Below are 55,771 nucleotides of genomic sequence, written 5' to 3' on the forward strand. Positions count from 1 at the left end.
AGGCGCTGCGCCAGTTCGGCATGTCGCTGGCCGACATCGCCACCTTCCTCGCCAGCCCGGATGCGCCGTTTGCCGACGTGGTCTCGCAGCAGATCGCCGCGCTGGACCAGCAGATCAAGCAAGCCAGCACGCTGCGCGAACAGTTGAGGCGCCTGCAACAACAGATGACCGGCGGCGGGACCCCGGCACTGGAAAACTGGATCGGCGCGCTGGAGCACATGAAGTTGTATGAGCAGTATTTCACGCTGGAAGAATTGAAACGGCTACCGTTCTGGCAGCAGGAAGCACGTCGTAACGCTGTCTGGCGCGGCATGGTCAACCAGGTAAAGACACTGATCGCGCAGGGCCGCCCTTCCAGCAGCGCCGAAGCCAGCGCTTTGGCGCAACGCTGGATGGAAACGCTGGAACATGATACGGCTGCCAATCCCGAATTCGCGCAGCGCATGACGATGATGATGCAGGACGAGCGTTTCAGCCCAAGCCAGGCGCCGATTCCGCAGGACGTGCAGGAATACATCAGCGAAGCGTTCAACGAACGCAAGATGAGCTTGTATGCAAAATATTTGAACGCCGAGGAGATGCAACACATCCGGGTTAACAGCCGCAAATACTTCCACGAATGGCTGGCCTTGCTGGTCAAGGTGCACGCGCAGATGGAGAGCGGCGCCGCAGCCGATCATCCTGAGACGCTGGCGCTGGCGCGTGAATGGATGCGCCTGTTCCGCGCGCGGGCCGGCAGCCATCCCGACACCCAGTCGCGCGTCCGTCTCGCCAACGAAAGCGAGCCGGAGCTGCTAAAAGGCACTTGGGTCAGCCCGGCCACCCTGGCCTACATTCGTCAAGCCGTGGCCGCTGGCGAACAGGCTTGATCCGGCATACAGTGAAAGCCTGATTCCCGCTCTACGATGGTGCCCTATGGACGATCATCTCAACAGCGCTGGGCCAACACCATCGACAATCACCGTGGGGAGATTGAGGGTGTGCTGAAGCAAATGCCTAGCCGACGGCCGCAAATCGATGAGTACGTTGCACATAACTATCCCAACGCAGTGCGCTTCGCAGCGCGTGATACGCACAGGCCCCACCAGCATTCCCTCAAGAAAATCCCTACACCGTCGAACAAACCCTCGACGTCGATTTTTCCCCCGGCGAAAACGAAAAAGCCGTTGATCCTTGACGGTATCAACGGCTTTAGAATTTGGTTGCGGGGACAGGATAAGTGTCCGGCGCCACGCAATTTTACGCTAGCTCCCTATGAAAACGGAGGCGCTGCTTCACCGGCTGCGGGATTGAAAAGGTGTGGCACGAAGTGTATCACCTGCGGGACCGATCCTCATAGGTTTGCATCCCTCGGACTACGCTCGCGTGGATGTGGCGCGGTGCCCAATCCGCCAGCCTTGACTCTGTGAGGATTTTGGAAAACCCGCTACAATGGCGGCCATGTCATTTCTCTCAAACCCCTCTGAAAACACTGCAAACAGCGCCTTCGACGCTGAGGCATCGCCTATGGCGGACGGCGCCACAGCAAAAAAAAGCCCCAAGCACGCCTATCTGGAATTTTTTGCTGGGAGCGGTTTGGTTGCCCAAGGCTTAAAAAGCATGTTTTTGCCTGTATGGGCCAACGACATCGACGGCAAAAAAGGGGCCGTCTACACAGCGAACCACACCAAGAAGCATTTTCACCTTGGCTCAATCTCCGATGTGGCAGGCACAGACCTGCCTGCGGCCTCTTTGGCTTGGGCGTCCTTCCCGTGCCAAGACCTGTCCCTCGCGGGCCTTGCCGGGGGCATTCACGGCAAGCGTAGCGGACTCGTATGGGAATGGCTACGGATCATTGACGAGATGCCTGAGGCACCGTTCATTCTGGTCGCTGAGAACGTTTTAGGTCTCGTATCCTCTGCTGGGGGCGAGCACTACCGGGCCCTGCACGCTGCGCTGACTGATCGAGGCTACAAAGTCGGCGCCATGCTACTTGACGCCGTTCGTTTCGTTCCCCAGTCACGTCCGCGTATCTTTGTTGTGGCGGTAAAGAACAGCTTAGAGGTGCCCCCTGAGCTTACCAGCCCGACGCCGACATGGTTGCATCCTGAGGCTGTCCGCAAAGCCGCGGCAGGATTGGAAAATTGGGTATGGTGGCACATGCCAGAGCCACCAGCGCGCGAAACTGTGCTTGCTGACATTGTGGAGTTTGATGCAGATTTTGCGACCTCTGAGTCTGACGAGCGTAACATCGGCCTGATTTCGCCCAAGCATGCGGCGGCATTGGCTGCCATGCCAAAAAAACAAACATTCGTGGCTCCCGGCTACAAGCGCACTCGGGCTGGCAAACAAGTTTTGGAGCTGCGCTTCGACAATGTCGCCGGCTGTCTCCGCACCCCAAGCGGCGGCAGTAGCCGGCAACTGTTAGTGATCCGAAAAAATGGAAAGCTGAAAAGCCGGTTACTGACGGTTAAGGAAGCTGCACGCCTTATGGGTGCCCCAGAGGGCTACAAAATTCCCGGCAGTTACAACGATGGCTACAAGGCCATGGGCGATGCTGTGGCAGTTCCTGTCGCTAAGTGGCTCGCTAAAAAACTACTCTTACCCCTAGCAGATATCCATGCTCATAAATCCGAGTCTTGAAGCCGCATTAGTTCAGTTCAAAAGTGATTTTTCGGTCGGCGGCGTTGGGGCACTTGGGACGGTTCTGATTCTTACGCATAAAGCGAAGACTGCCGGGCTACCGTTCGATATGGACAAGTTGTTGACGCCGGGGGGCGGACAAGTATCCGGTCTTAGTGGCGCCAATATCAACAAGATATTGGAACGGAACGGGGTTAGTCAAAAGGTCGGGACTGAATCAGGTCGCACAAGTCGCGGCACGCCGGCGCTGGCGAGGCAGTATGTGGACTTCCTCCATGGGCTGCAGCCGCTCTCTTCATTGGACATCGTTAATATCGAGGTGTGGTGGGTGTCCCGGTTTGTTGATTACTTTAACACCGAGCCGTTCAAGCTGAATTACGATCCAAGCAAGACGTTGGCATCGGTCATCCGCAACCTTCTGGATCAAGCGCTTGATCGCCAGAAGAAGTCGCCCGGTAAGACATATGTGGGCGCTGTGCTGCAACACCTGATCGGCGCCAAGCTGGAACTGGCTCTGCCGGAGCTGGTCATAACACACAACGGGGCGTCAGTCGCGGATTCGGTGTCATCGAGGTCGGGAGATTTCGTCATCGACAACGCCATCATTCACTGCACCACGGCACCATCGGAAGCGCTGCTGCGGAAGTGCGACGCCAACATCAAGGCAGGACAGCATCCGATCATCTTGACGATAGCGAAGATGATTGGCGCCGCCGAAGGGCTGGCGGAGAACGCGGGGATCGATGGGCGTGTCGAGGTCATGGACGCTCTCCAATTCCTAGCGGCCAACCTCTACGAGATGAGTCTTTTCAAAGCCGCTGACCGAAAGATTACGGTGGTGCGCCTGATTGAAAAATATAACGAGATCGTGGCGGCTCATGAAGCCGACGCTAGCCTGCGCATAACCTTTGACTGATAACCTCACAGACGCCCAACGCCGGGAGGCTATGCGGCGTGTGAAGAGCAAGGACACATCCCCCGAGCTGTATGTTCGGGAGCTGCTGCGCCGGCTGGGTCATCGGGGTTACCGTCTCCATCGTGCCGACATACCCGGCAAACCTGACATTGTTTGGATAGGACGCCGGCGTGCCATTTTTATCAATGGATGCTTCTGGCATGGACACAGTTGCGCGCGTGGCGCCAGAGTTCCTCAAACCCGCGCCGAATATTGGCTAAGCAAGATCGCACGAACTCGGCAACGAGACGAGCGCAACACCGAGACCCTCGCCGCGCTCGGCTGGACTGTGCTCACGCTCTGGGAGTGTGAGCTACGTGACGAGGCAGCGCTGGCCGCAAAACTACAAAACTTCCTCGGCTAGCCTGTGGCGCCAGGGGAGCACTCCCCTAGATCGCGTTTGCTTAAAATTTCTTTCCGTGAAATCTGGATGTAGCGACTGCTGTTTGAGATAGTCACTACATCACATGAAATCAGACGGGAGCAAGCCATGGCAGGAAAACTAACAGGAACTGCATCGTTGAAGGTCACCCGCTGGGCGGCGGAAGACTGGGCATGGCTCGCTGAGGTGGCGAAGTCCGTTGGACTGTCGCGCTCCGATTTCGTGCGAAAGGCCGCCATGGCGGCAGCAACTGCCACAGCAAACGGCATGGCACCGTATTTTGTCGAGGGCCCGTCGGGCACTAGACAAAATACGCGCACCAACCTTTTGGAACAAAAGTCCACGTCAGTGGAGGTGCGGGCGAGTGGCGCCAAAGGCGTTGCGTCAGCAAAACGAGCGCCGACGAAAGCCCCGATTAGCCGAAACCCGAAGGGTTGAGGATCATCCGGGGATTGAGGAGGAGTGGACGTGCCAAGGCCGACTAAGCGAACGAAGACATTCACGCAAGCGGACATCGTCCGGTTGCAGGATGTCGTCCGTTCAGCGCGGGAGGAATTGAAGACAGCAACGCCGCTCGCCAAGAATTCGCAGAGCGAATACGCAAGGCGAGCGGCGTTGCTGTCGCGTGGTTGGGATATGGCCAAGGCGACGAAGAACGAGCGCTATGCGATGCGAGCAGCGGGAGTATGGGAGTATCGGCGGCAGATCAAAGCCGCGCTTCGCCAGGCTGACAAGGCCACGCGAAGCCAAGATTTTTTGGCGCCAACGCGACAGCAGATGTGGGCGCTCGAGGTTGAGAAGGCTGAAAAGCTAATGGCGGCGCTGGAAGAGTTTCGCGCACTTTCGTGGACTGACTTCGCTCATGCGCGAAAACAGCAGTCTGACCACAAGAAGCAGGCTGCAACCGACGCGCAGCTTGAAGTGTTCTTCAACGCTGTTGGTGCCTCTGAGTTCCGCCAAGCCTTCTTGGTCACTGAGTTCAGCGGCTGTCGCGGTCAAGAGCTCGGGAACGGCGTGCGTATCGAGACGAAAAAAATTAACGGGGCTCCTGCACTCAGCTTCTTCGTTGAATCGGTGAAGGCGGACGGCAAGAAGAAGGGGTTGGATCTGCGCGAAGTGGTGAGCCGCTATCCGGTAGATGCTGCGCCAGCGGTGCAAAAGCGCTGGCGAGAACTCGCGAAGCAAGTCGCGGAAAACCGGAGGCCATTGGTCGTAAAGCTCGACGCCACCGAGGGTCTGTCGGCTGGGCAGCGCTTCACCAAAATTTTTTGCTACTTTGCGAAAAAATCGAAGCTCCCAATATCTGCTTACTCCATGCGGCATCGCGTTTCGGCGCAGTCCAAAGCGGCCGGCAATTCTGAGAGCACTGCGGCCGTGCTGGGGCATCAAACTACTGAGACGCAACGCTACTACGGGCGGGCGGGCGAAGCGTGGTGGCGGCGCCGTGTCGCCAGTGGTGATAACCGGAGTCAATCACTCTGGCGCCAAAATCCGGGGGCCTGCACAGCGAACTGGCCCCCGTGCCGGATACAAGACCCGAACCATTCTGAATACGAGCACTCCGCAAGTCCAAACAAGCACTCCTAAAAAGAGCCCGAGGCTATGAGATTCCTATTTGAAAATGGTGGAAGGACTGGCGCAAAAAATACAGAAGCGTTAGCAGGCGCTTTGGCCGGCTATTTTGTCGCACAGCCAGACGTGCTAAATGTCGAGTTGGAGTCCAACGCACTTGTGCTATTCAGGGATGAGGAGACCCTGACTAGGGAGCTATCCCATTGCCTGCAAGAGGCGAAAGAGAGGCACGGGGTGCAGGGCCGCCAGTTCGATCAAAAGGACATATACGAGGCGCTATATGTCCTCGCTGCGACATACTGGGCGGAAGCTGAACGGTTGGAACTGGACCGTTCCACGCCAGTCGGCACCGCGAAGGTTACCGCCCGGATTTGAAGCGCCGAGCCAGTCCGCGACAGGCCAGAACTCGCAGGAGCGCTATTTGGAGCTACGGGGCCGCATCTTTATCGGCGGCCCAGTTGTTGCGATCAGTCACGAAGGCAGCAAAGCGCCCATCGTATCGCAACGCCTGCAAGTCGATCGGCCACACCAGTTCATCAACGATCGGCTTCAATTTGGGCAGCTCGCGCACATAGCCCCAATGCACCGCATGGCCCTCGCCGTCGTCATGTCCAACTATCTTCATGACCTTAGCTGCGTTCGCGTCGTTGTCGTGCATCTGTGTGATGACGTTGACACGGAACGAATGGAAACTCGTCTGAGGAGCCTTGATGCGCCGCGCGCGCTGATGTTCGAGCATCGCCGCTGACAGCTCCTTGGAATAGCTGTGGTTGATGAGTAGACGGTGTGGGAACAGCCGCTCGGCGCCTGCCGCCCGGCACTCCTCGACATAGTCCAAGAAGCCCAACTCGATCAGCGCATCCGAGATCGGGACGTTGCGAATGCCGCCGGGCGTCTTGCTCTTGTAGACGTGGATATAGTGGAGGCCGGTGCGCGGAGCCTTGTGCACATCGACGCAGCGGATTTGCGTGGCTTCGCCGATTCGCATGCCAGTGTGGATGCCCAGCAGCGGGCCCCAAAACAAATCCGGGGCGTCCATCGCGGCAAGGTAGGCCTCTGGCTCGAAAAGGGTCGCGAGCGCCTCCTCAGTGAAGGGCTGATACGACTTCGTCGACTTCTTACGCGACGTCTTGGTCTGAATGAGCATCCCCTCCACCGAATTCACTTCGAGCGCGGTGTGTAGGCCATGACCAATAATGTATTTGAAGAAGTCGTGCAGGCTGTTGAGCTTATTGTCGATGGTCTTCGGCGTCTGCGGAATCGCCAGCAGCGCGTCCTTGTATTCCACTAGCGTTTGCTTGCTGATGGCGTTGACCTCGATGTCGGCGCTGGAATGGCGACCGGAGGCCTTGTTCTCCTCTAAGCGTCGCAGTCCTTTGTTTTTGTTGAACTCGACTTTCTCATGTTCGGCGAGCCAGCGCTCGACCGATTCCACCAAGGGGAACGATAGCGCGAGGAAATCCTTTATGTGATAGACCTTCGTGTCCACGGTCCGTGCTCCGTTCTTTCCAGAGCAGTTGGCGAGCCATTTGTCCACGGCAGATGTCAGGGGCTCCGACTTGCCGGACTGGACGCTGGCGGAGCGCAATGGGCGGTCGTCGCGGTCGATCATGCCGAGGCGGTCGATGGCCTCCATCATGCGTTTGTGGTCCGCTGCACCGTCGGCCCTGAGCACGCCGTTTTTTAGATCGATTTCGTAGCGTCGTATGGCCTCGAGGTCGAAATTGAAATCGGATAGCTTGGGGTTGCTCATTGCTCGCTTTCGTTCTAGGTCCGCGTTTAGATGTAGAGCGATTATAGCTGCCGTGCTCGGGCACTTGGTCCGCAAGCTGAAACGACGGTCGGACTCGGCGGTTTTAATGCGGAAGTAGAAGACGCCGCAGCGGTTGCGGAAGAGGCGAGGGGTCTTGATCTGCATAGGTGGCTCACAAAGTGAGCGCACCGGAAAAAACAAAAGTCCTTGATTTCTGAAAGAAATCAAGGACTAGCGAATTTTGGTTGCGGGGACAGGATTTGAACCTGTGACCTTCGGGTTATGAGCCCGACGAGCTGCCAGACTGCTCCACCCCGCGTCTGATGCAGTTATTATAGGGCAAATCCCCCGCTTAGGCAATATCAATCCCTGAAACAAGCGCGATAGATCGAATAAATGCCGCTCCGGCGCCCCCGACCGCACGCCGCAGCGGGGGCAATCGGTGTAAAGTAAGCATAAAACCGACTTGAACTCTTGTTTATGAAATACTGTTCCGAATGTGCCGCCCCCGTCAGCCTCAGCATCCCGGCTGGCGATAACCGTCCCCGCTATGTCTGCACCAACAGCAGCTGCGCCACCATCCACTACCAGAACCCGAAAATGGTGCTGGGCTCGATTCCGGTATGGGAGCGCGACGGCGAACTGAAGGTGCTGCTGTGCAAACGCGCGATCGAGCCGCGCCACGGCTACTGGACGCTGCCGGCCGGCTTCATGGAAAACAATGAAACCACCGCCGAAGCCGCCATCCGAGAAACGCAGGAGGAGGCCGGCGCCAACATCAAGCTGGGCAAGCTGTTCTCGCTGCTCAACGTCGCCCACGTGCACCAGGTGCACATGTTCTATCTGGCCGAGCTGCTCGACCTCGACTTCCAGGCCGGCGAGGAAAGCCTGGACGTGCGGTTGTTCCGCGAACAGCAGATTCCGTGGGACGACCTGGCCTTCCCCACCATCCGCACCACGCTGGAACTGTTGTTCGCCGACCGCGTCAAAATCCGCGAAGGCGGCAGCTACGGCGTCCACACGCAGGACATCACGCGCGCCATGCGCTCCGACATCGAACCGACCACGTGACGCATCACCTATGATTCCGTGGCTCGACACCCACACGCCGTTCCCCGACGTGGCCACCGCGTTGACGACCGACGCGCCCGGCCTGCTGGCGGCCGGCGCCGACCTGTCGCCGCAGCGTTTGCTGATGGCTTACAAGCACGGCATCTTCCCGTGGTTCTCGGAAGGCCAACCGATACTGTGGTGGAGCACCGACCCGCGCATGGTGCTGATGACGGAGCAGTTCCGTGTATCCGATTCGTTAAAGAAAACCCTGCGCAAAGTCCAGCGCAGCATGGACCACGGCGGCCGCTGGCAGGTGCGCTTCGACAGCGCCTTCGAGCAAGTGATGCGCGCCTGCGCGGCGCCACGCCGCGACGGCCCCGGCACCTGGATTTCGGACGACATCATCGCCGGCTACTGCGGCCTGCACCAGATGGGCTATGCCCACTCGGCCGAGCTGTGGCTGGACGGCGAACTGGTTGGCGGCGCCTATGGCGTCAGCATCGGCCGCATGTTCTATGGCGAATCGATGTTCGCGCGCGTCAGCGACGGCTCGAAGATCGCCTTGGCCTATCTGGTCGGCTTCCTGCGCCGGCACGGCGTGAAGATGATCGATTGTCAACAGGAGACCGGCCACCTGGCTTCGCTGGGCGCGGCGCCGATCCCGCGCGCGGCATTCCTGGCACATCTGCGCAACAGTATTGAATTGCCGCAGATCAGCGTATGGGAACCGATTGCACCACTGGCCGCGGCCAGTTAAGCTACCATAGAGACTCAACCCAAGCCGATAGGACGTGCATGACGTACCTGAACGACCTGCCCTTCGCGACGCTGCAGTTTTACACCACGGCGCCCTACCCTTGCAGCTATCTGGAGGCGCGCCAGGCGCGCTCGCAGGTGGCCACGCCCTCGCACCTGATCAACGCGGACGTCTACTCCGAGCTGGTCAAGAACGGCTTTCGCCGCAGCGGCATCTTCACGTACCGGCCGTATTGCGACGGCTGCCAGGCCTGCATCCCGGTGCGCGTGGTCACCGACGAGTTCAAGCCCAATCGCACGCAGCGCCGCGCCTGGGTCAAGCACGGCGAGCTGATGGCGGGCGTCGCCACGCTGTCGTTCTCCGACGAGCATTACGACCTCTACCTACGCTACCAGAGCAAGCGCCACGCCGGCGGCGGCATGGACCAGGACAGCCGCGACCAGTACGCGCAGTTCCTGCTGCAAAGCCGGGTCAACACGCGGCTGGTGGAATTCCGCGAGCCCGGCGGCACGCTGCGCATGGTCAGCATCATCGACATGCTGTCGGATGGGCTGTCGTCGGTGTACACCTTCTTCGATCCGGAGGTCGAGGGCGCGTCCTACGGCACCTTCAACGTCCTGTGGCAAATTGAACAAGCCCGCGAGCTGAAGCTGCCATATGTGTATCTGGGCTACTGGATCCGGGAAAGCCCGAAGATGTCCTACAAAACCAACTTCAAACCGCTGGAAGCGCGGGTCAAAGGCGTGTGGAGCGTGCTGGACGCCTGATAAAATACGGGCGAATTCCACACCACAAGCCGCCCCATGTCCAAATTCCTGTACTCCCTGGCCCGTCCGATGCTGTTCTCGATGGACGCCGAAGCCGCCCACCACTTCACCCTTCCCGCGCTGAAACGCGCCGCCGCGCTGGGCTTGACCAAGCTGGTCGCCCAGCCGCAGGCCGATCCGCGCACCGTCATGGGCATCACCTTCAAGAACCCGGTCGGCCTCGCCGCCGGCCTGGACAAGGACGGCGCCTACATCGACGCGCTGGCCGACCTCGGCTTCGGCTCGATCGAGGTGGGCACCGTGACGCCGCGCGCGCAGCCGGGCAATCCGCGGCCGCGCATGTTCCGTCTGCCGGAGGCGCACGCCATCATCAACCGCATGGGCTTCAACAACGGCGGCGTTGACGCCTTTGTCGCCAATGTGCAGGCATCGCGCTTCTACCAGAACAAGGAAGGCGTGCTGGGCCTGAACATCGGCAAAAACGCCGCCACACCGATCGAGAACGCCACCGACGACTATCTGCACTGCCTGCAGAAGGTGTATCCCTACGCCAGCTACGTCACCGTCAACATCTCGTCGCCGAACACCAAGAATCTGCGCCAGCTGCAAGGCGGCTCGGAACTGGATGGTCTGCTGAGCACGCTGAAGGACGCCCAGTTGCGCCTGGCCGACCAGCATCAGCGCTACGTGCCGCTGGCGCTGAAGATCGCGCCGGACATGGACGGCGACCAGGTCAAGAACATCGCCGACGCACTGATCCGCCACCAGATCGACGGCGTCATCGCCACCAACACCACGCTCAACCGCGACGCCGTGACCGGCATGCTGCACGGCGCCGAAGCGGGCGGGCTGTCGGGCGCGCCGGTGTTCCAGTTCTCGAACACCGTGATCCGTCTGCTCAAGGCCGAGCTGGGCGACGCGCTGCCGATCATCGGCGTCGGCGGCATCATGCAGGGCGCCGACGCGCGCGTGAAAATGGACTGCGGCGCGCAACTGGTGCAGCTGTACAGCGGGCTGATCTACGCCGGCCCGGCGCTGATCAAGGATTGCGCCGACGCCGTGCGCGGCCACTAAGAGGAGTCACGGATGGACAAGGTACAACTGGGGCAAAGCGGGCTCCACGTCAGCAAGATCTGCCTCGGCAGCATGACCTGGGGCGAGCAGAACACGGAAGCCGAGGCGCACGCCCAGCTCGACTACGCGTTCGAGCGCGGCATCAACTTCATCGACACGGCGGAGATGTACCCGGTGATGTCGCGCGCGGAGACGCAGGGTTCGACCGAGCGCTACATCGGCACCTGGTTGAAGAAAACCGGCCTGCGCGACAACGTGGTGCTGGCCACCAAGGCCGCCGGTCCGAATTCCGCCATCGGCTGGATACGCGGCGGCCGCGCGCGCAACTTCGACGCCGCCAACCTGAAGGCGGCGGTCGACACCAGCCTGCGGCGGCTGCAGACCGAGCATATCGATTTATACCAATTGCACTGGCCCAGCCGCAACGTGCCGGTGTTCGGCAACAACGTCTTCAACCCGAAGCACGAGCGCGCCTGCGTGGCGATCGAGGAAACGCTGGCCGCGCTGGACGAGCTGGTCAAGGCCGGCAAGATCGGCGCGATTGGCGTGTCGAACGAATCATGCTGGGGCGTGAACGAGTTCATCAAGCAGTCCGAGCTGCGCAATCTGCCGCGCATCGCCACCATCCAGAACCTGTACAACCTGACCGCGCGCCACTACGAGACCAGCCTGCTGGACGAGACCTGCTACCGCGAGCAGGTCAGCCTGCTGGCGTACAGCCCCTTGGCCTTCGGCCAGCTGACCGGCAAATACCTCGACGATCCGCGGGCGCACGGCCGCCTGACCATCTTCCCGTCGAACTGGAGCCCGCGCTACGTGCGGCCGGCAACGGTGGAGGCGGCGCGACGCTATGCCCAACTGGCGCGCGACCACGGCCTGACGCCGACCCAACTGGCGCTGGCGTGGTGCTACTCGCGCTGGTTCGTCGCCTCGACCATCATCGGCGCGACCAACCTGGAGCAGCTGAAGCACAACATCGACGCCTACGCCATCGAACTGCCGCTGGAACTCATCAAACAAGTGGACCAGATCCACGCCGAGATCACCAATCCCGGCCAGTGAAAACCCGTGTGCGAATGTCAGACCTGACACCGGGTTTTACATCATATCCAGAACTTGAATATGATTAGTTATAACGATTAGTGGGCAGCATCCGCGTCTGCTGATATGATTTTTGCTATCCATACTTTTAAGAGACTATCTGATGCGTCCACGTCCCCTGCTGCTGGCCAGCCTGATTTCCTCCTTCGTCCTGCCCGCTTTCGCCCAAGAGCAAGCGGTTGACGGTGAGCTGCAGTCGATCGTTGTCACCGGCACCTACGCCAAGAACCGCCGCACCATCGATACCGAATCGCCGGTCGATATCATCGGCGCCCGCGAACTGCAGGCCAGCGGCTCGACCGAGCTGGCCACCGTGCTGGGCCGCGTGCTGCCGTCGCTGAACTTCCCGCGCCCGTCCGGCGCCGATGCGTCAGACGCCGTGCGCCCGGCGCAGCTGCGCGGCCTGTCGCCGGATCAGGTGCTGGTGCTGGTCAACGGCAAACGCCGCCACGCGTCGTCGGTGGTCAACGTCAACGGCACCCAGGGCCGCGGCTCGGCGCCGGTCGATCTGAACGCGATTCCGCTGTCGGCCATCGATCACATCGAGGTGCTGCGCGATGGCGCGGCGGCGCAATATGGCTCCGACGCCATCGCCGGCGTCATCAACATCATCCTGAAAAAAGGCGCCAGCGGCGGCGACGCGGAAATCGGCTTCGGCGAGTATCAGGAGCGCGACGGCAAGCAGGTCTCGCTGCGCGGCTCGACCGGCTTCCAGCTCGGTGACGACGGCTGGGTACGCATCGCCATCGACGCCGCCGACCGCGATCCCACCAACCGCGCCGGCGCCGACTTCCGCAATCCGGCCGAGCCGCGCTACGGCCAGGTCAACCAGCGCTTCGGCGATCCGGAAACCAAGCCGCGCTCACTGTTCGTCAACAGCCAGTACCGCGTGAACGATGACATCGACTGGTACGCCTTCGCCAACTACGGCCAGCGCGAGACCTCGGCGGCCGCCACCTGGCGCACCGCCCTCAACGGCACCGCGCAACGCACGCCGCTGTTCCCGCAAGGCTTCCTGCCGCTGCAAAACAGCAAGTCCACCGACACCGCGCTGGTCACCGGCCTGCGCGGCGAGGCGACCGGCTGGCGCTGGGACCTGAGCGCCAACTATGGCAGCAATGATTTCAAGCTGGACCTGGACAACACCGTCAACCAGGACCTCGGCGCCAACAGTCCGACGCATTTCTACGCCGGCAAGCTGAAGAACACGCAAGCGCTGCTGAACCTGGACGTGGCCAAGGACTTCCCGGTCGAGGCCTTCAGCGGCCCGCTGACGGTGGCGCTGGGCGCCGAGTACCGTCACGAGGAGTATGAGATCGGCGCCGGCGACGCCGCCTCGTACACCGGCAGCGGCGCCCAGGGCTTCTCCGGTTTCCGTCCGGTCAACGCCGGCAGCAACAGCCGCCACAACCAGTCGGTCTACGCCAACTTCGAGGCGGAGGTCACCAAGCAGTTCTCGGCCTCGGCCGCCGTGCGCCACGAGCGCTACAGCGACTTCGGCAACACCACCTCGGCCAAGGCCTCGACCCGCTATGCGTTCAACGACGCGGTGTCGCTGCGCGCGACGGCATCGTCCGGCTTCCGCGCGCCCTCGCTGGCGCAGCAGTTCTATACCATCACCACCACCAATTTCTCGGTGGTCAACGGCGTCAACACGCCGATCGAGACCGGCACCTTCGCGGTCGGCAGCGCGGCGGCCGCCGCGCTGGGCGCGACCCCGCTGAAGGCCGAGAAGGCCCGCAACTACAGCCTCGGCATCCAACTGCAGCCGAGCCGCAACTGGACCGCTTCGGTCGACGCCTACCGCATCGACATCGACGACCGCATCGCGCTGTCGGCCAACATGACGCTGAACCCGGCGCTGCGCAACGCGCTGGCCAGCCAGGGCATCCTGGTCGGCGCCGGCCGCTACTTCACCAACGCCATCGACACCCGCACCACCGGCGTCGATATCCTGAATACCTATCGCTGGGAAACCCGCGACGCCGGCCGCTTCGACTTCACCGCGGCCTATAACCACAACCAGACCTCGCTGCAGCATGTCAACGCCAATCCGGCGATCCTCAGCGCCAACGGCCTGACGCTGATTGATCGCCAGACCATCAACCGCATCACCGTCGGCTCGCCCAAGGATAAATTCAGCCTGGCGACCGACTGGTCGCTGGCGCAATGGGGCGTGCGCGCGGTAGTCACGCGCTACGGCAGCTTCACCGTGCCGCAGAACAACGCGACACTGGATCAGACCTACGATCCGCAATGGGTGCTGGACCTGTCGGCCAGCGTTCGTCTGGGCAAGAACTGGCGCCTGACGGCCGGCGTCGACAACGCGACCGACCGTTATCCGGACCAGGTCACATCGGCGGGCAACCTCAACAACAACGGCACCACCCCGTACAGCGGCTGGGCGCCGAACGGCTTCAACGGCCGCTACTACTACGCCAAGGCCGGCTTCAGCTGGTAAGCATCACGCCGCCGTCAACTGTCGCGCCAGCGCGCGCGACGCGACGGTTGCCGCCGATGCGACCGTTGACGGCGGCCCGCCCGCCAGCTTGAACACGCTGACCGCCTGCGCCAGCAAGTCCGCCTGATCGCGCATACTCTGCGCGGCGGCGGCGGCCTGCTCCACCAGCGCCGCATTCTGCTGCGTGACATCGTCTATCGACACGATCGCCTGGTTGACCTGCTCGATACCGGTGCTCTGTTCGCTGCTGGCGGCGCTGATCTGCTGCATGATATCCGCCACCTGCCGCACCGACTGCACGATGCGCTGCATGGTGCTGCCGGCCTGATCCACCAGCGCCGCGCCCGCATCGACCGTCTCCACCGAGCGCCCGATCAACGCCTTGATCTCCTTGGCCGCCGACGCCGAACGCTGCGCCAGGTTGCGCACCTCCGACGCCACCACCGCGAAGCCGCGGCCCTGCTCGCCGGCGCGCGCCGCTTCCACCGCCGCGTTCAAGGCCAGAATATTGGTCTGGAACGCGATGCCGTCAATCACACCGATGATGTCGACAATCTTGCTGGAACTGGCCTTGATCGCGCCCATCGTCGTGACCACCTCGTCGACCACCTTGCCGCCCTTGGTCGCATACTCGGACGCCGCCACCACCAGTTGCGTCGCCTGGCGCGCATTGGCCGCGTTTTGCGTCACGGTCGACGTCAACTCCTCCATCGACGACGCGGTCTCCTCCAGACTGGACGCTTGCTGCTCGGTGCGCGACGACAAATCCATATTGCCGGTGGCAATCTCATTCGACGCCATGGTGATCGTCTCCGTACCCGAGCGCACCTGCCCCACCGTTCTCGCCAGCGCGTCGTTCATCTCGATCAGCGCCCGCAGCAGTTGGCCGGTTTCATCCGTGGTGTGGCACTCCATGCGCATCGTCAGATCGCCGCCGGCCACCGCCTGCGCCATCCCCACCGCGCGGTTCAAGGGCCGCGTGATGCCGTGAGTAATCACCAGCAGCACCCACGCCGCCAGCGCGGTCGCCACCACCGTCAGCAGTATCATGGTGTTGCGCGAGCTGGCGTAAGACTGCTCGGCCACCGCCGCCGTGTCGTCGATCGCCGCGTTCTGGTATTTGACCAGCGCGGTCAGCGCATTCAGATACGCCGTCTGCTCCTTGCGCACCGTGGTCAGCAAATACTTGACCGACTCATCACGCCGGCCCGGGTCGGGCGACATCCGCAGGAATTCACTCTGCACACCGGTATATTTTTCGCGCGCCTCCAGCACCGCCTGCAGCTTGGCCTTGCTGTGCGGATCATCGTCATCGGCGATCAGCTTGCCGAGCTGGTCGAGGCGCTCAGCGTTTTCCACGCGCCGCGTCTCGACCCGTTCCAGCTCGGCCTTGACGACCGCCGGATCGGTCGACAGCATCGCATTGCGCATCGCCCGCGCGACGTCGTTCAGACCGCCTATCGTTTCGTAAGCCAGGATGACTTTGGGCACCTTGTCGGCCGCCAGGTCCCGGGTGTTGTCGTTGAGACGCCCAAGCTTGGCGATGCCTTCGACGGAAATGCCGATCATGAAGAGGATGGCCACGCCCAGACCGGCCGCCAGACGGTAGCCAATTTTCCAATTACCGAATCCCATTACGCGCTCCCCGGTGTTGGTTGCAGGGATTCAGTATATGGTTAATTCGACAAAAGAAAGAAGGAAATTGCGCACAGTGTCATGCCGCCGCCACAGTCCTGTGGCGGCGCCGACCGATCAGGCGGTGTCGCCGCCGCCGAGCGCGGCGTCGATGTCGGCGCGGCTCAGGTCCGGCGCGAATTGCTGGATGAAATGGTAGGCATACGAGCGCAGGTAGGCGCCCTTGCGCACCGCCAGCCGCGTGGTGTTCTGCGCGAACAGATGCGACGCCTCCACCGCGCGCATGCCTTTGTCGCGGCCATGGTCGAACGCCATCGAGGCGACGATGCCCACGCCCAGCCCGAGCGACACGTACTGCTTGATCACGTCCGAATCCATCGCCGTCAGCACGATGTCCGGCCGCACGCCGGCCTGGGCGAAGGCGGCGTCGATGTGGCCGCGACCGGTGAAGCCGACGTCGTAGGTAATCAGCGGGAACTCGGCCAGGTCTTCCAGCCGGATCGGCGAGCGCGCCAGCAGCGGATGACCGTCCGGCACCACGATCAGGTGGCTCCAGCGGTAGCATGGGAACGACACCAGCTCCGGGAACGCCGACAAGCCTTCGGTGGCGATGCCGATGTCGGTCTTGCCGGACAAAATCCATTCGGCGATATGCTCGGGCGCGCTCTGCTGCAAGGCGATGCGCACGTCGGGATACGCGCTACGGAAGCTCTGCACCACCTTCGGCAGCGCATAGCGCGCCTGGGTGTGGGTGGCCGCCACGCTCAGCGTGCCGCTTTGCTGGCCGGTGTATTCCAGGCTGGCCTGTTGCAGATTCTCGGCCTCGATCAGCAGGCGGTCGATGATTTTCAGGATGCCTTTGCCGGGCTCGGTCATGCCGGTCAGGCGCTTGCCGTTGCGCTCGAAAATGACCACGCCCAGCTCGTCCTCCAGCTCGCGGATCTGGCGCGACACGCCAGGCTGCGAGGTAAACAGCGCGTTGGCCACTTCGGTCAGGTTATAGCCGCGCCGGGCGGCTTCGCGGATCGACCGCAGTTGTTGGAAATTCATATCGCTGCTCCGGCGTCGACGAACACGCGCACGCGCTTCGGACGCACCACCAGGGTTTCGCCTTCCTTCAGGCCGAGGCTGCTAAAGCGCTCGTTCGGAATGACGGCTTCGATCAGTTCGGCGTTGTCGCCGCGCTCCAGGTCCAGCTGGGCCAGCGGGCCGATCGCGTGCGCGCGGCGCAGCTTGACCACGATGCCTTCGGCGCCCGGCGTGTAGCGCTCCACCTCCAGCTCGTGCGGCCGCACATAGGCCGTGCCCTTGCCCGCCGCGCCCGGCTCGGCGGGCACGCTGAAGCTGGTCTCGCCGGTGGCCAGCACGCCATCCTGCACGCGGCCGTGGAACACGTTGACGTTGCCCAGGAAGCCGTAGACGAAGGGCGAGGCCGGATGGTTGTACACCGCGTCCGGCGCGCCGATCTGCTCGACGTTGCCCTTGTTCATCAGCACCACCTGGTCGGCCACTTCCAGCGCCTCCTCCTGGTCGTGGGTGACGAAGATCGAGGTCACGTGCAGCTCGTCGTGCAGGCGGCGCAGCCAGCGGCGCAGTTCCTTGCGCACCTTGGCGTCGAGCGCGCCGAACGGTTCATCCAGCAGCAGCACGCGCGGCTCGACCGCCAGCGCGCGCGCCAGCGCGATCCGCTGCCGCTGGCCGCCCGACAGTTGCGGCGGATGACGGTCGGCCAGCCAGTCCAGCTGCACCAGTTCCAGCAGGTCCTTGACCTTGCGGCGGATCTGCGCCTCCGACGGACGCTCGGCGCGCGGCTTGACGCGCAGGCCGAAGGCGACGTTCTCGAACACGGTCATGTGCTTGAACAGCGCGTAGTGCTGGAACACGAAGCCGACCTGGCGCTCGCGCACATGGCGTGCCGAGGCGTCTTGCCCGTCCAGCACCACCTGGCCCGAATCCGGATGTTCCAGGCCGGCGATGCAGCGCAGCAGCGTGGTCTTGCCGCAGCCGGACGGGCCGAGCAGCGCGGTCAGTTCACCCTGCGGGAAGTCCAGCGAGACGTTGTTGAGCGCGACGAAATCGCCGAAACGCTTATGGATGTTTTTAACTTGGATGGTCATGGCATTACTCCGAAGTGCGTGCGTCGTCGGCGGTGTTGTCGTTCAGGCGCCAGGCGATCATAGATTTCACCACCAGCGTCACCAGCGCCAGCAGCGCCAGCAGCGAGGCCACGGCGAAGGCGGCGGCGAAGTTGTATTCGTTGTACAGAATCTCCACTTGCAGCGGCATGGTGTTGGTCTCGCCACGGATGTGGCCGGACACCACCGACACCGCGCCGAACTCGCCCATGGCGCGGGCGTTACACAGGATCACGCCGTACAGCAGGCCCCATTTGATGTTCGGCAGCGTCACGCGGCGGAAGGTGTCCCAGCCCGACGCGCCCAGCACGATGGCGGCCTCCTCTTCCTCGCTGCCCTGCGCCTGCATCAGCGGGATCAGCTCGCGCGCCACGAACGGGAAGGTGACGAAGATGGTGGCCAGCACGATGCCCGGCACCGCGAACAGGATCTTGATGTCGTGCGCCATCAGCCAGGGGCCGAAGTAGCCTTGCGCGCCGAACAGCAGCACGTAGATCAGGCCGGAGATCACCGGCGACACCGAGAACGGCAGGTCGATCAGCGTCAGCAGAATGCTCTTGCCGCGAAACTCGAACTTGGCGATGCACCACGACGCCGCCACGCCGAACACCAGGTTCAGCGGCACGGCGATGGCGGCGGTGATCAGCGTCAGCTTGATGGCCGAGATCGCGTCTTCCTCAACGATGGCGCCGCTGTAAGCGTCCCAGCCTTTTTTCAGCGCCTCGAAGAACACCGACACCAGCGGCACGAACAGGAACAGCGTCAGGAACAGCAGCGCGATGGCGATCAGCGCGCGGCGCACCCAGCGCGGTTCCAGGATGTCCGCCGGCGACGGCAGTTCGCCGCGACGGACCGGGGTAACAGGAACAGGAGCTGCACTCATTTTATTTATCCGACTTTCCGCGAGCCCAGGCTTGCAACAGGTTGATGGCCAACAGCAGGATGAACGACACCACCAGCATCACCACCGCGATCGCGGTGGCGCCGGCGTAGTCGTACTGCTCCAGCTTGGTGATGATGAACAGCGGCGTGATTTCCGACACCATCGGCATATTGCCGGCGATGAAGATGACCGAGCCGTATTCGCCGGTGGCGCGCGCGAACGCCAGCGCGAAGCCGGTCATCAGCGATGGCAGGATGGTCGGGAACACCACGCGCGAGAAGGTCTGCCAGGCGTTGGCGCCCAGGCTCGCAGCGGCCTCTTCCAGTTCGCGCTCGGCGTCCTCCAGCACCGGCTGCACGGTGCGCACCACGAACGGCAGGCCAATGAAGGTCAGCGCGATGACCACGCCCAGCGGCGTGAACGCCACCTTGATGCCGAGGTAGCCTTCGATGAACTGGCCCAGCCAGCCGTTGGCCGAATACAGCGCGGTCAGCGTGATGCCGGCCACGGCGGTCGGCAGCGCGAACGGCAGGTCGACCAGCGCGTCGATGATGCGCTTGCCGGGAAATTCATAGCGCACCAGCACCCATGCGACGATGCCGCCGAAGATGACGTTGATGAAGGCGCCGATCAGCGAGGCGCCAAACGTCAGCTTGTACGAGGCCATCACGCGCGCCGAGGTCACGGTGGTCCAGAACGCGTCCCAGGTCAGGGTGAACGTTTTGAGAAACACCGCCGACAGCGGGATCAGCACGATCAGCGTCAGGTAGAAAACGGTGAAGCCCAGCGACAGCCGGAAGCCCGGCATGACGCGGAACGGCGCGCCCCGTTTGGCCGCCGGCGCGATGGCCGCGGAGGCGGCAACAACAGCAGACATATATGCTCCCTTATTACAAAACCTTCTATAAGGGCTGCATATTCTCATCTACGCTTCATAATCCAAACGAAGCATTTCTCATTTGATTAGATGTTTCAGCTATATAAGAGCTTGACCGCCACCGCCATCAGCGTGCAGGCGAGGATGCCGCGCAGCAAACGTTCGGGCACGGCGCGGGCGGCGTAGGCGCCGATGGTAATGCCGGGCACCGAGCCCACCAGCAGGGTCAGTAGCAGCGACCAGTCGATCGAGCCCAGCCACCAGTGGCCGGCGGCGGCGATCGCCGTCAGCGGCACGGCGTAGGCGATGTCGGTGCCGGCCACTTCGGCCGAGGTCAGGCGCGGATAGAGCATGACGATCAGGGTGGCGCCGATGGCGCCGGCGCCGATCGACGAAATCGTCACCAGCACGCCCAGCACGGCGCCGGAGACGATGGTGGCGTTGCGCAGCGCCGCGCCCTGCAACTGGCGCTCGGGATGGGCGTTGATCCAGACCAGCATCTTGCGCTTGAACAACAAGGCGACCACGGTCAGCATGACCGAGCAGGCAATCATGTAGCGGATGATCTGGCCCATTTCGTGGCTGAGGGTGCCGAAATGTTTGAGGCCGAGGCTGGCCAGCACGGCGGCCGGCAAGGCGCCCAGGCACAGGCGGCCGACGATCTCCCAGTGGACGGTGCCGCGCAGGCGATGGGTGAAGGTGCCGACGCCCTTGGTCAGCGAGGCGAACGCGAGGTCGGTGCCGACCGCCACGGCGGGCGTGACGCCGAACAGCAAGGTCAGGAGCGGCGTCATCAGTGAGCCGCCGCCGACGCCGGTCATACCGACCAGCAGGCCAACCGCGAAGCCCGATGCGACAAACTGCAAATCCATAGAATTTCCCCAAAGTAGAACCGAAGGTTACATACTATGGGGAAAGTTCCAAACAACGGAAAACTTATAAGCTTATTTGTTCGGCTGCGGCGTGACGCGCAGATACGGACGGGCGGCGGTATAGCCTTTCGGATATTTCTGCTTCAGCACTTCAGGGTCCTGCACGGTCAGGGGAATGATGACGTCGTCGCCGTCCTGCCAGTTGCCCGGCGTGGCCACGGTGTAGCCATCGGTCAGTTGCAGCGCGTCGATCACGCGCAGCACTTCGTCGAAGTTGCGACCGGTGCTCATCGGATAGGTGATGGTCAGGCGCACTTTTTTGTTCGGGTCGATGACGAACAGCGAACGCACGGTGGCGGTGGCCGACACTTCCGGGTGGATCATGTCGTACAGCGTCGACACCTTGCGATCCGCATCGGCGATGATCGGGAAGCCGACCACGGTGTTTTGCGTTGCCTCGATATCCTTGATCCAGTTCTGATGCGACTCGGCCGGATCGACCGACAGCGCGATGGCTTTCACATTGCGCTTGTCGAACTCCGGTTTCAGCTTGGCGGTCAGGCCCAGCTCGGTGGTGCACACCGGCGTGAAATCGGCCGGGTGGGAAAACAGCACCACCCAGGCGTTGCCAGCCCATTCGTGGAACTTCAGTGGGCCGATGGAAGAGTCTTGTTCAAAATCGGGCGCGGTATCGCCCAGACGGATGGTCATGGTTGGGTCTCCAGAGTAAAAAAGGTCACATTGACAACGCGCTATTGTGCGCCGGCTCCGTTGAAAAAGACAGGATTTCCAGTCAGTCCGGCCAATAAACCGACCGGACCGCGCATGGCGCTTATTTGTTCGGCTGGTAGATCTGGTCGAACAGGCCGCCGTCGGCGAAGTGCGCCTTCTGCGCCTTGCTCCAGTCGCCGGCCACCTGCGCGATGGTGAACAGCTTCACGTTCGGGAATTGCGACGCGTATTTCTTGGCCGCTTTCTCGGTGGCGGGACGGTAGTAGTTCTTGGCGATGATGTCCTGTGCTTCGTCGGTGTACAGGAAGTTCAGGTAAGCCTCGGCCACCTTGCGGGTGCCGCGCTTGTCGACCACCTTATCGACCACCGCCACCGGCGGCTCCGCCAGGATGGAGACCGACGGCGCGACGATGTCGAACTTGGATGGGCCGAGTTCCTTGACCGCCAGCAGCGCCTCGTTTTCCCAGGCAATCAGCACGTCGCCGATGCCGCGTTCCACGAAAGTGGTGGTGGCGCCGCGCGCGCCGGAATCGAGCACCGGCACGTTCTTGTACAGCTTGGTCAGATACTCCTTGGCGCTGGCTTCGCTGCCGCCCGGCTGGCGCAGCGCGTAGCCGTAGGCGGCCAGGTGGTTCCAGCGGGCGCCGCCGGAGGTTTTCGGATTCGGGGTAATCACCGACACGCCCGGCTTGATCAGGTCCGCCCAGTCCTTGATGCCTTTCGGGTTGCCCTTGCGGACCAGGAACACGATGGTCGAGGTGTACGGCGTGCTGTTGTGCGGCAGCTTCTTCTGCCACTCGGGCGACAGCAGCTTGTGCTCGGCGATGGCGTCGATGTCATAGGCCAGTGCCAGCGACACCACATCGGCTTCCAGGCCGTCGATCACGGCGCGGCCTTGCTTGCCCGAACCGCCGTGCGATTGCCGGATCTTGACGTTGTCGCCGGTCTTGGCTTTCCACTCCTTGGCGAATGCGGTGTTGACGTCCTGATACAGCTCGCGGGTGGGGTCGTACGACACGTTCAGCAGCGAGATGTCCGCGGCCAGCGCGGGCGCGATGGCGGTGATGGCGAGAACGGCGGCGGCAATGATTTTTTTGGACAGCATTGGATTCCCCTAGTAGTGAAGGTCTCCAGCGTAATGCCACCCTTTATAAATGAGAACTAAGCTTTTTTCAGTTCAATATACAAAAAAATCATATGAAGCGGTTGTACAGCACCACACCCCAGGTGGCGACGGCAAGCAGGCAGGTCAACAACACCGCCGCGCTACCGAAATCCTTGGCGTTTTTGGACAGCGGATGACGTTCCAGCGACACCCGGTCCACCACCGCCTCGATCGAAGAATTGATCAGCTCGACAATCAGGATCAGCACCAGCACCCCGATCAGCACCAGCTTTTCAAACGCCGACACCTTCAGCAGCAGCGCGATGACGGCGCCGGCCACGAACAGGCCAACCTCCTGGCGGAACGCGTGCTCGTTGCGCCAGGCGGCGCGAAAACCGTCGAGCGAGTACAGGAAAGCCGTGAAGATACGCTTGAGACCGCTCTTGGATTTGAATTCGCTGACAGGTTGTTCCATGGTGATTGTCGTAATCGTGAAGCGCATATTATGCATGCAATTCCGCTTTTTTCCACATTATGGTATAAATCAATTATTGAATTCCGCATTGCACCAACCACATCATGAAAATCGAAACCGTTCCCGAGCAAAAGACCACGATTCAGGTGATCGAGCGCATGGTGGCGCTGCTCGATGCCCTGGCCAAGTATCCCGACCCCGTCAGCCTCAAGGAATTATCCAGTGTCTCCGGGCTACACCCATCGACCGCGCATCGGATTCTGAACGACATGGTGGTCACCCGCTTTGTCGACCGGGTCGAGCCCGGCACTTACCGGCTGGGGATGCGGTTGCTGGAACTGGGCAATGTGGTCAAGAGCCGGCTGTCGGTACGCGAGGCGGCGCTGGACTTTATGCGTGCACTGCACAAAAAAACCCAGCAGACCATCAACCTGTCGGTGCGGCAAGGCGACGAGATCGTCTACATCGACCGCGCCTTCTCCGAGCGCTCCGGCATGCAGGTGGTGCGCGCCATCGGCGGACGCGGCCCGCTGCACCTGACCTCGACCGGCAAGCTGTTCCTGTCGGTGGACGAGCCGAAAGCCATCCGCGCCTACGCGACGCGCACCGGCCTGGCTGGGCACAACAAGAATTCGATTACCGATCTGGGCAAGCTGGAGCGGGAGCTGAATCTGGTGAAGTCCCGCGGCTACTCGCGCGACAATGAGGAACTGGAGCTGGGGGTACGCTGCATGGCCGCCGGCATCTACGACGACAGCGGCAAGCTGATCGCCGGTCTGTCGATCTCGGCGCCGGCCGACCGTCTGCAGGAGGACTGGCTGGAAGATCTGGTGCAGACCGCGCGCCAGATCTCCATCACGCTCGGTTACATGCCGGTGGAGTAGGCGCTGGTGGCGGGGTTGCCGCCCCCCACCAGATTGGCCGGGCGCAGCGCTTCCAGCCATTTGCGCATGCGGCCGGCGTCGGCGGTACGCGACTGCTTGCCCTTGGAATCGAGAAACACCATGATCACCGAGCGGCCTTCGATCACCGCCTGCATCAGCAGGCAGCGCCCGGCTTCATTGATGAAGCCGGTTTTCTGCAAGCCGATCGCCCAGTCCGGGCTGGCCACCAGATGGTTGGTGGTGCCGAACTGCATCGGACGACCGTTGTTGGTTTCGACGATGGCTTTCGGATCGGTGGAGAACTGGCGCAGCATCGGCTGCTGGTAGGCCGCCATCGCCAGCTTGGCCAGGTCGCGCGCGCTGGCCACATTCAGTTTCGACAGACCGTTGGAATCGACGTAATGGGTGTCGCTCATGCCCAGCTCGCGTGCCTTGGCGTTCATCGCCTCGACAAAGGCCGGCTTGCCGCCCGGGTAGTTGCGGCCCAGCGCCGAGGCGGCGCGGTTTTCCGAACTCATCAGCGCGATGTGCAGCATGCTGGCGCGCGTCATCTGCGTGCCGACCTTCAGGCGCGAGCTGCTGAATTTTTCGCGGTCCACGTCCTCATCGGTGACGGTGAGGATTTCGTCCATGTCCTGCCTGGCTTCCACCACGACCAGGCCGGTCATCATTTTGGTGATGGAGGCGATCGGCAGGGCGACGTTGGAATTCTTCTCGAACAGCACTTCCGAATTGGCCTGATCCAGCACCAGCGCCACATTGGAGGCCAGCGACAGCGGATCATTGGTTTTGTTCAGGCCGGCGAGATCGCCCATGGTCGGCACGGCGGGCGCCGCCGCCAGCACGCGCTGGTACACCACCTTGCGCTTGCCATTGACCTTCACCGTGCGCTTGACCACGCGGTCGCTGGCGACCGGCGCGGCCAGACGCAGCGTCTGGCGTTTTTTCTTGACGACTTGTTTTTTGGGCGCGGCGCCGCTGTCGGTTGCTGGCGCCGCGATGGCGGCGGAGGCAAACATCAGCGAAATCAGCGCGCTTAATGCGATTTTAACCATTCGTATCCCCAAAAAAGAAATCAAGCAAACCGGTTGCAGTGTAGCAAATCACTGAGCCAGCGCAAGAAAATTTAACACTCATTGCATCAATGGTTGCGTCCACGCAATACAGCAAAAGACAAGCTAGTCTTATTCGACAAATTTAACAAATTCCTGGGGCGCCATGCGCTCCGTGCTGAGAGAGTTTTCGATTTTGCTCAAATCCGCAACACCCAGCGCCATGCCGCACACCACGGTTTCGCCCTCGGGCAGCGCCAGTTGCTCGGCGATGATGCGGTGATACTGCGTAAAAGCCGCTTGCGGACAAGTGTCCAGGCCGCGTGCGCGCGCCGCCACCATAATGCTCTGCAAGAACATCCCATAGTCCAGCCACGAACCCTGCGCCATGACGCGGTCGATGGTGAAAATCAGGCCGACCGGCGCGCCGAAGAACGCATAGTTCTTGCCGTGCTGCGCGGCCATGCCGGCCTTATCCTCGCGCGTCAAACCCAACAACGCGTACAGATCCCAGCCAACCTTGCGGCGACGGTCGACATACGGCGCGACCCAGGCCAACGGATAGTAGGCGTACTCTTCCTTGTGCAGCGCGGCCTGCGCCGGATCGTTATGCGCGGCCAGAATCGCTGCGGACAATTGCTGCTTGCGCTCGCCTTGCAGCACATAGACCTTCCATGGCTGCGTGTTGCTGCCGGACGGCGCCCTGCCCGCCACCCGCAGAATCTGTTCGATATCCTCACGCGCCACCGGCGTCGGCAAATACGCGCGGATGGAGCGGCGCGAAGTGATGGCGGCGTCAACGGCTTGCTGCTCTACGGAAGAGATCATGCGTTCTTGCTCACTTTGGTTTCTTGACCACGAATACCACCCCGGTTACCGCCAGCAACATGCCAGCCATGCCGAGGGCGTTAAAAGCCTCGCCAAACATCAGCCAAGCCATGATAGCGGTAGTCGGCGGCGTCAGATACAGCAAACTGGTGACCTGCGTGGCGTCATTTCTGCGGATCAGCGCGAACAACAGGAAAATCGCGCAAATCGACACGCCGAAAATCGCCCACAACATGGCGCCGATAAAGCGCGGCGTCCACTGCACCGCAGCAAAATCCGGGCCAAGGTTTTCGAAGATGATTGCCAGCGGCAAGACCAGAATGGCCGAGGCGGCAAACTGGATCACCGTGCCCACGCGCAGATCGAAGCGCGGGCAATGATGCTTCTGATACAGCGTGCCGCAGGTGATGCTGACCAGCGCCAGCACGCACAGCAGAATCGCCGACAGCGACAGGCCGACCAATTGAATCTTGGCCGCCACCACCAGCGCCACGCCGCCGATGCCGAAGATCAGGCCCAGCCATTGGCGCGGCAGGACTTTTTCACCGATCAAGGGCGCGGCGAACGCCGTCAGAATCGGCTGCATGCCCACGATTAGTGCGGACAAGCCCGCCGGCATGCCCTGTTTGATGGCACACCACACGCCGATCAGGTAGCCGGCCTGCACCAGCAAGCCGGCGACGGCGATATGGCCGATCTGGTTTTTCTCCGGCCAGGGCGCCCGCAGAAGCAGCACCAGCGGCACCAGCACCGCCAGCACACCGATAAAGCGCAGCAGGATGAAGGTCAGCGGTGGCGCATACGGCAGTCCGAACTTCGCCACGATGAAGCCGCTGCTCCATAACAGCACGAAAAACATCGGAATCGGCGACAAAAAGCTGGCGTGACGCGGCGCGGAAACGGCGTTGGGGGTGTTGGGCATCGGACTGACTAGTGAACTGAAAGAGAATGGGCGCCGGATTCGGGGCCAAAACAGCGGTCTTGAGTCTAACACGTCAGACAACTTGTCATCGGCAGACGGTGGTTTTTTCTTTTAACGACGGGGGAAGTTGCAGTAGGGAATTAGCTAGCATAACTACATCATCGTTCTTTGATGCAACGCACAAAAAATCGCTTGACTTAATTTCTGAGGGGCTTAAAATTGACTCTGTTGCGTTGCACAATTTGTTGTTCGGTTTGAAACGTCGTTGTTTGTTTCTCACCGACGGTAGAGACACAAGCAGTATTCAGTATTCACTCAACGAACTATTTTCTGGAGAAATAAATGTTTTCGATTCCTGAGCAATTTTCCAATGCGACCAAAGCTAACTTTGAAGCCCAGTTCGCGATCTTCTCGACCCTGACCAATAAAGCCTTCGAAGGCGTGGAGAAATTCGTCGACCTGAACCTGACGGCCGCCAAGGCATCGCTGGAAGAAACTTCGGCCGCCACCAAACAATTGCTGTCGGCAAAAGATCCTCAAGAATTCTTCTCGCTGGCTGCGGCTCAGGCTCAACCGAACGCAGAAAAAACCATCGCCTACGGTCGTCATCTGGCCACTATCGCCACCAGCACCGGTGCCGAATTCAGCAAAGCCGCTGAAACCCAGATCGCCGAAACCAACCGCAAAGTTATTTCGCTGGTCGATGAAGTGAGCAAAAACGCCCCAGCCGGTTCGGAAAATGCGGTCGCCCTGTTCAAATCGGCGATTGGCAATGCGAATGCCGGCTACGAGCAATTCACCAAAACCGCCAAGCAAGCTGTTGAATCGTTCGAAACCAACGTCAGCTCCGCGGTAAATCAATTCAGCGCTGCCGCCGCAAAAGCCGCACCAGCAAAAAAATAAACAAGGATATTCGGCACGGTAGGGTGCCGATTCAATGTTGATAAGAGCCTCGGTAAATCCGAGGCTTTTTTATTCCCAATGCCAACGTCTAAAAACCCGGTGTCAGGTCTGACATTCGCACACGGTCTCAACTGCGTAGCAGTTGAGACCGTGTGCGAATGTCAGACCTGACACCGGGTTTACACACTAGAAAACAGCGCGAATATGCCAATTTATGGCACGACTGGCACATTAAAATAGCCGCGCAGCTTGCGCTGGCGGCTTGGTGTGAGGCATCGAGGTTTATTCGCCCAGGTAGGCGGCTTTGACGCGGGGATCGTCCAGCATGGCGCTGGCGGCGCCGGTCATGGTGATGCTGCCGGAGTCCATGACGTAACCGCGGTGCGCGGCTTGCAGCGCCAATTTCGCATTCTGCTCCACCAGCAGGATCGTAATCCCTTCTTTTGAAACGTTGCGAATGACTTCGAAAATCTTGTCCACCATAATCGGCGATAAACCCATCGATGGTTCATCCAGCAATAATAACTTTGGATGCGACATTAATGCGCGTGCCATTGCCAGCATTTGTTGTTCACCACCGGATAAAGTTCCCGCCAATTGCTGGGCACGCTCTTTTAAACGGGGAAATACGTCAAACCATTTTGCAATATCCGACTCAATACCGGCTTTATCATTGCGCGTATAAGCCCCCATCATCAGATTTTCAACAATCGACATCCGGGTAAATACGCCACGGCCTTCCGGCACCATCGCCAGTTTCTTTTCAACCAGATGAAAGGATTTACTACCTTTCAGCGATTCACCTTGATAAGTAATCGTGCCTTCGACTTTGCACGGCGGTAGCGTGCCGGTAATGGCTTTCAGCGTCGTGGTTTTGCCGGCGCCATTGGCGCCGATTAACGCGATTAATTCGCCTTGATTTACTTCGAGGTCGATACCCTTGACGGCTTTAATGCCGCCGTATGCGACTTTCAGTCCCGATACTTTTAGAACGCTGTCGCTCATTAGTGCGATCCTCCCAGGTAGGCGTCAATCACCGCCTGATTACTTTGTATCTCCGCCGGCAGACCTTCGGCAATCGGCTTGCCGTATTCCAGCACCATCAGCCGGTCGCACAAGCTCATCATCATCTTGACATCGTGTTCAATTAACAACACCGTCTTACCCTGTTCTTTGATCTTGATCAACAGTTCGCGCAGCGCCAGTTTTTCGGTGGCGTTCATGCCGGCCGCCGGTTCGTCCAGCGCCAGCAGTTGCGGATCGGTCGCCAGCGCGCGGGCGATTTCCAGACGGCGCTGGTCGCCGTAGGACAGGAATTTGGACGTGCGGCTGGCGAACTGGCCAATGCCAACGAAGTCGAGCAGCTCCTGCGCGCGCTGGCGAATGGCCGCCTCTTCTTCGCGCGCCGCCTTGTGACGGAAGATGGCGCCAAACACGCCCTGCTTCGAGCGCACGTGGCGGCCCACCATGACGTTTTCCAGCGCCGTCATCTCGCCGAACAGGCGGATGTTCTGGAACGTCCGGGCGATGCCCGCCTTGGCCACCTCATGCGGCGCCGACGGCGAGTACGGCTTGCCGGCCAGCTCGAAGGTGCCGGTATCCGGCTGGTACAGTCCGGTGATCACATTGAAGAACGTCGTTTTACCGGCGCCATTGGGGCCGATCAGGCCGTAAATCTGGCCTTGCATGATTTTGATGCCAACATCGGTCAGCGCCTGCAAGCCGCCGAAACGCTTGTTGACGCCGGCGATCTGGAGAATTACCTGTTCAGTCATAGTGCCTTTTCCTCACGCCGCCATCACGCCAGTCGATTGATTCTTGCCGTCGGAATCGCCATCCGGACGATCCTCATGCTTGGGCGCGGGCCACAAACCGGCTGGACGGTTCAGCATGATCAGCACCATGGCCAGGCCGTACAGCAACTGGCGCAACACTTCCGCCTCGATCAGCACGTGGCCGAACAGCTTTTCCTGCAACGGCTCCACCACGTGCCGCAGCACCTCGGGCAAGGCCGCCAGCAGCGCGCCGCCCATGATGACGCCGGGAATGTGGCCTATGCCGCCCAGCACCACCATCGCCAGCACCGCGATCGACTCGGTCAGCGAGAACGACTCTGGCGACACAAAGCCCTGGAACGAGCCGAACATGGCGCCGGCCACGCCGCCGAACGAGGCGCCCATCGAGAACGCCAGCAGCTTGACGTTGCGGGTGTTGATGCCCATCGCCTTGGCGGCGATCTCATCTTCGCGGATCGCCACCCAGGCACGGCCCAGGCGCGAGTGTTGCAGGCGCGAGGTGACAAACACCACCGCCACGCACAGCAGCAAGAACAGGAAGTAGTAGGCGTTGACCGAGGGCATGCCGTAGCCGCCGATAAACACGGTGGCGCGCGAACCGGCCTCCCCCGACAGATTGACGCCGAACACACGGATCGGGTCGATCATATTGATGCCCTGCGGACCGTTGGTGAAGTTGATCGGCTCGTTCAGGTTGTTCATGAAGATACGGATGATCTCGCCGAAGCCCAGCGTCACGATCGCCAGATAGTCGCCGCGCAGCTTCAGCGTCGGCGCGCCGAGCACCGCGCCACACAGCGCGGCCACGGCCGCCGCCAGCGGCACGATCACCCACACCGACAGGTGAATGCCGTTCTGCTGGATCTCCGGTCCCAGCAAGGCAACCAGCGTCTCGCCCAGCGCCGGATACTGGTAAATGACCGATTCCAGCAACGCGGCGAACTGCGGCGACGCCAGCAACCCGGCCAGGTAGGCGCCCACCGCGTAAAACGCGATATAACCGAGGTCCAATAGGCCGGCGAAGCCGACCACAATGTTCAGGCCCAGCGCCAGCATGATGTACAGCAGCGCCATGTCGGCGATGCGCACCCACGAGTTGCCGTAGTTCTGCGCAAAGAACGGGAAGGCCAGCAACAGCACCGTCAGCAGAGCCATGCTGACGTAGGCCTGGCGCGGATGGCGCTTGAAATCGAAACTCATCAAAGTCATGGTCGCCGCTCCTTACGCCCGGTCCGCCACGCGCTCGCCCATGATGCCGGACGGACGCACCGTCAGCACCAGGATCAGCACCACAAACGCGAAGATGTCCTGGTAGTGGCTGCCGAGGAAGCCGCCGGTCAGGTCGCCGATGTAGCCGGCGCCGAGGCTCTCAATAATGCCCAGCGCGATGCCGCCGATCATGGCGCCATAAATATTGCCGATGCCGCCCAGCACCGCTGCGCAGAACGCTTTCAGTCCGGGCAGGAAGCCCATCGAGAACTGGATCGACGCGTAGTTGGCGCCCCACATCACACCGGCCACCGCCGCCAGCGCCGCGCCCAGCGCGAAGGTGGCGATGATGACCTTGTTCGAGTCCACGCCCATCAGGCCGGCGACGCGCGGATTTTCCGCCGTCGCGCGCATGGCGCGGCCCATCTTGGTTTTTTCCACCAGTAGCACCAGGCCGGCCATCGACACCAGCGCCAGCGCCAGCAGCAGGATCTGCGTCGGCGTGATGACCGCGCCGCCGATCAGGATCGGATCGGTCGGCAGCATCTGCGGGAACGGCAGCGGGTTGCGGCCCCAGATCATCATCGCGAAGGTGTTCAGCAGGGTCGAGACGCCGATCGCGGTGATCAGCGGCGCCAGCCGCGGCGCATTGCGCAGGCGGCGATACGCCACGCGTTCAATGATGATGTTGACGATCATGCACACCGGAATCGCGCCACCGATAGCGATCGCCAGCTTGATCGGGCCGGCCAGTTCGGGAAAATGGGTGTTGAGAATGTTCAGAATGGTCAGCCCGGTCATGGCGCCGATCATCAGCACGTCGCCGTGGGCGAAGTTGATCAGGTTGAGAACGCCGTACACCATGGTGTAGCCCAGCGCGACCAGGGCGTACATGCTGCCCAGCACCAGTCCGTTTATGATTTGTTGGATAAAAGTATCCATGCTTTGCCTTTACTTTGTTATGCGTGGTCATGTAACAAAAACGGCACCCGGGTGTCCCCGTAGTGCCGCCGTTGACTACACAATCGCGATGCAAGTTTCATGCCTGATCGGTGCTTCCATCATTCCGGCTCATGTGAGCCGAAACGACAACCTTTAGAACGAGGCAAATAATAACGAACATCCCGAAAAACTAATGCCGGAATAACGCTCACGACGCTGAATTATATTCCGCGCCCAAGGCAAATAGCTTAGATCGCGCCCCCGTTTGGTGCGGAATTTTTCGGTCCGCCGTCCAGCCCTTTCGGCAGCGGGAACGTGACATGCTCCTCCACGCCGTCCAGCGGCCGCACGCTGCGCACGCCCAGTTCCTTGAGGCGGTCGATAACGGCCTGTACCAGCACTTCCGGCGCCGACGCGCCGGCGGTGACGCCGACGCGCAGCTTGCCCTCCAGCCATTCCGGCTGGATCTGCGTGGCGTTGTCGACCATGAAGGCCGGCGTGCCCTTCTTCTCCGCCACTTCGCGCAGGCGGTTGGAGTTGGAGCTGTTCGGACTGCCGACCACGATCACCACCTCCACTTGCGGCGCCATGAACTTCACAGCTTCCTGGCGGTTGGTGGTGGCGTAGCAGATATCGCCCTTCTTCGGTTCGATGATGGCCGGATACCTGGCCTTCAGCGCGGCGATGATGTCGGCGGTGTCATCGACCGACAGCGTGGTCTGCGACACATAGGCCAACTGATCCGGCTTGGTGACCTGCAGCGTGGCCACGTCCTCCACGGTTTCCACCAGATACATGCCTTCGTCGGTCTGGCCCATGGTGCCTTCAACTTCCGGATGGCCGTCGTGGCCGATCATGACGATCTCGCAGCCCTGCTTGCGCATCTTGGCCACTTCCACGTGCACCTTGGTGACCAGCGGACAGGTGGCGTCGAAGATGCTGAAGCCACGCGCGTCGGCTTCGGCGCGCACCGCCTTGGACACGCCGTGCGCCGAAAACACCAGCGTATTGCCCGGCGGGACTTCGCTCAACTCTTCGATAAAGATCGCGCCCTTGGCGCGCAGGTCCGCCACCACATAGGCGTTGTGGACGATTTCGTGACGCACATAAATCGGCGCGCCAAACTGCTGCAACGCGCGCTCGACGATTTCAATGGCGCGGTCAACGCCGGCGCAAAAGCCGCGCGGCTGGGCCAACAGAAGTTCTTTATCGCTCATGCCATCCTCACAGCACCGAAATCAGTTGAACCTCGAACTTCAACGGCTGCCCGGCCAGCGGGTGGTTGAAGTCGAACAGGCAGGTTTCATCGCCCAGCTCGCGCAGGATGCCGGCGAAGCGGCCACCACCCGGCGCGGCGAAATCCACCAGGTCGCCGATCTTGTAGTCGGCGTCCGGCGCCGAGTTCTGATCCAGCGTCGCGCGGCTGACTTCGCGGATCAGCTCGGGATTGCGCGGGCCGAAGCCGACGCCCGGTTCCAGGTCAAAGGTCTGGTGCGTGCCTTCCGGCAGGCCGATCAGCAATTCCTCCAGCACCGGCGCCAACTGGCCCTGGCCCATCAGCAGCGTGGCGGGAGTGGCGCCAAAGGTGGTGACAATATCGTTGCCATCCAGCGAGGCCAGACGGTAATTCAGGGTGAGATACGACGACGCGGTGACAACAGGTTGCTCGTTGGACATGACTTAAGCTTTGTTAGACAGAGAAAGGCCATATTGTAAGCCACCTTTGATGCTGCTCGCCTTCTGCGGCCACCGCTCATGCAAAGTAATGACTGATTTCGGGAGGTCCAACATGGCGATCGTCGACTGGCCGCAAGAAAAACGCCCGCGCGAGCGGCTGATACGCGAAGGCGCGCAGGCGCTGTCCGATGCCGAACTGCTGGCGATCTTCCTGCGCGTCGGCGTGGCCGGCAAGGACGCGGTCCAGCTGGGACAGCAGATGATGCGCCATTTTGGCTCGCTGCAGCGACTATTCGGCGCCACGCTGCCCGAGTTCGCCGCGCTGCACGGGCTGGGCCCAGCCAAGTTCGCGCAATTGCAGGCGGTGATGGAGCTGGCGCGGCGGGCGATTCTGGAAGAAATCAGCGCCGGCGCCACGCTCGGCTCGCCGCCCGCGGTCAAGGAGTACCTGCGCACCACCTTTGCCGGCAAGCCCTTCGAATCGTTCCATGTGCTGTTTCTGGACGTGAAGAACCGCCTGATCGATGCCAAGGAAATGTTCCGCGGCACGCTGACGCACACGGCCGTGTATCCGCGCGAGGTGGTCAAAGAAGCGCTGGCGCGCAACGCCGCCAGCGTCATGCTGGCCCACAACCACCCGTGCGGCACGCCCGATCCCAGCGAGTCCGACCTGCTGCTGACGCGCGCGCTGATGCAGGCGCTGGCGCTGGTCGATATCCGCATCCTCGACCACTTTGTGGTCGCCGGACATCAGGTGCACTCGTTTGCCGAGCACGGCCAGCTCTAGGTTTACCCCTATGCGCTCAAGGGTTTACGAGCGAATCCATAATTGTTAAATTTTTCCACGCACCTAAGACACCATTGTTTTTCGTAAGTGATTGAAAAAGCTGATTTTTTTCGATATACTCTTGTTTTTCCAATTTTGGAATGTCTTTTAAGGAGTGCGTTATGGCACGTGTTTGCCAAGTTACTGGGAAGAAGCCGATGGTCGGCAACAATGTTTCCCACGCAAACAACAAAACCAAACGTCGTTTCCTGCCTAACCTGCAGAACCGTCGTATTTTTGTTGAATCTGAAAACCGCTGGGTCTCCCTGCGTCTGTCCAACGCTGGTCTGCGCGTAATCGACAAGGTCGGCATCGATGCCGTTCTGGCCGACATGCGCGCCCGTGGCGAAAAAGTCTAATTAGGGAGCTATCACCATGGCAAAAACTGGCCGCGACAAAATCAAGCTGGAATCGACCGCAGGTACGGGTCACTTCTACACCACCACCAAAAACAAGCGCACGATGCCTGCTAAAATGGAGATCACCAAGTTTGATCCTAAAGCACGCAAGCACGTGATCTACAAAGAAACCAAGATCAAGTAATCGATCTTCGCTTCTCATGAAAAAAGCCACTCGTCGAGTGGCTTTTTTTTATGCGTCGTTCCCGCGCAGGCGGGAACCCATACTGATACTGATCAGGCGTAGCTGCGCAGACGCAGCGAGAAGTCTTGCAGCGACTTGATGCCCGACGCTTCCGCGCGGTCGCACCAGTCCTGCAGCTTGTGCAGCAGCTGGTCGCGGGTGAAGTGCGAACGCTCCCAGATCACGCCCAGTTCCACGCGCATATTGTGCATGGTTTCCAGCGCCTTGCTGTGCTGGAACAGCTCCGACAGCTGTTGCTGTTGCGGCGCCTCCAGCTTGCCCGGCTCGCGCTGCAGCAGCTTGCGCGACGATTTCAGAAAACGCGCTTCCAGTTGGGCCTTCTCTTTCAGGTGCTCCAGCTCTTCCTTCCAGGCGCTCTTGACCGACTTGGCGTACTTGGCCATCACGTCATAGCGGTTGGCGATCACCGATTGCAGCGTTTCAAAGTCAGCCTCGGCTTTGCCTTTGGCGAACTTCGGCGCCGGCGCGCGTTTTTTCACTTTCGCCAGGCCGACGATTTCCAGCGCGCGGATGTAGCCCCAGCCGATGTCGAACTCATACCATTTCGACGACAGCTTGGCCGAGGTCGCAAACGTGTGGTGGTTGTTGTGCAACTCCTCGCCGCCGATCAACAGGCCGAACGGGATGATGTTGGTGGCCGCATCCGAGCAGTCGTAGTTGCGATAACCCCAGTAGTGGCCGATACCGTTGATGATGCCGGCAGCGGTGATCGGTATCCACAGCATCTGCACCGCCCACACGGTAATGCCGATCACGCCGAACAGCGCCACATTAATCACCAGCAGCGACGCCACGCCCCACGCGCTACGACGGGTGTACACGTTGCGCTCGATCCAGTCATCTGGCGTGCCATGGCCGTATTTCTCCATGGTTTCTTTGTTCTTGGACTCGGCGCGATACAGCTCGGCGCCTTCCCAGAAGACTTTCTTGATGCCGCGGGTAACCGGGCTGTGCGGGTCTTCCTCGGTGTCGCACTTGGCGTGGTGCTTGCGGTGGATCGACGCCCACTCCTTGGTCACCTGACCGGTGGTCAGCCACAGCCAGAAACGGAAGAAGTGACTGATGATCGGATGCAGGTCCAGCGCGCGGTGCGCCTGGCAGCGGTGCAGGTAAATCGTCACCGCGGCGATGGTGATGTGCGTCACCGCCAGCGTGTAGAAGAAAACTTCCCAGCCCGAAAAACGGGTAATACCGTTCGCCAGGAAATCCAATACTGCGTATAAATCCATTACCACTCCAACCAAGATTGTGTTTTTGACAGGCGAACGCCGCCCGCCATGCCCGAGTTTTAGCCGATATTGTACGATGATTTAGCGCCGCGCTGACGAAGCTTTTCCCGCATGCCTTGACTACTCCTTAGGCACGGTCGTGCTTTCCTACTCCGCCAGCGCGGCCGGTACCGAGCCCAGAATGCGCATTTCCCGCTGCGGGAAGGGCACAGAAATGTGGTGCTCCTTGAGCGCGCGCCAGATCGCGCGGTTGACGTCGGACGTCACCCCGCCGCGGCCGTTTTCCGGATCATTGATCCAGAAGCTGACCGACAGCTCCAGCCCGTCCGCGCCGAAGGTGGTCAGGTTGACCGATGGCGGCTTGTCTTTCAGCACCCGCGACACGGTCAGCGTCGCCTCGGTCAGCAACTCGATGACGAAGTCGACATCGGTGTCGTACGCCACCGACACTTTGGTCGAAATATTCACCAGGCTGTTCGACAGCGACGAGTTCTGCACCGCGCCCGACACCAGCATCTCGTTCGGCACAATGGACTCCATGCCGTCCAGGCTTTGCAGCACTGTGTAGCGGGTATTGATCTGCGTGACCTTGCCGCTGTATTTATCGACCGTGATCATGTCGCCGATGGTCAGCGAACGATCAAGCAGAATCACGAAGCCCGACACATAGTTGCTGGCGATCTTTTGCAAGCCCAGGCCGAGACCCACGCCGAGCGCGCCGCCAAACACCGACAACACGGTCAGGTCGATGCCCACCAGTGACAGGCTCATCAGCACCGCCACCAGGATCAGCAGCGCGCGCGCCGTGCGCGACACCACCACCCGCAGGTTGGTGTGCATGCCCTGCACTTTCATCAGCGATTCTTCCAGCGCCGCGCCGGCCCACAGCGCCAGCATCAGCAGCACGATCACCGACAGCGTCGCCTGCAGGATGTCGGCCACCGACACCTTGTACTTGCCAATCGGCAGCACGGTGTTGTCCATGAAATCAAACACGTCGATCCACAAGCCGGTCACGTACAGCACGAACGACAGCCACACCAGCAGCTGGAACACTTTCTCGAAGGCCAGCATGGTCGCGCTGATGGTGCGGCCATTGCGCGCAAACACGCGGCGCAGCAGGTAGAAGGTGAAGCGGATCACCGCCAGCGAGCCGAAGATCGGAATCGCCACCAGCACCAGGTTGACGTGAAGGTGGTACTTCGTCAGCAGCATGCGCGACAGGAACAGCAGGCCCACCACCGCCAGCGGCGCCATCACGCGGCCGAAACTTTCCACGCCAAAGCCCAGCATGCCCGTCTGCGCCTCCTGACGCCGGCCGAAGCGTTTCTTCAGCAAGCGGGCGAGGCCGAAGCCGATCACCACCGACAATAGCATGGCCCCCAGTTGCCACATCAGGCTGACGTCGTGGATATCGCCTTCGAGCAGATCGTCGATCAGGTTAAGCAGGGGCTGTTGTCGGGACATGGGCTTTCAAATTCAGTGATGAGATGGGTAGATTAACGTAAAACAGGCCGGGAATGCCGGCCTGTTGAATTACGCTTCGTCTGCTTCCTTGGCCTTCTTGACCATCGGCTTGCGCTCGAACACGGCGGCGAAGAAGCCGTCGGTCTGGTGCTTGTGCGGCAGCAGCTTCAGGTAGTCGCCCATCGCCAGATCGATCTTCTGCTCGGCCAACGCCTTGCTCATCGGCACCAGTTCGAAGTCCGGATGGGTGTCGAGGAATTGCCGGGCGATGAAGTCGTTCTCGTCGTCCAGTACCGAACAGGTGGCGTACACCAGGCGGCCGCCGCCTTTGACCAGGCGCGCGGCGCCGTCCAGAATCGCGGCCTGCTTGACCTGCAATTCGGCCACGGCGTCCGGCTTCTGGCGCCATTTGACGTCCGGATTGCGGCGCAAGGTGCCCAGGCCCGAGCAAGGGGCGTCGACCAGCACGCGGTCGATCTTGCCGGCCAGACGCTTGATCTTGGCGTCGCGCTCATGCGCGATGACCACCGGATGCACGTTCGACAGACCGCTGCGCGCCAGCCTCGGCTTGAGCTTGGTCAGGCGTTTTTCCGACACGTCGAAAGCGTACAGGCGGCCGGTGTTGCGCATGGCCGCGCCCAGCGACAGCGTCTTGCCGCCGGCGCCGGCGCAGAAATCCACCACCATCTCGCCGCGCTTGGCGGCCACCAGCGCCGACAGGATCTGGCTGCCCTCGTCCTGCACCTCGATGTGGCCGTCCTTGAACAGCGGCAGATTCTGCAATTGCGGCTTTTGCAGCACGCGCAGGCCTTGCGGCGCGAACGGCGTCGGCGTGGCGCGGATCGGCGCCTCGGCCAGCTTGGCGATCACGTCGTCGCGATTGGCCTTCAGCGTGTTGACGCGCAGGTCCAGCGGCGCCGGCTGGTTCAAGCTGTCGGCCAGTGCCAGCGCTTCCTCTTCGCCGTACTGCGCCGCCAGCTTCTCAAACAGCCACAGCGGCATGTTGGAGCGACTCGACTTGTGCATCAGCTTGCGGTCGATTTCCATGATGCGCGTGACCCACGCGGCCTCGTCTTCCGAAACGCCGCCCAGCGACTCCAGGCCGACCGCGTCGGCCATGCCCAGCAAGGTCAGACGGCGCATGGTGGCGCCGCCGCCGGCTTCGGAGAAGTCGGTGTAGAAGTTCTTATTGCGCAGCACGTTGTACACGGACTCGGCAATGGCGCCGCGCTCGCGGCCGCCCAGGCGCGGGTGATCTTTGAAATAGCGCGACAGGGTGGTGTCGGCTGGCGCGGCAAAGCGCAAAATCTCGCGCAACACTTCTTCGGCGTTGGCGAGTATCGCTGGTGGCAATCTCATGGCATTCCTTGGTTAATTTTTACTTACTGGTGGTCCACCTGGACCGCGCCCCGCGCCATCGTCAACCTGTCCTCGACAAACCAGCGCACCGCGCGCGGGTAAATGACATGTTCCTGCTCCAGCACGCGGGCCGACAGGGTTTCGACCGTGTCATCCGGCAGCACCGGCACGGCGGCCTGCAGCACCGTCGGCCCGTGGTCGAGTTCGGCTGTTACGAAATGCACCGTCGCGCCATGCTCGCGCACGCCGGCGGCCAGCGCCTGCGCATGCGTCCCCAGCCCGGCGAACAGCGGCAGCAGCGACGGATGAATATTGAGCATGCGGCCGGCGTAATGCGCGACAAACGGTGCGGTCAGGATGCGCATGAAGCCGGCCAGCACCACCAGATCGGGCGCGTAGCGGTCGATCTCGGCTTGCAGCGCGGCGTCGAACGCCTCACGGCTGGCGTATTCCTTGTTGGGCACGACCGCCGTCGGGATGCCGTGCCCGGCGGCAAACGCTAGGCCGGCGGCGTCCGCCCGGTTGCTGATGACGGCGGCGATACGGGCCGGCCAGCGCTCGGCTTGCAGCGCCCGGACGATGGCTTCCATATTGCTGCCGCGACCAGAAATCAGGATGACGATGTTTTTCATAGCCCGCCATTGTACCTTGTCCACAGGCACAGGGCCACTGTTCCGGCAATAAATGCTGCGGCGCAGCAGGCGCCCGTCGGGCGTGGCGGGTGGCGCCGGCGCGCGGGCGCCGGCCTACACGAAGGAGTAAAACACCCGGAACGGCACTTTTTTATCCGCCCAGTAGTCGGCCGCGTCGCGGAAGACATCCAGCAGCGTTTCCCGCGCTTCCTTGTCAAATTTCTGGGTATTCGGCAATTGCTCCAGCACCACCAGAAAACCGGTATGTGCGCCCTCGGCCTGGAACATGGTGTCGGTCAGCGTGGTGCGCAGACCGTCGAAATTCTTGCCCACCCCTCGCGGGAACTGGAACGATTCCGCAATGATGCCCAGCACCTGCTGCTTGGTCGCGCCGGCGATGCAGTGCGCATACAGAAAATGCTGGCCCAGACGGCCAGCCTCCTCCTGCAGCTCGCCCACGCGGAAGGCGCGGATCGACTGCACAAGGTTGGCCGGCACGCTGGCCAGCAGGCTCTCGTTCCCCTCGATTTGACCTGGTATGTACGGTGTATCCACTTTGCTGTCGGGAGTGCCTAACTTGTGAATTAATGAGTAAATAATTTGAGCACCTGTCCACTAAAATGGCCGGCAGGTCGGTGCTGGCCATCGATTCCCATACGCGTATTAGGGTAACGTGTTGTTCCTTCCAGATCAACACGTATATGATATTCCACGCAATATTTGTTAAAAGCAGAAGTTTTTTGCCGAATTTAGGGGTTAAATGGGCACAATTCGCTCGAGTGCTGCCCGCTGTTACAATTTGTTGCCACAGATACCGTCCGGCCACTAGCCGCCGCCCGGCGGCGGGATTACCATACGATTCATGCAATATCAGAATTCCCCCTGATAGACACCCTGACCGAAAACGAGGTATCAAATGAACCTGCAAGCCAAACTGATCGCATCGGCCCTGTGCCTGAGCGCCCTGCCCTTCGCCCACGCCGCCGACTTCGAGGACTACGGCCGCGTGGTGCGCGTGACCCCGCAAGTGGAGCAAATCAACCGTCCGCGTCAGGAGTGCCGCACGGAATACGTGCAGGTACAGCAACCGGCGCCGGAGCGCGGTGTCGGTGGCGCCATCCTGGGCGGCATTGTCGGCGGTCTGGCCGGTAACCAGATCGGCGGCGGCAGCGGTCGTTCGGTGGCCACTGCGGCAGGCGCCATCGCCGGCGCGCTGGTCGGCGACCGCGTCGACAACGCCAATACCCCGAACAGCGGCGGCGTGCAAGAGCAGGCCGTCAAGCAGTGCCGCACGGTCGACCACTGGGAATCGCGCACCTCGGGCTACGAAGTGACCTACGACTACCGCGGCCGCAACTACACCAACATCATGTCCTACGACCCGGGCGAGCGCGTCCGCCTGCGCGTGGTGGTGGAACCGATGCAGCGTTGATCCAACTCAAACAAAGCCCCGGCAACGGGGCTTTGTTGCATCTGGCCCGGCAGACTTGGCCAAGCAGCGCTTGCCTGTCGAGAAGGCCTCGCGGGATAATGCCGGTTCACTCCTTGTCTTCACATCCCATGCTGATCAAACGCAAATCCATCGAAAAAGAAGAATCCTCCCGCCCGGCCTCCACCCCGGCGGCCAAGCCGGCGCGCAAGCCGAAATATGCGCCGGTGACCCTGTCGGAATTCGATGGCGTGCGCTATCTGCACTTCGGCACCGAGTGGGTGCAGGGCGCGATGCGCATCCGCAAGCCGAACTGGCCGGAGCTGGAATACGCGCAGCAGATGATGAGCTGGATGCTGTGGGTCGAGCAGCCGCAGCGCATCGCCCAGCTGGGCCTGGGCACCGGCGCGCTGACCAAGTTCTGCTACGCCAGCTTCCCGCAAGCGCAGGTCACCGCCGTCGAACTGAACCCGTCGGTCATCACCATCTGCGCATCGATGTTCAAGCTGCCGCCCAACGACGACCGCCTGCGGGTGCTGGAGATGGACGCGCTGGCCTTCGTCAACGACCCGGCCAACGCCGGCACGCTCGACGCGCTGCAGGTCGATCTGTACGACGCCACCGCGCGCGGCCCGGTGCTCGACACGCCGGAGTTCTACCAGTCCTGCAACGCCTGCCTGACCGACGACGGCGTGATGACGGTCAACCTGTTCGGCGACCACCCGAGCTACGCGCGCAACCTCAAGGCCATGAAGTTCGCTTTCGCGCAGGTGATTTGCCTGCCGCAGGTGCATGATGGTAACGTGGTCGCCATCGCTTTCAAGCGCGCGCGGACCATCGATGCGGACGGGCTGCAGGCGCGCGCCGTCCAGATCGTGGCCGACACCAAGTTGCCGGCCAAATCCTGGGTCAAGGGCATCACCACAAAGTAAGTGCGCCGGAAAGGTGGCTTGACGATGACACCGCTCGATCTGCAACAGATTTACACCTGGCTGCTGGCCGACGGCATGATCCGCCAGGCCGACGTCAAGGAGCTGTACGCGCACAGCTCCGCCATCCTCAAGAACACCAGCGGCTATATGCATCCGCTGTGCGCGGTGGCGCACGCCAAGCTGCTGTCGGCGCGGCCGCCGCACAAGCTGCTGACACTGGACGCGCTGTGCGAGTGGCTGGCCGCGCGCGCCAACCTGCCCTTCATCCGCATCGATCCGCTGAAGATCGATTTCACCAAGGTGGCCGACGTGATGTCGGCCAGTTACGCCGCCCGCTTCAACATCCTGCCGGTGGATCTGACGCACGACACGCTGGTGGTGGCCACCACCGATCCCTACGCGCAGGAATGGGAAGCCGAGATCGCCAAGATCTCGCGCCGCGCCGTGCGCCGGGTGATCGCCAATCCGCTCGACATCGCGCAGTACATCACGCAGTTCTTCAGCCTGGCCAAGTCGATCAAGAAGGCCAACAAGTCCAACCGCAACGACCTCACGCTGCGCAGCAACTTCGAGCAGCTGGTGGAACTGGGCAAAAGCAACCAGCAAGTCGACGCCAACGACCAGCACGTGATCAACATCGTCGACTGGCTGTGGCAGTACGCGTTTGAACAGCGCGCCTCCGACATCCACTTGGAACCCAAGCGCGACCTGGCGGCGATCCGCTTCCGCATCGACGGCGTGCTGCACCAGGTCTACCAGGTGCCGGCGGTGGTGATGATCGCCATGACCGCGCGCATCAAGCTGCTCGGGCGCATGGACGTGATCGAGAAACGCCGCCCGCAGGACGGCCGTGTCAAGACCCGCACCGCCGGCGGCCAGGAAGTCGAGCTGCGCCTGTCGACCTTGCCCACGGCCTTCGGCGAAAAACTGGTGATGCGCATCTTCGATCCCGAGGTGGTGGTCAAAACGCTGCCGGAACTCGGCTTCCCGCTGGACGACGCCGCACGCTGGGACGCGCTGACCCGGCGGCCGCACGGCATCATCCTGGTGACCGGGCCGACCGGCTCCGGCAAGACCACCACGCTGTACACCACGCTCAAGGCGCTGGCCACCACCGAAGTCAACGTCTGCACGGTGGAGGACCCGATCGAGATGGTGGAACCGGCCTTCAACCAGATGCAGGTGCAGCCCGGCATCGAGCTGTCGTTCGCCGACGGCGTGCGCGCGCTGATGCGGCAAGACCCCGACATCATCATGGTCGGCGAGATCCGCGACCTGGCCACCGCCGAGATGGCCATCCAGGCCGCGCTGACCGGCCACCTGGTGCTGTCGACCTTGCACACCAACGACGCGCCGTCGGCGGTGATGCGGCTGCTGGAGCTGGGCGTGCCCTACTACCTGCTCGAAGCCACGCTGATCGGCATCATGGCGCAGCGGCTGGTGCGCACGCTGTGCCCGGAATGCAAGGCCGCCGGTGGCGAACTGAGCGACGACATCTGGCACAGCCTGGCCGGCGAATGGCGCTTGCCCAAGCCGGCCGCGATCTACACAGCGGTCGGCTGCCCGGAATGCCGCCAGACCGGCTACCGCGGCCGCACCGGCCTGTACGAGCTGCTGACCGTGACCGAAGCCTTCAGCGCCCAGGTGCGCGCGGCCAGCGACATCCAGGCGCTGCGCCGCCAGAGCATGGCCGACGGCATGAAACCGCTGCGCATGGCCGGCGCGCTGAAGATCCAGGAAGGCGTGACCACCGCCGACGAGGTGCTCAAAGTCACGGCGGCATTGGGGATGAAATAAAAACCCCTTTGCAATTGCCGCCGAGCTGTATATAATACGGCCTCTTTCGGGGGTCGTTAGCTCAGCTGGTAGAGCAGCGGACTTTTAATCCGTTGGTCGCAGGTTCGAATCCCGCACGGCCTACCACCGAATTCCTAAAAAAAGCTTCCACTGGGGAGCTTTTTTTTCGTCTGTGGCCATGGCCGCGACAAGCGCAGCGGGTGTAAGCTAGGGTAAGCGCGCCAGGCGCAGGACTTGTGAGGACGTTATGCGGTGTATCCACAGCATTTCGATAGCGCTGCTGCTGGCGGCGTGCAGCCTGCCATCACCGGCGGCCGTGCCAATGGCGCCGATCCTGCTGCGCACCGCCGCGCAGGAAGGGACCGAACCCAAGTTCATCGCCGACGGCAAGGACCGCATCATCGGCCTGTGCATTGATCTGATGCGCGCGGTCGAACAAGCCGATCCCGGCCTGCGCTTCGTCGGCGACCAGCGCTGGAAGCCGCTGGTCCGCGCCTACTCCGAGCTGGAAAGCGGCATCGAGGATGTGCAATGCGCGATGCACCGCACCGCCGAGCGCCTCAAACGCTTCAACTTCGTCGGCCCGGTGCTGTACAACACCGAATACCACTTCCTGACGCGCGCCGGCGACACCGTCAGCATCACCAGCTGGGACGACGTGCGCAAGCTCGCCCCCAACAACGTGGTGCTGGTCAACCGCGGCTTCGCCGCCGCCGATATCCTCGGCGCCATGGGCGGCATCGACGTCGACGCCAGCTCCACCAGTCCCGACCTGAACCTGCAAAAACTCATCGCCGGTCGTGGCCGCCTCTACTTCCACCGCGGCCCCGGCCTGCAAAAACTGCTGGAACGCACCGGCACCACCGACAAGGTCCAAATCCTGCCGCAGGTGATGCACAGCGCCAAACTGTACTTCGCCACCAGCAAACACCTCGACAGCCGCATCGGCGAACGGCTGGCCGCCGTGCTGTACCAACTCGAAAAGAAGGGCGAGCTGGAGCGTTTGATGCGCAAGTGGGACTGATCTATACTCTGCCCTTTCAAACCGATGGGAGTGGCGATGGGGCCGAAGGGATTGCGCTGCGGGCTGATGCTGCTGGGCGCGTTGCTGGGCGCCCCCGGGCTGGCCGCGCCGACGCCGACGGTGCTGAAAGTGGTGGCGCAGGAAGGTACGGAACCGAAGTTCATCCCGGCCGGCATCGGCCGCGTGGTGGGCCTGTGCGTCGACCTGTACCGCGCCATCGAACGCGTCGATCCCAGCCTGCAATTCGTCGGCGACCAGACCTGGCTGCCGCTGCTGCGCGCCCACTCCGAACTGCTCGCGCATCAGCATGACGCGCTGTGCGCGGTGCTGCGCACCGACCAACGCGCGCGCCAGTATGTCTTCCTCGACCCGCCGCTGTTCCAGTTGCGCTACCAGTTGATCGCGCGCGCCGGCGACACGGCGGTGATCCATGACTGGGACGATGTGCGCCAGCTCGGCGCGCAAGGCGTGCTGCTCACCAACAGCGGCTACATCACGCCGATCATGCTGGAGCACATCGGCGGGCTGCGCATCGATGCCAGCGCCAGCACGCCGGCCGCCAATCTGGACAAGCTGGTGGCCGGGCATGGCCGCTTCTTCCTGCACCGCGCGCCCGGCATTCAGGGCTTCATCGACCGCGCCGGCCTGGCCGGCAAGGTCAAGATCTTGCCGGCGGTGATGGCCACCACCAACGTCTACATGGCGCTCGGCACCCACGTCGATCCGGCCGTGCGGCTGCGGGTGCGGCGCGCGATCGAGCAGCTCGACCGCAATGGCGAGCTGCAACGCATGCTGCGGAAGTGGGACTGACCGCGCGACCGGCAGGCGCCGCCGTCCCGGACGAACTCATCCCTCGATCATGCGGGCGTGGCCGGCGACGCGGATCGAACCGCCCGGCTCATCGCTGATCGCCACTTGCAGGTGGCAAGGCAACCCCATGTCCTCGCCCTGGAGGATGTCGATGGCGCCGCCGTGCGGCCAGTCCAGGTCGCGCAGATAACCGGCCAGCGCCGCCGCCGCCGCGCCCGTCGCCGGGTCCTCATACACGCCACCGGAGGCGAACGCGTTGCGCGCATGGAAGCGCTGCGGCGTTTCCGCGTACACCAGCGAGATGGTGGCAAAGCCATGGCGGCGCATCAGCTCGCGGCCGGCGGCCAGCTCATAGCGCATCGCGCGCAGCTGGTCGCGGCTATTCAGCGCCAGCACCAGATGCTGGGCGCCGCCATTCGCCACGGCCGGTGGGATGCGGTCATCCAGATCGGCCAGCGCATAGCCAAACAGCGCCAGCGCCTCGCGCACCAACGTCGGTGTGGCCGGGGCGCTGGCGGTGGCCGGCGACTGCAAGGCCGCGTGCGCGCCCGCGCCCAGCGCCCGGCCCTCGACCGTCACGCGCGCATGGTTGGTGGTCAGTGGAAAGATGCCATCGCCATTCTGCCGCGCCAGCACCGCGCCCAGCGCGATGGTGGCATGGCCGCAGAACGGCACCTCGCCCTCCGGCGAAAAATAGCGCACCCGCCAGCCATCCTCGTGCGGTGCGGCGAACACCGTTTCCGAATAACCCATCTCGGCCGCGATGCGCTGCATCGCCGGTTCCTCCGGCAGCGCCGCGCGGATCATCACGCCAGCCGGATTGCCACCCTCGCCTTGCTCGCCGGCGGTAAAGGCCGCCACTTTGTGAACCTTGGTAATGGTCTGCATCTCGTCTCCTGGCTTGAAGTTGGGAAAACTTAATTAACAGCAATGATGGTTGTGGCCACTATCTTTGTTTTCACTGTTTTTTCGATAACTCGCCATGACTATACCGCGACTTGCCGTTCCTGCCTTCATCTTTCGGCCCCTTGAATGCGCCTGGGTTTGGCGACCGACGCCGCGGCCAACAGGTCTCCGGACAGCAAGCAGCTGATTTTCGTCACCAAGCGCGACGGCGTTAAAACCCCGGACCGGCAGGCGCAGTTTGATGCGGCATCCGCCGCCGGGCTCGGCGGCGGCCAGCGCCACCTCCGCAGGAAGTCGTCGCCGCGCGCCCGCGCCGTCGATGCCGTGATCGACCTCAGGGCCGCTTCAGCCAAGGTCCGCCCATCCGCCGCGTCGAACCGCGGCATGCCCCGTGGTTCGCTCATTGCCTGACTCCAGGTCGCTCCGTGGGCGTCCATTGTAACGTTCTCGCGATGCTTAACCTAGGTGAATATTTGGAGATTAGCTATCATGAATTAGCCATAATTAGGTTAAAACTTTGTGTATACATGTAAAAAACTCGTAAATTTCGCATAAAACCGCATTTAGTGTTGTTTATTTCAAAGTTGTTACAGTGCTCCAATTGACCACCACCGGTGACCAATGGTCTCATGGCCGCCACGCAATAATTACGTAAGTAGATTATTCGTAGTTTGCACCTCGACAACCAAGTAGCCGCAAGACCCCAAGGAGTTCAGTAATGATGATGGAAACAGTTTTATCCCGCTCGCTGCGCGTGATGTTCGCCGGCGGCGCCGCCCTGATGCTGGCACAACCGGCATTCGCGCAAGACAGCGCGCCGATGCAGCGCGTGGAAATTACCGGTTCGGCAATCAAGCGTATCGACGCGGAAACCGCCGTGCCAGTGACCGTGGTCAAAATGGCCGACCTGAAAAAGGAAGGCATCACCACCGTCGAACAGGTGATGGCTAATCTGAGCGTGTCGCAAGCGTCGACCGGCACCAGCCAGTCGGTCGGCTCGGGCACCGGCGGCGCCTCGTTCGCCGACCTGCGCGGCATCGGCGCCAACAAGACGCTGGTGCTGCTGAATGGCCGCCGCCTGGCCAACAACGCCATCGACGGCTCGGCGCCCGACCTGAACATGATCCCGTTCGCCGCGCTGGAGCGCGTCGAGGTACTGCGCGACGGCGCCTCGGCGCTGTACGGCTCCGACGCGGTCGGCGGTGTGATCAACTTCATCACCAAGAAAGACTACCAGGGCGGCAGCGTGACGCTGGGCGCCGACAGCGCGGAAAAACAAGGCGGCGAATCGAGCAACTTCAACGCCAGCTACGGTTGGGGCGACCTGGACAAGCAAGGTTTCAACATCTTCGCGGTGGTGGACCGCCAGCAGCAAAACCGCTTGGGCGGCACGCAGCGTGATTACAACACCCGCTACGCGGGCGGCCTCTCGCCGACCACCTTCCCGGCCAACTGGGCCCAGGGCAACCTGGCCGGCAACCCGAACGGCCCTGGCTGCACCGCGGCCTACCTGATACCGGGCAAGGGCGGCCAGTGCCAAATGACCACCTCGGCCTTCGTCGACTACCTGCCGAAGAGCGAACGCACCACCGGCCTGGTCAAGGGCACCCTCAAGCTGAGCGAAAACCACGAACTGGGCATCGAGCTGCTGTCGACCAAGAGCAAGGTGGAAACCCAGATCGCGCCGGTGCCACACGGCGGCCTGTACATCAACCGCCTGCGTCCGGACGGCACCGCCAACCCGTACTTCCCGACCGCCGCCGGCCTGGACCCGGCCTATATGGACGAGGTGGCCGCCGCCGTGCCGGGCGTGCAGCCAGGCTTTGTGACCGCCAAATGGCGCAACCTGGTGGCCGGCCCGCGCGCCGACGAGAACATCAACAAGCAGAACCGCGCCGTGGTGTCGCTCAAAGGCGTGGTGGCTGGCTGGGATTACGACGCCGCCCTCAGCTACAACGAGAACAAGATCACCCAGAACCTGTCCGGCTACGACAATGACAACATCATTTCGCAAGGCATTCTGAACGGCGTGATCAATGCGTTCGGCGACCAGAGCGCCGCCGGCGCCGCGCTGCTGCAAAGCGCCACGCTGGCCGGCAATCAGCGCAACTCGAAAGGCGTCAACAAGGGCGCCGACCTGAAACTGAGCCGCGAAGTGGGCGACTGGTTCAACTCCGGCAACCAATCGGCGCTGGCGCTGGGCGCGCAGTACGAGCACCAGAAGTTCAACGACGCCGCCAACACCGAGTTCGCCGCCAAGGTGGCCTCGTCGACCGGCCTCGACCCGAACACGCTGAACGTCGGCTCGCGCAGCGTGTCGGCGTTCTTCTCGGAACTGAATGTGCCGCTGCTGAAGAACCTGGACGTGACCGCCGCCGTGCGTTATGACCGTTACAGCGACTTCGGCCACACCACCAATCCGAAGTTCGGCTTCACCTTCCGTCCGGTCAGCTCGCTGCTGTTCCGCGGTTCGTACTCGAAGGGCTTCCGCGCGCCATCGCTGTATGAGATCAACTCGGCCACCTCGTACACCAACTCGTCGCAGGGTGACGATCCGATCAACTGCCCAGGCGGCAACCCGGCGCCAGGTAAACCAGCCTCGTCGAACTGCCAGCAGCAGTTCCAGGTGATGAACGGCGGCAACAAGAACCTGAGCCCGGAAAAATCGAAGAACGGCACCATCGGCGTGATGTGGGAACCGATCAACAATCTGTCGCTGAGCGCGGACTGGTGGACCATCCGCCTGACCAACCAGATCGGCATCCTGACCGACACCGACGTGCTGGCCGATCCGGTCACCTTCGCCCAGTACTACCACCGCAACGTGGGCGGCAATCTGTCGACCGACGGCACCCAGTGCCCGAACCCGATCACCTGCGGTTACCTGGACCTGCGTACGCAGAATCTGGGCGACATGAACACCAACGGTGTCGACCTGTCGGCCGCCTACCGCATGCGTACCACGAACTACGGCAACTTCACGATGAACTACTCGAGCACCTGGGTGCACAAGTATGAGTATCAGAACTTCATCGGCGACCAGATGCACCAGCGCGTAGGCGTATACTCGGGCGACCTGCCAGTGTTCCGTTGGCAGCACACCCTGAACCTGGGCTGGTCCAAGGGCGACGTCGCCGCCGGCATGACCGGTCACTACAAGTCGGGCTATGTGGACCAGGACCCGGACAACCACGTGCCGTCGTACACCACCTGGGATGGCTACGGTTCGTGGAAGGCGCTGCCAGGCCTGACCCTGACCGCCGGCGTGCGTAATCTGTTCGACCGCAAACCACCGCTGTCGTACCAGACCACCGTGTTCCAGGCTGGCTACGATCCGCGCTTCACCGATCCACTCGGCCGTACCATGTACGTGCGCGCGACCTACGACTTCTAAGCTGAAGACGTGAAAAGAATCCCCGGCTTGCCGGGGATTTTTTTATAGCCAGCCGGCTTTCTTGAAGCGCCGGTGCAGGTACACGCACACGCCGACCATGACGCAGATCGCCATCGGATAACCGAACTTCCAGTCCAGTTCCGGCATGTATTTGAAATTCATGCCCCACAGCCCGGCAAACGCGGTGACGATCGCGAAGATCGCCGCCCACGCCGCCAGCCGCTTATTCACTTCGCTCTCCTCGATCGCCGTCATCGACAGGTTGACCTGGATCGCCGTGGCGATGGTGTCGCGGATGCCGTCCAGCGAGGCGCTGATGCGGTGCAGATGGTCGTGCACGTCGCGGAAATATTCCTGCGTGTCCTGGCACATCGACGGCACGCGGCCGCCGTGCAGCCGGCCCACCGCCTCCATCAGCGGCGCCACCACGTGGCGCACCGTGGTCACCTTGCCCTTCAATTGATACAGGCGCTGGATGTTGTCGCGCTGCCGGCCCTGGGTGAAGATCAGCTCCTCGATTTTTTCCAGCTCGGTCTCCAGCATGTCCAGCACCGGGAAGTAGCGGTCGACCACCGCGTCCATCAGCGCATACAGCACAAAGGCCGGGCCGAGGCGCAGCATGTGCGGCTCCTGCTCGGCGCGGGCGCGCACGCCCATGAAGCCTTGCTGGCTCTGGCCGTCGCGCGAGGACAGCACATAGTTCTGTCCGACAAAGATATCCACCTCGCCCACCGCCACCTCGCCGTCGCGGCATTCGATGGTCTTGACCACCACGAACAGCGAATCGCCGTACTCCTCGATCTTCGGCCGCTGGTGGCCGCGACTGGCGTCCTCGACCGCCAGCTCGTGCAGGCCGAACTCGTGCTGCATGGTGGTCAGCTCGTCCGGCAGCGCGTCGCGCAGCGCCACCCACACAAACGTCTCCGGCTGCTCCAGATAGTCGCTAATTTCCGCCACCGGTATGTCGGCCAGCTTGTTACCATCCTGGTAGGCCACGCAATTAATCAGCATACATCATCCATAAAAAAGAAAAGCGCCTGGCTTCGACAGCCAAGAGCTTACCTTAAACAGATGTTGCACTGGATTACGCCGCTGTTAAGCGGCGCACACTGGCCGCCTAATCGTCCTTGGCGCCGTCGATGCCGAGCTCGGCGATCTTGCGGGTGATGGTGTTGCGGCCGATGCCCAGGCGCACCGCCGCGTCGTTCTTGCGGCCGTGGGTGTGCTTCAGCGCGGTGCGGATCAGCGCCGACTCGAACTGCCGGCCGAGCACCGCCATGACCTCCTGTTGGCCACCGCTGAGCATGCTGGCGGCCTGCATTTCCAGCAAGCCCAGCCAGGCGTCCGGCGTGCTGGCGGCGTGACCACCGGCCTCGGCGGCCACTGGCGTGACCATGCCGTGATGCTGCTGCGCGCTGTAGCCCTCGCCGGGCGCCGCGCCGGGGGACGATGCAACGGCGCCGCCGCCGGCCTGCTCCTGCGACAGCTCCAGCGGCAGGTCCTTGATCTCCACCGTCTGGCCGGGCGCCATCACCGTGATCCAGTTGCACAGATTTTCCAGTTGGCGCACATTGCCGGGCAACTCCAGGCCACACAGGAACTGCAGCGCGGCGTCGCTCATGCGCTTGGCTTCGACACCCAACTGTTTCGCGCTCTGCACCAGGAAGTGACGCACCAAAATAGGGATGTCCTCGCGGCGCTCCCTCAAACTGGGCAAGCGCAGGCGGATCACGTTCAGGCGATGGAACAAGTCCTCGCGGAACAGGCCGTCGCGCACGCGCTGCTCCAGGTTCTGGTGGGTGGCGGTAATCACGCGCACATTCGCCTTCAGCGGCTGATGGCCGCCGACGCGGTAGAAGTGGCCGTCCGACAGCACCCGCAGCAGGCGCGTCTGCAAGTCAAACGGCATGTCGCCGATCTCATCGAGGAACAGCGTGCCGTTCTCGGCCTGCTCGAAGCGGCCGCGGCGCGTGGTCTGGGCGCCGGTGAAGGCGCCGCGCTCATGGCCGAACAGTTCCGATTCGAGCAGGTCTTTCGGAATCGCCGCCGTGTTCAGCGCGATGAACGGCTGCGCCGCGCGCGGCGAGTGCTTGTGCAGCGCGCGCGCCACCAGCTCCTTGCCGGAGCCGGATTCGCCGGTGATCAGCACCGTCACGTTCGACTGCGACAGGCGGCCGATGGCGCGAAACACTTCCTGCATCGCCGGCGCCTGGCCGAGGATCTCCGGCGTTTCCGCCGGCCCCGACTCGACGCTGGTCTCGCGCAGGCTCTCGTCCAGCGCGCGGCGGATCAGTTCGACAGCCTTGTCGATGTCGAACGGCTTGGCCAGGTATTCGAACGCCCCGCCCTGGAAGGCGGCGACAGCCGAATCCAGGTCGGAAAAGGCGGTGATGATGATGACCGGCAGGCCGGGAAAGCGCGACTTGACCCGTTGCAGCAAGTCGAGCCCGGAATCGCCCGGCATGCGGATGTCGGACACCAGCACCTGCGGTGTCTCGAACTCCAAGGCCGCGATGGCGTCGCGCGCGTTGGCAAAACTCTTGGTGGCCAGGTTTTCCCGGGCCAGCGCTTTTTCCAGTACCCAGCGGATCGATTCGTCGTCGTCTACTATCCAGATTGGCTTCATGTGTTGTGTGGTTTCCGCGAGGATCGTCAATCAAGGGACACGGACCGCGCATGCCCGCCGCAGCTTATGGCAACGGCAGCAAAATACGGAAATCCGTACATCCAGGCCGGCTCTCGCACTCGATCACGCCCATGTGCTGTTGCACGAAGGTCTGCGCCAAGGTCAGCCCCAAACCGCTGCCGCCCTCCCGGCCCGATACCAGGGGATAAAAGATGCGGTCGCGAATCTGGGGTGCGATACCCGGTCCATTGTCGATGATATGCAAATCTAATGCCAGCCCGTAGCGAACCTTGGCCATGGTGACCTGGCGCGCCACCCGGGTCTTGAAAACAATCTGCGCCGCGCCGGCGTCGATCTGCGCCGCCAGCGCCTGCGCGGCGTTGTGCGCGATGTTGAGCACGGTCTGGATCAGCTGCTCCTTGTCGCCGCGGAACTCGGGGATCGACGCGTCGTAGTCGCGCAGGATGGTCAGGCCGGACGGGAACTCGGCCAGCATCAGGCTGCGCACGCGCTCCAGCACCTCGTGGATGTTGACGTCGCCGACGATGTGCGGCCGGCGGTGCGGCGCCAGCAGACGGTCGACCAGCGTCTGCAACCGGTCGGCCTCCTTGATGATGACCTGGGTGTACTCGCGCAGCTGCACCGCGTGCGCGCCCGGCAGCTCCATCTCCAGCAGCTGCGCGGCGCCGCGGATGCCGCCCAGCGGATTCTTGATCTCGTGCGCCAGGTTGCGGATCAGCTCCTTGTTGACCTGGCTCTGGTCGAGGATGCGCTCCTCGCGGTCCAGCTTGAGGTGCTGCTGGTTCTCGCGCAGCTCGATCAGCACGCCGCCGGCCGGCTCCTCCACCGCCGACACCATGCTGTGCACATGCAGCGGCTCGCGGCCGGCGCGCTCCAGCGTCAGGTCCTGGCGCAGGTCGGAGAACTTGTGTTCGCGCGCCTGGGCGCAGATGTGGTCCAGCTCATCGGGATTGACGAACTGCGCGCTCAGCGTCTGGCGCGACAGCGCCTTCAGCGAGCTTTCCAGCAGGTTCTCGGCGGCGGCGTTGGCGTAGGCGATCTTGCCCTCGGCGTCGACCAGCACCACGGCCGAGGCCAGCAGCTCCAGGCCGGCCAGCGCGGGCGGACGGTGAATCGCGGCGGCCGCGCGGGCGGCGATATTACTCACTATACTCATGGCACTATACTCATGGCAGACTCGTCATCGGATATTCGCGATCTCACGTTTCAAGGCATCGACATTTTTCTCCGAGCGGCTGATGCTGTCGCGCAGCCCGGCCACCCGCTCCTGATACTTCGCGTAATTGCGTTCGTCGCCGCGCCGCTCCGGCGCGCCGCCGTTGAACTCGCGGCGCAGCTCGGCCAGCTTCAGCGACTCCGCCTTCAACTCCTCTTCCAGGATGCCGCGGCGGTCGGCGTCGCGCGCCTTCTGCTCGGCGCTGTCGACGCGCGGAAAATCGCCCGGCGACGTCACCGGCTGAGGCTGGGACTGGGGCTGGGGCTGAGCGTTGCGCGGCGACGACTGCGCCACGCGGCGCGGCGGCGCCGGAATCACCGTGCCCGGCAAATCCATCAGCTCGCAATGCGGGCCGCGTTTCACATCGGTCAACTCCTTGCTGCCGCTGGGCGTGGTGCACTTGTAAATCTGCCCGTGCGCGGCGGCGGCCGAGGCCAGCAGCGCCAGCGACAGCGTCAGTTTCAAACTCATTGTCATTCGTAAATCCGTGGTGGGCACATCCCTCCCGAATATACAGCATCCAAATAAAAACGCGGGGAAAGCTCTGCTCGCCCCGCGTCTTGCGCTACCTCACCGGCGCCGTGGCGCCGAGCGATTACAGCGAGTAGTACATGTCGAACTCAGCAGGGTGAGTCGTCATGCGCATGCGCTGAACGTCCTGCATTTTCAGTTCGATGTAGGCGTCGATCATCGAGTCGGTGAACACGCCGCCACGGGTCAGGAACGCGCGGTCCTTGTTCAGGTTGTCCAGCGCTTCTTCCAGCGAGGCGCACACGGTCGGGATCAGTGCGTCTTCTTCCGGCGGCAGGTGGTACAGGTCTTTCGACGCCGCTTCGCCCGGATGGATCTTGTTCTGGATACCGTCCAGACCGGCCATCAGCAGCGCGGCGAAGCACAGGTAGACGTTCGCCAGCGGGTCCGGGAAACGGGTTTCGATACGGCGGCCTTTTGGATTGGCCACGTGGGGAATACGGATCGACGCCGAACGGTTTTTCGCCGAGTACGCCAGTTTCACTGGGGCCTCGTAGCCTGGCACCAGACGCTTGTACGAGTTGGTGCCTGGGTTGGTGATCGCGTTCAGTGCTTTGGCGTGCTTGATGATGCCGCCGATGTAATACAGCGCTTCTTCCGACAGACCGGCATAGCCGTCGCCGGCGAACAGGTTTTTACCGTCTTTCCAGATCGACTGGTGCACGTGCATGCCCGAACCGTTGTCGCCAACGATAGGTTTTGGCATGAAGGTGGCGGTTTTGCCGTAGCTGTGGGCGACGTTCCACACCACGTATTTCAGATTCTGGGTCCAGTCGGCGCGCTCGACCAGGGTCGAGAACTTGGTGCCGATTTCATTCTGGCCGGCGCCGGCCACTTCGTGGTGGTGCACTTCAACCGGGATGCCCAGCGATTCCAGGATCAGGCACATTTCCGAACGCATGTCCTGGAAGCTGTCCACGGGTGGCACAGGGAAGTAGCCGCCCTTGACGGTTGGACGGTGGCCGCTGTTGCCGCCTTCGATTTCCTTGTCGGTCGACCACGACGCCTCGTCGGAGTCCACTTTGACGAAGCAACCGGACATGTCGATCTTCCAGCGCACGCTGTCGAAGATGAAGAATTCTGGCTCGGGGCCGAAATAGGCGGTGTCGCCGATGCCCGAGGCTTTCAGGTAGGCTTCAGCGCGCTTGGCGATGGAGCGTGGATCGCGGTCATAGCCCTTGCCGTCGGCCGGCTCGATGACGTCGCATTGCATGAACAGCGTGGTTTCTTCCATGAACGGGTCGATGCGCGCGGTGTTTGGGTCCGGCAGCAGGATCATGTCGGACGCTTCAATACCTTTCCAGCCGGCGATCGAGGAACCGTCGAAAGCGTGACCCGATTCGAACTTGTCGATGTCGAAGGCCGACACAGGCACGGTGACGTGCTGTTCTTTACCACGGGTATCAGCGAAACGGAAATCAACGAATTTAACTTCGTTTTCCTGGACCATTTTCAAAACTTCTGCGGCCGTAATTGCCATGCGTATCTCCTAAAGGGAATATGTGGAACTCGTGAGACTCAATTAAGCAGTATCCGTGCCAGCCT

The 55,771-nt window shown here is 62.1% G+C and carries 56 protein-coding genes and 2 tRNA genes (1 of these 58 running past the window's edge); 27 read left to right on the plus strand and 31 right to left on the minus strand.

Features of this window, described 5'->3' with window-relative positions:
* From GTP44_RS13890 to GTP44_RS13925, 8 genes are all read left to right on the plus strand, one after another.
* Window positions 1-869, plus strand: partial view of a MerR family transcriptional regulator gene (locus GTP44_RS13890; protein WP_161019900.1) — the 3' portion only. 166 nt of this gene lie to the left of the window's left edge; the window shows 869 of its 1,035 coding nt (coding positions 167-1,035); its start codon lies off the left edge, out of view; the stop codon is at window positions 867-869.
* 36 nt (window positions 870-905) lie between these two features.
* On the plus strand, window positions 906-1,409 hold the full coding sequence (locus GTP44_RS28220; protein WP_161019901.1) for a DUF29 family protein: 504 nt from the start codon (window positions 906-908) through the stop codon (window positions 1,407-1,409).
* Between the two features lie 22 nt (window positions 1,410-1,431).
* On the plus strand, window positions 1,432-2,622 hold the full coding sequence (locus tag GTP44_RS13900) for a DNA cytosine methyltransferase (protein ID WP_229256914.1): 1,191 nt from the start codon (window positions 1,432-1,434) through the stop codon (window positions 2,620-2,622).
* Window positions 2,600-3,538, plus strand: coding sequence for a DUF4928 family protein (locus tag GTP44_RS13905; RefSeq protein WP_161019902.1), 939 nt, complete (start codon window positions 2,600-2,602; stop codon window positions 3,536-3,538). Before GTP44_RS13900 ends, GTP44_RS13905 begins: the two co-directional genes overlap by 23 nt.
* 31 nt (window positions 3,539-3,569) lie before the next feature.
* Window positions 3,570-3,941: a very short patch repair endonuclease gene (locus GTP44_RS13910; RefSeq protein ID WP_161019903.1), complete on the plus strand. Its 372-nt coding sequence runs from the start codon at window positions 3,570-3,572 to the stop codon at window positions 3,939-3,941.
* Window positions 3,942-4,067: 126 nt separating this feature from the next.
* Window positions 4,068-4,397 carry a hypothetical protein gene (locus GTP44_RS13915; protein WP_161019904.1) on the plus strand — a complete coding sequence of 110 codons (330 nt, stop codon included), beginning with the start codon at window positions 4,068-4,070 and terminating at the stop codon, window positions 4,395-4,397.
* 117 nt (window positions 4,398-4,514) lie between these two features.
* A complete protein-coding gene (locus GTP44_RS13920; RefSeq protein ID WP_161019905.1) occupies window positions 4,515-5,546 on the plus strand; it encodes a hypothetical protein in 1,032 nt (343 codons plus the stop codon).
* A gap of 15 nt (window positions 5,547-5,561) precedes the next feature.
* A complete protein-coding gene (locus tag GTP44_RS13925) occupies window positions 5,562-5,906 on the plus strand; it encodes a hypothetical protein (RefSeq protein ID WP_161019906.1) in 345 nt (114 codons plus the stop codon).
* Between the two features lie 52 nt (window positions 5,907-5,958).
* Here the strand turns inward: GTP44_RS13925 and GTP44_RS13930 are convergent, their stop codons facing one another.
* Together GTP44_RS13930 and GTP44_RS13935 are read right to left on the minus strand one after the other, a co-directional pair.
* Window positions 5,959-7,284 carry a site-specific integrase gene (locus GTP44_RS13930; RefSeq protein WP_161019907.1) on the minus strand — a complete coding sequence of 442 codons (1,326 nt, stop codon included), beginning with the start codon at window positions 7,282-7,284 and terminating at the stop codon, window positions 5,959-5,961.
* 242 nt (window positions 7,285-7,526) lie between these two features.
* Window positions 7,527-7,603: transfer RNA gene (locus GTP44_RS13935), tRNA-Met, on the minus strand.
* Window positions 7,604-7,764: 161 nt separating this feature from the next.
* Here GTP44_RS13935 and GTP44_RS13940 point away from each other — a divergent pair.
* The 6 genes from GTP44_RS13940 to GTP44_RS13965 all read left to right on the plus strand — a co-directional run bounded on the left by GTP44_RS13940 (window position 7,765) and on the right by GTP44_RS13965 (window position 14,497).
* Window positions 7,765-8,355 carry an NUDIX hydrolase gene (locus GTP44_RS13940; protein ID WP_161019908.1) on the plus strand — a complete coding sequence of 197 codons (591 nt, stop codon included), beginning with the start codon at window positions 7,765-7,767 and terminating at the stop codon, window positions 8,353-8,355.
* Between the two features lie 10 nt (window positions 8,356-8,365).
* Complete coding sequence (aat, locus tag GTP44_RS13945; protein WP_161019909.1) at window positions 8,366-9,094, plus strand: leucyl/phenylalanyl-tRNA--protein transferase; 729 nt, start codon at window positions 8,366-8,368, stop codon at window positions 9,092-9,094.
* Window positions 9,095-9,132: 38 nt separating this feature from the next.
* Window positions 9,133-9,861, plus strand: a complete 729-nt coding sequence (locus tag GTP44_RS13950) for an arginyltransferase (RefSeq protein WP_160990728.1) — start codon at window positions 9,133-9,135, stop codon at window positions 9,859-9,861.
* A 36-nt stretch (window positions 9,862-9,897) separates the two neighbouring features.
* The gene (locus GTP44_RS13955; RefSeq protein WP_161019910.1) at window positions 9,898-10,935 is read left to right on the plus strand and encodes a quinone-dependent dihydroorotate dehydrogenase; all 1,038 of its coding nucleotides are present in this window, start codon (window positions 9,898-9,900) and stop codon (window positions 10,933-10,935) included.
* 12 nt (window positions 10,936-10,947) lie between these two features.
* Window positions 10,948-11,997, plus strand: a complete 1,050-nt coding sequence (locus GTP44_RS13960; protein WP_161019911.1) for an aldo/keto reductase — start codon at window positions 10,948-10,950, stop codon at window positions 11,995-11,997.
* A 142-nt stretch (window positions 11,998-12,139) separates the two neighbouring features.
* Window positions 12,140-14,497: a TonB-dependent receptor plug domain-containing protein gene (locus tag GTP44_RS13965; RefSeq protein ID WP_161019912.1), complete on the plus strand. Its 2,358-nt coding sequence runs from the start codon at window positions 12,140-12,142 to the stop codon at window positions 14,495-14,497.
* Window positions 14,498-14,500: 3 nt separating this feature from the next.
* Here the strand turns inward: GTP44_RS13965 and GTP44_RS13970 are convergent, their stop codons facing one another.
* From GTP44_RS13970 to GTP44_RS14010, 9 genes are all read right to left on the minus strand, one after another.
* The gene (locus GTP44_RS13970; protein WP_161019913.1) at window positions 14,501-16,132 is read right to left on the minus strand and encodes a methyl-accepting chemotaxis protein; all 1,632 of its coding nucleotides are present in this window, start codon (window positions 16,130-16,132) and stop codon (window positions 14,501-14,503) included.
* A 117-nt stretch (window positions 16,133-16,249) separates the two neighbouring features.
* A complete protein-coding gene (locus GTP44_RS13975) occupies window positions 16,250-17,182 on the minus strand; it encodes a CysB family HTH-type transcriptional regulator (protein ID WP_161019914.1) in 933 nt (310 codons plus the stop codon).
* Window positions 17,179-18,249 carry a sulfate/molybdate ABC transporter ATP-binding protein gene (locus tag GTP44_RS13980; protein ID WP_161019915.1) on the minus strand — a complete coding sequence of 357 codons (1,071 nt, stop codon included), beginning with the start codon at window positions 18,247-18,249 and terminating at the stop codon, window positions 17,179-17,181. Before GTP44_RS13980 ends, GTP44_RS13975 begins: the two co-directional genes overlap by 4 nt.
* A 4-nt stretch (window positions 18,250-18,253) precedes the next feature.
* Entirely contained in the window at window positions 18,254-19,150 is an 897-nt protein-coding gene (gene cysW, locus GTP44_RS13985) for a sulfate ABC transporter permease subunit CysW (RefSeq protein ID WP_161019916.1), read from the minus strand.
* Between the two features lies 1 nt (window position 19,151).
* Complete coding sequence (gene cysT / locus GTP44_RS13990; protein WP_161019917.1) at window positions 19,152-20,027, minus strand: sulfate ABC transporter permease subunit CysT; 876 nt, start codon at window positions 20,025-20,027, stop codon at window positions 19,152-19,154.
* A 95-nt stretch (window positions 20,028-20,122) separates the two neighbouring features.
* Window positions 20,123-20,899, minus strand: a complete 777-nt coding sequence (locus GTP44_RS13995) for a sulfite exporter TauE/SafE family protein (protein WP_161019918.1) — start codon at window positions 20,897-20,899, stop codon at window positions 20,123-20,125.
* A gap of 72 nt (window positions 20,900-20,971) precedes the next feature.
* Window positions 20,972-21,610 carry a peroxiredoxin gene (locus GTP44_RS14000; RefSeq protein WP_161019919.1) on the minus strand — a complete coding sequence of 213 codons (639 nt, stop codon included), beginning with the start codon at window positions 21,608-21,610 and terminating at the stop codon, window positions 20,972-20,974.
* A gap of 121 nt (window positions 21,611-21,731) precedes the next feature.
* On the minus strand, window positions 21,732-22,736 hold the full coding sequence (locus tag GTP44_RS14005; protein ID WP_161019920.1) for a sulfate ABC transporter substrate-binding protein: 1,005 nt from the start codon (window positions 22,734-22,736) through the stop codon (window positions 21,732-21,734).
* Between the two features lie 88 nt (window positions 22,737-22,824).
* A complete protein-coding gene (locus tag GTP44_RS14010) occupies window positions 22,825-23,211 on the minus strand; it encodes a diacylglycerol kinase (RefSeq protein ID WP_202412811.1) in 387 nt (128 codons plus the stop codon).
* A gap of 104 nt (window positions 23,212-23,315) precedes the next feature.
* Between GTP44_RS14010 and GTP44_RS14015 the strand changes: the two genes are divergently transcribed.
* Window positions 23,316-24,095 carry an IclR family transcriptional regulator gene (locus GTP44_RS14015; RefSeq protein ID WP_160990741.1) on the plus strand — a complete coding sequence of 260 codons (780 nt, stop codon included), beginning with the start codon at window positions 23,316-23,318 and terminating at the stop codon, window positions 24,093-24,095.
* On the opposite strand, the gene pbpG is transcribed toward GTP44_RS14015, so the two are convergent.
* The 3 genes from pbpG to GTP44_RS14030 form a co-directional block, all read right to left on the minus strand.
* Window positions 24,077-25,150, minus strand: a complete 1,074-nt coding sequence (gene pbpG / locus GTP44_RS14020) for a D-alanyl-D-alanine endopeptidase (protein ID WP_160990742.1) — start codon at window positions 25,148-25,150, stop codon at window positions 24,077-24,079. The two genes, GTP44_RS14015 and pbpG, sit on opposite strands and share 19 nt — an antisense overlap.
* A gap of 129 nt (window positions 25,151-25,279) precedes the next feature.
* Entirely contained in the window at window positions 25,280-25,975 is a 696-nt protein-coding gene (locus tag GTP44_RS14025; protein WP_161019921.1) for a nitroreductase, read from the minus strand.
* 10 nt (window positions 25,976-25,985) lie between these two features.
* Window positions 25,986-26,897 (minus strand): DMT family transporter, encoded by a 912-nt coding sequence (locus GTP44_RS14030; RefSeq protein WP_160990744.1) that lies wholly within the window; start codon window positions 26,895-26,897, stop codon window positions 25,986-25,988.
* A 342-nt stretch (window positions 26,898-27,239) separates the two neighbouring features.
* Between GTP44_RS14030 and GTP44_RS14035 the strand changes: the two genes are divergently transcribed.
* The gene (locus tag GTP44_RS14035) at window positions 27,240-27,800 is read left to right on the plus strand and encodes a phasin family protein (RefSeq protein WP_160990745.1); all 561 of its coding nucleotides are present in this window, start codon (window positions 27,240-27,242) and stop codon (window positions 27,798-27,800) included.
* A 282-nt stretch (window positions 27,801-28,082) separates the two neighbouring features.
* Here the strand turns inward: GTP44_RS14035 and GTP44_RS14040 are convergent, their stop codons facing one another.
* The 6 genes from GTP44_RS14040 to GTP44_RS14065 all read right to left on the minus strand — a co-directional run bounded on the left by GTP44_RS14040 (window position 28,083) and on the right by GTP44_RS14065 (window position 33,424).
* Window positions 28,083-28,805 carry an ABC transporter ATP-binding protein gene (locus tag GTP44_RS14040; protein ID WP_160990746.1) on the minus strand — a complete coding sequence of 241 codons (723 nt, stop codon included), beginning with the start codon at window positions 28,803-28,805 and terminating at the stop codon, window positions 28,083-28,085.
* Entirely contained in the window at window positions 28,805-29,575 is a 771-nt protein-coding gene (locus GTP44_RS14045) for an ABC transporter ATP-binding protein (protein WP_160990747.1), read from the minus strand. Before GTP44_RS14045 ends, GTP44_RS14040 begins: the two co-directional genes overlap by 1 nt.
* 12 nt (window positions 29,576-29,587) lie before the next feature.
* Window positions 29,588-30,805 carry an ABC transporter permease subunit gene (locus tag GTP44_RS14050; protein ID WP_160990748.1) on the minus strand — a complete coding sequence of 406 codons (1,218 nt, stop codon included), beginning with the start codon at window positions 30,803-30,805 and terminating at the stop codon, window positions 29,588-29,590.
* 12 nt (window positions 30,806-30,817) lie between these two features.
* The gene (locus tag GTP44_RS14055) at window positions 30,818-31,747 is read right to left on the minus strand and encodes a branched-chain amino acid ABC transporter permease (RefSeq protein ID WP_160990749.1); all 930 of its coding nucleotides are present in this window, start codon (window positions 31,745-31,747) and stop codon (window positions 30,818-30,820) included.
* A gap of 248 nt (window positions 31,748-31,995) precedes the next feature.
* Complete coding sequence (ispH, locus tag GTP44_RS14060; RefSeq protein WP_161019922.1) at window positions 31,996-32,964, minus strand: 4-hydroxy-3-methylbut-2-enyl diphosphate reductase; 969 nt, start codon at window positions 32,962-32,964, stop codon at window positions 31,996-31,998.
* Between the two features lie 7 nt (window positions 32,965-32,971).
* Window positions 32,972-33,424 (minus strand): FKBP-type peptidyl-prolyl cis-trans isomerase, encoded by a 453-nt coding sequence (locus GTP44_RS14065; protein WP_160990751.1) that lies wholly within the window; start codon window positions 33,422-33,424, stop codon window positions 32,972-32,974.
* Window positions 33,425-33,536: 112 nt separating this feature from the next.
* Here GTP44_RS14065 and radC point away from each other — a divergent pair, with 112 nt between their 5' ends.
* The 3 genes from radC (at window position 33,537) to rpmG (ending at window position 34,793) form a co-directional block, all read left to right on the plus strand.
* On the plus strand, window positions 33,537-34,211 hold the full coding sequence (gene radC / locus GTP44_RS14070; protein WP_161019923.1) for a RadC family protein: 675 nt from the start codon (window positions 33,537-33,539) through the stop codon (window positions 34,209-34,211).
* A gap of 161 nt (window positions 34,212-34,372) precedes the next feature.
* Complete coding sequence (rpmB, locus tag GTP44_RS14075; RefSeq protein WP_008451488.1) at window positions 34,373-34,609, plus strand: 50S ribosomal protein L28; 237 nt, start codon at window positions 34,373-34,375, stop codon at window positions 34,607-34,609.
* 16 nt (window positions 34,610-34,625) lie between these two features.
* Window positions 34,626-34,793, plus strand: a complete 168-nt coding sequence (gene rpmG, locus GTP44_RS14080) for a 50S ribosomal protein L33 (RefSeq protein ID WP_005665735.1) — start codon at window positions 34,626-34,628, stop codon at window positions 34,791-34,793.
* Between the two features lie 92 nt (window positions 34,794-34,885).
* Here rpmG and GTP44_RS14085 read toward each other — a convergent pair whose 3' ends face one another.
* The 5 genes from GTP44_RS14085 to GTP44_RS14105 all read right to left on the minus strand — a co-directional run bounded on the left by GTP44_RS14085 (window position 34,886) and on the right by GTP44_RS14105 (window position 40,095).
* The gene (locus GTP44_RS14085) at window positions 34,886-36,082 is read right to left on the minus strand and encodes a DesA family fatty acid desaturase (protein WP_161019924.1); all 1,197 of its coding nucleotides are present in this window, start codon (window positions 36,080-36,082) and stop codon (window positions 34,886-34,888) included.
* Between the two features lie 147 nt (window positions 36,083-36,229).
* Entirely contained in the window at window positions 36,230-37,549 is a 1,320-nt protein-coding gene (locus GTP44_RS14090) for a mechanosensitive ion channel family protein (protein ID WP_161019925.1), read from the minus strand.
* Between the two features lie 69 nt (window positions 37,550-37,618).
* Window positions 37,619-38,908 (minus strand): RsmB/NOP family class I SAM-dependent RNA methyltransferase, encoded by a 1,290-nt coding sequence (locus GTP44_RS14095; protein WP_161019926.1) that lies wholly within the window; start codon window positions 38,906-38,908, stop codon window positions 37,619-37,621.
* Between the two features lie 23 nt (window positions 38,909-38,931).
* Complete coding sequence (gene purN / locus GTP44_RS14100) at window positions 38,932-39,540, minus strand: phosphoribosylglycinamide formyltransferase (protein ID WP_161019927.1); 609 nt, start codon at window positions 39,538-39,540, stop codon at window positions 38,932-38,934.
* Between the two features lie 114 nt (window positions 39,541-39,654).
* Window positions 39,655-40,095: a barstar family protein gene (locus GTP44_RS14105; protein ID WP_371867221.1), complete on the minus strand. Its 441-nt coding sequence runs from the start codon at window positions 40,093-40,095 to the stop codon at window positions 39,655-39,657.
* Between the two features lie 361 nt (window positions 40,096-40,456).
* Here GTP44_RS14105 and GTP44_RS14110 point away from each other — a divergent pair, with 361 nt between their 5' ends.
* The 6 genes from GTP44_RS14110 to GTP44_RS14135 all read left to right on the plus strand — a co-directional run bounded on the left by GTP44_RS14110 (window position 40,457) and on the right by GTP44_RS14135 (window position 45,532).
* Window positions 40,457-40,972, plus strand: coding sequence for a glycine zipper 2TM domain-containing protein (locus GTP44_RS14110; RefSeq protein ID WP_160990757.1), 516 nt, complete (start codon window positions 40,457-40,459; stop codon window positions 40,970-40,972).
* A 128-nt stretch (window positions 40,973-41,100) separates the two neighbouring features.
* Window positions 41,101-41,901 (plus strand): spermine/spermidine synthase domain-containing protein, encoded by an 801-nt coding sequence (locus tag GTP44_RS14115; protein ID WP_161019928.1) that lies wholly within the window; start codon window positions 41,101-41,103, stop codon window positions 41,899-41,901.
* A 24-nt stretch (window positions 41,902-41,925) separates the two neighbouring features.
* Window positions 41,926-43,698, plus strand: coding sequence for a type IV pilus assembly ATPase TfpB (gene tfpB / locus GTP44_RS14120; RefSeq protein WP_161019950.1), 1,773 nt, complete (start codon window positions 41,926-41,928; stop codon window positions 43,696-43,698).
* A 50-nt stretch (window positions 43,699-43,748) separates the two neighbouring features.
* Window positions 43,749-43,824 (plus strand) — tRNA-Lys (locus GTP44_RS14125).
* 121 nt (window positions 43,825-43,945) lie between these two features.
* Window positions 43,946-44,722 carry a substrate-binding periplasmic protein gene (locus GTP44_RS14130; protein ID WP_161019929.1) on the plus strand — a complete coding sequence of 259 codons (777 nt, stop codon included), beginning with the start codon at window positions 43,946-43,948 and terminating at the stop codon, window positions 44,720-44,722.
* A gap of 36 nt (window positions 44,723-44,758) precedes the next feature.
* Window positions 44,759-45,532 (plus strand): substrate-binding periplasmic protein, encoded by a 774-nt coding sequence (locus GTP44_RS14135; protein WP_161019930.1) that lies wholly within the window; start codon window positions 44,759-44,761, stop codon window positions 45,530-45,532.
* A gap of 36 nt (window positions 45,533-45,568) precedes the next feature.
* On the opposite strand, the gene GTP44_RS14140 is transcribed toward GTP44_RS14135, so the two are convergent.
* Window positions 45,569-46,420 carry a PhzF family phenazine biosynthesis protein gene (locus tag GTP44_RS14140; protein WP_161019931.1) on the minus strand — a complete coding sequence of 284 codons (852 nt, stop codon included), beginning with the start codon at window positions 46,418-46,420 and terminating at the stop codon, window positions 45,569-45,571.
* A gap of 156 nt (window positions 46,421-46,576) precedes the next feature.
* Between GTP44_RS14140 and GTP44_RS14145 the strand changes: the two genes are divergently transcribed.
* Window positions 46,577-46,849: a hypothetical protein gene (locus tag GTP44_RS14145; protein WP_161019932.1), complete on the plus strand. Its 273-nt coding sequence runs from the start codon at window positions 46,577-46,579 to the stop codon at window positions 46,847-46,849.
* 307 nt (window positions 46,850-47,156) lie between these two features.
* Window positions 47,157-49,832: a TonB-dependent receptor gene (locus GTP44_RS14150; protein ID WP_161019933.1), complete on the plus strand. Its 2,676-nt coding sequence runs from the start codon at window positions 47,157-47,159 to the stop codon at window positions 49,830-49,832.
* A 42-nt stretch (window positions 49,833-49,874) separates the two neighbouring features.
* Here GTP44_RS14150 and corA read toward each other — a convergent pair whose 3' ends face one another.
* The 5 genes from corA to glnA form a co-directional block, all read right to left on the minus strand.
* The gene (gene corA, locus GTP44_RS14155) at window positions 49,875-50,843 is read right to left on the minus strand and encodes a magnesium/cobalt transporter CorA (RefSeq protein WP_160990764.1); all 969 of its coding nucleotides are present in this window, start codon (window positions 50,841-50,843) and stop codon (window positions 49,875-49,877) included.
* 106 nt (window positions 50,844-50,949) lie between these two features.
* Window positions 50,950-52,458 carry a nitrogen regulation protein NR(I) gene (gene ntrC / locus GTP44_RS14160; protein WP_160990765.1) on the minus strand — a complete coding sequence of 503 codons (1,509 nt, stop codon included), beginning with the start codon at window positions 52,456-52,458 and terminating at the stop codon, window positions 50,950-50,952.
* 64 nt (window positions 52,459-52,522) lie between these two features.
* The gene (glnL, locus tag GTP44_RS14165; protein ID WP_161019934.1) at window positions 52,523-53,635 is read right to left on the minus strand and encodes a nitrogen regulation protein NR(II); all 1,113 of its coding nucleotides are present in this window, start codon (window positions 53,633-53,635) and stop codon (window positions 52,523-52,525) included.
* Between the two features lie 24 nt (window positions 53,636-53,659).
* Entirely contained in the window at window positions 53,660-54,172 is a 513-nt protein-coding gene (locus GTP44_RS14170) for a DUF4124 domain-containing protein (RefSeq protein WP_161019935.1), read from the minus strand.
* 118 nt (window positions 54,173-54,290) lie between these two features.
* A complete protein-coding gene (gene glnA, locus GTP44_RS14175) occupies window positions 54,291-55,706 on the minus strand; it encodes a type I glutamate--ammonia ligase (protein ID WP_090189435.1) in 1,416 nt (471 codons plus the stop codon).
* Between the last annotated feature and the right edge of the window lie 65 nt (window positions 55,707-55,771).

The sequence above is a fragment of the Duganella lactea genome (assembly GCF_009857505.1).
GTDB classification, from domain to species: Bacteria; Pseudomonadota; Gammaproteobacteria; order Burkholderiales; family Burkholderiaceae_D; genus Rugamonas; species Rugamonas lactea.

Excerpts from the sequence above, each read along its gene's own strand:
- GTP44_RS28220 (WP_161019901.1), top strand. The coding sequence starts at position 906 with ATGGTGCCCTATGGACGATCATCTCAACAGCGCTGGGCCAACACCATC.
- GTP44_RS13900 (WP_229256914.1), top strand. The coding sequence starts at position 1,432 with ATGGCGGCCATGTCATTTCTCTCAAACCCCTCTGAAAACACTGCAAAC.
- GTP44_RS13905 (WP_161019902.1), top strand. The coding sequence starts at position 2,600 with ATGCTCATAAATCCGAGTCTTGAAGCCGCATTAGTTCAGTTCAAAAGT.
- GTP44_RS13910 (WP_161019903.1), top strand. The coding sequence starts at position 3,570 with ATGCGGCGTGTGAAGAGCAAGGACACATCCCCCGAGCTGTATGTTCGG.
- GTP44_RS13915 (WP_161019904.1), top strand. The coding sequence starts at position 4,068 with ATGGCAGGAAAACTAACAGGAACTGCATCGTTGAAGGTCACCCGCTGG.
- GTP44_RS13925 (WP_161019906.1), top strand. The coding sequence starts at position 5,562 with ATGAGATTCCTATTTGAAAATGGTGGAAGGACTGGCGCAAAAAATACA.
- GTP44_RS13930 (WP_161019907.1), bottom strand. The coding sequence starts at position 7,284 with ATGAGCAACCCCAAGCTATCCGATTTCAATTTCGACCTCGAGGCCATA.
- GTP44_RS13940 (WP_161019908.1), top strand. The coding sequence starts at position 7,765 with ATGAAATACTGTTCCGAATGTGCCGCCCCCGTCAGCCTCAGCATCCCG.
- aat (WP_161019909.1), top strand. The coding sequence starts at position 8,366 with ATGATTCCGTGGCTCGACACCCACACGCCGTTCCCCGACGTGGCCACC.
- GTP44_RS13950 (WP_160990728.1), top strand. The coding sequence starts at position 9,133 with ATGACGTACCTGAACGACCTGCCCTTCGCGACGCTGCAGTTTTACACC.
- GTP44_RS13955 (WP_161019910.1), top strand. The coding sequence starts at position 9,898 with ATGTCCAAATTCCTGTACTCCCTGGCCCGTCCGATGCTGTTCTCGATG.
- GTP44_RS13960 (WP_161019911.1), top strand. The coding sequence starts at position 10,948 with ATGGACAAGGTACAACTGGGGCAAAGCGGGCTCCACGTCAGCAAGATC.
- GTP44_RS13965 (WP_161019912.1), top strand. The coding sequence starts at position 12,140 with ATGCGTCCACGTCCCCTGCTGCTGGCCAGCCTGATTTCCTCCTTCGTC.
- GTP44_RS13970 (WP_161019913.1), bottom strand. The coding sequence starts at position 16,132 with ATGGGATTCGGTAATTGGAAAATTGGCTACCGTCTGGCGGCCGGTCTG.
- GTP44_RS13975 (WP_161019914.1), bottom strand. The coding sequence starts at position 17,182 with ATGAATTTCCAACAACTGCGGTCGATCCGCGAAGCCGCCCGGCGCGGC.
- GTP44_RS13980 (WP_161019915.1), bottom strand. The coding sequence starts at position 18,249 with ATGACCATCCAAGTTAAAAACATCCATAAGCGTTTCGGCGATTTCGTC.
- cysW (WP_161019916.1), bottom strand. The coding sequence starts at position 19,150 with ATGAGTGCAGCTCCTGTTCCTGTTACCCCGGTCCGTCGCGGCGAACTG.
- cysT (WP_161019917.1), bottom strand. The coding sequence starts at position 20,027 with ATGTCTGCTGTTGTTGCCGCCTCCGCGGCCATCGCGCCGGCGGCCAAA.
- GTP44_RS13995 (WP_161019918.1), bottom strand. The coding sequence starts at position 20,899 with ATGGATTTGCAGTTTGTCGCATCGGGCTTCGCGGTTGGCCTGCTGGTC.
- GTP44_RS14000 (WP_161019919.1), bottom strand. The coding sequence starts at position 21,610 with ATGACCATCCGTCTGGGCGATACCGCGCCCGATTTTGAACAAGACTCT.
- GTP44_RS14005 (WP_161019920.1), bottom strand. The coding sequence starts at position 22,736 with ATGCTGTCCAAAAAAATCATTGCCGCCGCCGTTCTCGCCATCACCGCC.
- GTP44_RS14010 (WP_202412811.1), bottom strand. The coding sequence starts at position 23,211 with ATGGAACAACCTGTCAGCGAATTCAAATCCAAGAGCGGTCTCAAGCGT.
- GTP44_RS14015 (WP_160990741.1), top strand. The coding sequence starts at position 23,316 with ATGAAAATCGAAACCGTTCCCGAGCAAAAGACCACGATTCAGGTGATC.
- pbpG (WP_160990742.1), bottom strand. The coding sequence starts at position 25,150 with ATGGTTAAAATCGCATTAAGCGCGCTGATTTCGCTGATGTTTGCCTCC.
- GTP44_RS14025 (WP_161019921.1), bottom strand. The coding sequence starts at position 25,975 with ATGATCTCTTCCGTAGAGCAGCAAGCCGTTGACGCCGCCATCACTTCG.
- GTP44_RS14030 (WP_160990744.1), bottom strand. The coding sequence starts at position 26,897 with ATGCCCAACACCCCCAACGCCGTTTCCGCGCCGCGTCACGCCAGCTTT.
- GTP44_RS14035 (WP_160990745.1), top strand. The coding sequence starts at position 27,240 with ATGTTTTCGATTCCTGAGCAATTTTCCAATGCGACCAAAGCTAACTTT.
- GTP44_RS14040 (WP_160990746.1), bottom strand. The coding sequence starts at position 28,805 with ATGAGCGACAGCGTTCTAAAAGTATCGGGACTGAAAGTCGCATACGGC.
- GTP44_RS14045 (WP_160990747.1), bottom strand. The coding sequence starts at position 29,575 with ATGACTGAACAGGTAATTCTCCAGATCGCCGGCGTCAACAAGCGTTTC.
- GTP44_RS14050 (WP_160990748.1), bottom strand. The coding sequence starts at position 30,805 with ATGACTTTGATGAGTTTCGATTTCAAGCGCCATCCGCGCCAGGCCTAC.
- GTP44_RS14055 (WP_160990749.1), bottom strand. The coding sequence starts at position 31,747 with ATGGATACTTTTATCCAACAAATCATAAACGGACTGGTGCTGGGCAGC.
- ispH (WP_161019922.1), bottom strand. The coding sequence starts at position 32,964 with ATGAGCGATAAAGAACTTCTGTTGGCCCAGCCGCGCGGCTTTTGCGCC.
- GTP44_RS14065 (WP_160990751.1), bottom strand. The coding sequence starts at position 33,424 with ATGTCCAACGAGCAACCTGTTGTCACCGCGTCGTCGTATCTCACCCTG.
- radC (WP_161019923.1), top strand. The coding sequence starts at position 33,537 with ATGGCGATCGTCGACTGGCCGCAAGAAAAACGCCCGCGCGAGCGGCTG.
- rpmB (WP_008451488.1), top strand. The coding sequence starts at position 34,373 with ATGGCACGTGTTTGCCAAGTTACTGGGAAGAAGCCGATGGTCGGCAAC.
- rpmG (WP_005665735.1), top strand. The coding sequence starts at position 34,626 with ATGGCAAAAACTGGCCGCGACAAAATCAAGCTGGAATCGACCGCAGGT.
- GTP44_RS14085 (WP_161019924.1), bottom strand. The coding sequence starts at position 36,082 with ATGGATTTATACGCAGTATTGGATTTCCTGGCGAACGGTATTACCCGT.
- GTP44_RS14090 (WP_161019925.1), bottom strand. The coding sequence starts at position 37,549 with ATGTCCCGACAACAGCCCCTGCTTAACCTGATCGACGATCTGCTCGAA.
- GTP44_RS14095 (WP_161019926.1), bottom strand. The coding sequence starts at position 38,908 with ATGAGATTGCCACCAGCGATACTCGCCAACGCCGAAGAAGTGTTGCGC.
- purN (WP_161019927.1), bottom strand. The coding sequence starts at position 39,540 with ATGAAAAACATCGTCATCCTGATTTCTGGTCGCGGCAGCAATATGGAA.
- GTP44_RS14110 (WP_160990757.1), top strand. The coding sequence starts at position 40,457 with ATGAACCTGCAAGCCAAACTGATCGCATCGGCCCTGTGCCTGAGCGCC.
- GTP44_RS14115 (WP_161019928.1), top strand. The coding sequence starts at position 41,101 with ATGCTGATCAAACGCAAATCCATCGAAAAAGAAGAATCCTCCCGCCCG.
- tfpB (WP_161019950.1), top strand. The coding sequence starts at position 41,926 with ATGACACCGCTCGATCTGCAACAGATTTACACCTGGCTGCTGGCCGAC.
- GTP44_RS14130 (WP_161019929.1), top strand. The coding sequence starts at position 43,946 with ATGCGGTGTATCCACAGCATTTCGATAGCGCTGCTGCTGGCGGCGTGC.
- GTP44_RS14135 (WP_161019930.1), top strand. The coding sequence starts at position 44,759 with ATGGGGCCGAAGGGATTGCGCTGCGGGCTGATGCTGCTGGGCGCGTTG.
- GTP44_RS14140 (WP_161019931.1), bottom strand. The coding sequence starts at position 46,420 with ATGCAGACCATTACCAAGGTTCACAAAGTGGCGGCCTTTACCGCCGGC.
- GTP44_RS14150 (WP_161019933.1), top strand. The coding sequence starts at position 47,157 with ATGATGATGGAAACAGTTTTATCCCGCTCGCTGCGCGTGATGTTCGCC.
- corA (WP_160990764.1), bottom strand. The coding sequence starts at position 50,843 with ATGCTGATTAATTGCGTGGCCTACCAGGATGGTAACAAGCTGGCCGAC.
- ntrC (WP_160990765.1), bottom strand. The coding sequence starts at position 52,458 with ATGAAGCCAATCTGGATAGTAGACGACGACGAATCGATCCGCTGGGTA.
- glnL (WP_161019934.1), bottom strand. The coding sequence starts at position 53,635 with ATGAGTATAGTGAGTAATATCGCCGCCCGCGCGGCCGCCGCGATTCAC.
- GTP44_RS14170 (WP_161019935.1), bottom strand. The coding sequence starts at position 54,172 with ATGACAATGAGTTTGAAACTGACGCTGTCGCTGGCGCTGCTGGCCTCG.
- glnA (WP_090189435.1), bottom strand. The coding sequence starts at position 55,706 with ATGGCAATTACGGCCGCAGAAGTTTTGAAAATGGTCCAGGAAAACGAA.